The following is a 57,671-nucleotide window of genomic DNA, read 5'->3' as shown; positions in this document are numbered from 1 at the left end:
GGCCCCTTAGCTACAGATTTGCTATGCAGCGATAACGCCAGCCTGCTGGATGGCATGATCAACGGCACCACTCAATTGCCAGGCTTTTGGCTGAATGGTGAAAGCACAGCCTGCAGGTGTGCACTTGAATAAGGCTCTAACGCCGTGATGGCCAGTGATGCACTGCTACAGATAACAACACTAATATCAGCAAAGCACTGAATTCAGCGCCGTTACGACCAGGACCTACCACAAACCAGCCCACTTTGGCGTGCAAAATTGCGATACCAGTGGCGTAAATCCCGACATACCCCAAACACACCAAAGTGACATAACGGTTGAGTGCCAGAAATAAGGTGCCGATAATTTCAAAAGCCGTAATAGCGACTGCTATTAATATTCCCATGGGCCAGCCCTGATTATCTAGCCACTGGCCAAAAGGTTCTACACCTCCGGTTAAGGCTCTGTGCCAGCCGTGTGCGCCTATTAATCCGGCCAGCGCCAGTCGTAAGGTGCCCCAACCAAATAATTGTTGTAATGACATTACATCTTCCTTTGTTCATTGACTGCTTTTAATAAGCTTTACTTTGCTGCAGCTGTTGTAAGGCTTGCATCGCGGCTTCTGCCTGATGCACAGGCACCAGAATATGATCATGAAAAGCGCCGGCAAATACATTACAACTTAAGCCTGAAGCGGCCAAAGCTGTGGAAAACGCAGCAGTTAAACCCACAGCTTCCAGATCTGAAAACACCGTCAGACTGATCCAACGCGCCCTGAACAAAATATCCAACTGATACTCAGTCGCCTGCTGTTCTGTCAGCACTAAGGTCAGACCTTCTTTTTCTTTAAAGGTGGCCAGAGGCAAAGGACCGTGCCAGCTTTTGTCCAAAGGCCAGATACAATACACATACACCTCTGGTTCCAGTGTCGGCTGCATAGCACTCAGCAACTGATCCAGAGCTTGAATAGCCACTGTCATTGTTGATCCTCATTCCGTTATTTTAATAACACTGGCAACTGGCCCACAGCTTTCACTTCCCCCAGTAAAAATCCAATCACCGCATCATAAGCTGGCCCTGAAAATGGTCGCTCTGCAGTTTGCGATTTCTGGTTATAGCTATAGGTAGCCAGTCGTAAGTCAGCACTGGTGCTGAAATCAGTCAGTTCATAAGGGGTACGTAAAGACACCATCACTGTTTTTTTGCCAGCAGCCTTAGCCTGTTGTAACAGCTCAACTAACACCTTTTTTTGCTCTGTCACTGTTAGTTTCATTGCAGGTAAAGCTTTTAAGTCAGCCAATACACCCAACTCAGCTGCGCTTTGAGCTGGCGAAATCAATGAACCTAACACCAGGTCAGCCTGAGCTATTTGCTGTAAAGCCAGCTTTTGCTCAAACGAAGTTAAATCACTACAAGTGACTGACTTCGCCTTTATTCCCCACCCGCTTAACGCCTGCATCCAGCTTTGGCATTTGGTTTGATCAGGCGCAATCAGGTGTAGTTTTAAAGCGGCCAGATTAAGTGGTAACTGTAATTTATTTGTACCAACCAACGTCAGGCTTGCCTCTGCCAGTTGTCGCTCCAATTGCAGATCATGCTCTAAACGTGTGCTGTCAGGTAAAGACTGCTGTGCCGGGCTGGCTTTAAGCTGCTGGCGCAATCTGATAACACGCTGGGCTGACTGGGCTATTTCAGTGCTGTTTAGCTGGCCTTGTTGTACAGCCAGCACCACCTGATCAATAAGCCTTGCCAAAGCCGCCATATCGGCAGGCGTTTTTATTTCATAAGGCATCAGCGCTATATCAGCACCAGCCGCAAAAGTTTGGATCACAGCTTCTGAAGGGGTAAAAAACTGACTGATGCCAGCCATATTCAGTGCATCGGTAATAATGATGCCCTGAAAGCCCATGTCCTCTCGTAACAAGTCCGTAAGAATGGCACGGGATAAAGTGGCAGGTTTAATCAGTGCCTCACCGGATTTGCTGGTTAAGCTACTGTTATCCAACGCAGGGTACTGAATATGAGCTGTCATCACCATCGCAGGCTGATGCTGTTTTATCAGCTGCCGAAATGGATACAAATCCACAGCTTCGACTGTGGCTTTGTCATGCTCAACCAAAGGTAAACCTGTGTGGCTGTCAACATGAGTGTCACCATGTCCAGGAAAATGTTTAATGGTGCCTAAGACGCCTGCCTGCTGCATGGCATCCAGCATAGCACCGCCCGCTGCTGCTACTGCAACAGGGTTATCGCCAAAAGAGCGGGCATTAATCACAGGGTTAGCCGGATTATTATTCACATCCAGGCTGGGAGCGAAATTTAAGTTAATACCAAGCGAGCTTAATTGCTGCGCTATAGATCGGCCAACATCCGTGGCATAGCGGTTGCCAGACCTTGCCAAAGTGGCACCTATAGCCATATTACCGGCAAAGGCAGGAAACTCTTGAGTCGGTAGACGAGCCACACGACCGCCTTCCTGATCAATACCTATTAGCAGAGGTAAACCATCGCTGCTGGCCGCTTGCAAATCCGCAGTTAAACGGCGAATTTGCTCTTTATCTTTTAAGTTATTGGCAAATAAAATCACCCCGCCTAAATGCAGCTGCTGTATAGCCTCGGCAAATTCTGCTGGTAATTCAGTCAAGTCGGTTTTGCATTGTGCTGATGAGCCTTCAGCACAAAAGTGCCGTAGGTCGATCATGAGTTTTTGCCCGATCTGACGGCGTAACTCTTGTTGCTCCAGTGATTTTTGTCCCACACAACCTCCTGCACTTAACGTCATTACTGCCAGCAGCAGTGCATATTGTTTCATCTTGTCACCACATTCTGAGTTTATCTGAGCACTATATCAGGGCTACGCAAGCTCTGTAACCGCATCAGTTGTAATGGTTTTTGTTTGTTCATTCTTTAAGCTCAGAAGCTGTGTTTATCCTCGTTCAGCGCTTTGACAGCATCCAGGCTTTTGTTATGCTCGGGCTGTTGTCATTCAAAGATCAATAAAAAACCTGGCCAAAGATGCCGGATATGGCAACAGATGAAGCAACTAGATCGTACTCAATAAAGCAAAAATGGAGTCTGAACCTGATGAAAAAAACCTACCTGCTGGCTCTTAGTCTGAGCCTTGGCAGCCCCTTTTTATACGCAAAAACTCAGCTTGCGGGCGAACTGATGATTGTGGGCGGAGCTTTAGCCAGTTCCAACAAAGCTGTATACCAACAGTTTATTCAAAGTGCGGGCGGAGCAGATAAAGCCAGAATAGTGGTGATACCTGCGGCCAGCAGTCAACCCGTGAAATACTTTCGCCAATTCCAGCAGGATTTAGCCTTATACGGCGTGCCTGAGCAGCAGGTGCAATTAGTGCCTATAGCGGTCAAAGATGACAAAAGCACCACGGAAGATGAATCCTTATGGCGTCATAATGCTGCAGACCCAAAACTGGCGGCTCAAGAGCAACAAGCCACTGCGGTCTGGTTTCTAGGTGGCGACCAAAATCATCTGGTCGATACCTTAAGAGCAGAAGGCAAAAACAGCCCAGTACTTGATGCTATCTGGCAGCTCTATCAAAGTGGCGGTATTGTCGGCGGCACCAGTGCAGGCGCTGCAATAATGAGTGAAACCATGATTGCTTCGGGCTCATCCTGGACAGCCTTAGCCAGAGCTGTTGCAAAGCCTGATACACAAATCGATGAAGCCGCAGATGAGCCGCTGCAATTACGTCGCGGCTTAGGTTTTTTCCCTGATGGGGTGATTGATCAACACTTTGACCGCAGAGCCCGTTTTGGCCGTTTAATAGTAGCTGTGGCAGAACAAAACTCCGCTTCAGCTATAGGTTATGGTGTGGACGAAGACTCAGCGTTGTTTTACCAGGCCAAAACCCGGCAATTTCAGGCTTTAGGCTCTGGAGGCGTGACAGTGATTGATTTACGTCAGGCCAGAAAAGTGACGAACCCGCTTGGCTTTCAAATGGAAAATATCCGTTTAAGTTATCTGCAGGGCGGCGATCGGTATGACATTCAGCACCAGCAACTTTTACCTCACCCGGATAAAGTCAAAACTACAGGTGCAGAGTATGGCAGTAATCCAAATCCAGTGATGTCCGGTGTTTTTAGTGCCAATACACGTTTAAAAGATTTTATTACCTTTGAACTAACCGACAACAAAACAGCCAGTCAGGCTATCAGCTATCTGCATCAGGGCAATGGCCTGGTGTTTGGTTTGACCTTCAGTAAAGACGAAAAAACCAGTGGTTACTGGCAGTATCTGGATGGGTTAAAAGATAACAGCAGCGCCCATCAGGTGCGTTTGGACATAGTGCCAGGCCGGATACAAATTGATTTAAAACCACAAAGTTGATTTGTAGAGGTATAAAAAGCCGGAGATCAGCAGAAATCCGGCTTTGTTCTCGCCCAACGGCACGAAAAACCCCATAAAAGTTTGCATAGGTTATAGCTTAGGCAGTTATAATCGCCGCAGTCTTTTGTCGTTAAGCCGTAGTCGGAAAGGTTGTTTATGTATAAGCCCACACCATTGTTAAGCTATTTCTGGGGTTTGTTTAGTGGTTTGATTGTCTCAGCATTTTTATTTAACTCCCTGACTCAAACTGAAGTTGAAACAGAAAATACCAAGCCTAAAACAGAGCAGACTGATACAGCTGTAAGCTCTACCCCTGCTGTAGATACACCGGTTTTGACCTTAGCTGCCAGAGCAGAATTATTACTGAAGTACTACACCATTCGGGATGGTGCTGAAGAAACCAACTTAGCGCCTTTATTGCAAAAAAATGGGCACCTGGAGATTTTCCGTCAGATGTTGCAGCAAAGCTCTGCGGATGTCAGCGATTTGATCCAGTCGACTCAATCTTTTACCGCAGCACAGTTTTATGCGTCATTAGTGCGTATTAAACAAAGAGATGAAGAGCAGCAAGCCAAAGCCCAACTGGAATTACTAAAACCTGCACAAGCACCAGCGCCATTGCAGACACAATAAGGGGCTGACGCCTTAGCGGCCCTTACCGGAGAAACAGCTCCAGCTATTGAGTTTGCATCTGAGCAATAAATTTATTTGAATCTGCTATCGCCTTATTCATTTCAATGATCAGGCTGCTGACATCCTGCTGTAAACCGGCAAAATCGGTTTGAATAGAACCAATGGCTTTAGCATTCAGGTTATGTTTTAAAAACAATACGTTGTCGTGCATGATTTTAAGTACTGGCTGCATTTTCTTTTCAGCGGAGCGCATCTTTTTCAACAGCATGCTGAACTGCTTTTCTGTCGTAACCAGCTTTTGTTTGCTTTGGGCTTTTAAACTGGCATTCTGATATTGCTCCAGCTCGTCCCGCCATTCGTTAAATAAAGCATCAGCCACAGACTCCACTTTATTAATACGGCTGCTGACCAGTTCAGCGGCTTTGACGCTTTGCTGATACTCCGAATCCAGCTCTTCGTATTTAGTTTGTAAGTCGCCGCCATGAAACTTCAATAATTGACTCAGCTCGTCCAGCGCATCTTTAAACTGTTGCTGCCCTTCCACCTGAGCATCCCGGGCATCCTTCACCCTGTCGACCAGTATTTCACGCTTCTCCACACCAAACTTTTCCATGGTGGCGTAGTAAGCTTGCTGGCAGCCCACTAAACCCAGCGTAAGCATCATAACAATCAGCTTCTGCATACAAACTCCTTTATTCCAGGCACTCAGCGTTTAGGTTCCTGATTGTTTAAATAAATTATTCAGAATTTTTGTCACAGTTTTAAATGTCGTGGTGTCTTTGTAATAACGCAAGTGACTTCAACTAAAAACAAAGGACAGATCGATGACATTAACCACAGTTTCCACTTCAATAAAACTTCATCTGGCGGCAACTATCATAGCTGCTGTTGCCTTTAATGCAGCGTGCAGTTACAGCTCCGGCTGGTTTATACCACTGCTCTGTTACCTGCTGGCGATGATCAGTTTGTTTACTCTGATCCATCGTTTTGGTCCGCTGAGCAAGGCACAAAAAATCGGCTTATGGGCGGTTCAGCTAGTGGCAACACCAGCTTTTGTCGCCGCTTTATGGTTCAGCGGTAAACTGAACTCTATGTTCTGAGCTAGCATATTTTCATCAGAGAAAGGTGCTTAGTGCAGTTTCCAGTTGTTCCAGAGACTGCACTTCCAGATCTGCTGTAATACCTGCAGGTAAAGTGGCGTTAAAACGATTGAGCCAGCAGGTATAAAAACCAGCTTGTTTACCGCCACCAATATCAGCGATTGGGTTATCACCCACCATCAGCACGCTCTCTGGATCAGGGTTTCCCATCAGCTCTTTGGCGTGAGCAAAAATTTGCGGATGAGGTTTAGCAGCACCCACCTGCTCGGAAATCACCAGAATATCAAAGTGATTGTGTAAGCCAGTGCGCTCTAAACGGATTTGCTGTAGGTCGGTAAAACCGTTAGTGATAATGCCCAATTTGGCTTTGCCTTGCAGAGCATTGAGTAAACTGATAGCTCCAGGCAAAGGTGTGCACACTTCAGCCATCGCCTGCAAAAAACCAGCATTGAGCACAGAAGGCGCAATATTCAGCTGCTCACCCCAATAGCTAAAACGCTGTTCCTGCAACTGTTTTGCCCCGATTTCGCCGCTTTGATACTGTACCCAGAGTGGCTGATTGAGTGCCTGATACACGTCGTACTGCTCAAGCGTAAAATCCACACCATAACCTTTAAACATCAGCTGTAAGCCAGCGTAGGCATCAAAATGGAACAAGGTTTCGTCGGCGTCGAATAAAATCCAGTTAAAAGCTTTCACGTTCTTTCTCTTCAAATGTGGAGTAGAGGAAACCTAAGATTTGCGGGTCAGAGCTGATAGCTCTGACCCAAGAGGTTAACTGTCAGATGAGCCGTTGACTATCTCGGCTATTTCTTCCAAACGGCGCAGCGCCAGATAGTTGATGGTGCGTTTTGGATACTGACCTTTGCTGTTACGCTCACCGGCCGGCATATCCATTAACAGTTCCAGCGCTTCATCCACACCTTTGACCACATAAATATGGAACTGGCCCTGTTCCACCGCTTTGATCACTTCATCATTCAGCACCAGATTCAGCTGGTTGCTGGCAGGAATAATACAACCTTGTTTACCTGTTAAACCACGAGACTCACAGAGGCGAAAGAAACCTTCAATTTTTTCGTTCACACCACCAATGGCCTGCACCTGACCATGCTGGTTAATAGAACCAGTTACTGCCAGACTTTGGGTAATAGGAATATCGGCTATGCCTGAAATCAGCGCACAGACCTCAGCCAGGGATGCGCTATCGCCATCTATTAAACCGTAGGATTGCTCCATCGCAATATTGGCCGACAAGGTCAGCGGAAAATGCTGAGCGTATTTAGCACCTAAGTAACCAGTCAGCAGCATCACACCTTTGGAGTGAATGGATTTACCCAATTCCACTTCACGCTCAATATCAACCACACCAGTGGAACCGGCAAAAACTGTGGTACTGATACGGGCTGGCGTACCAAAGGCAGTATCGCCAATTTCCAGCACTGTTAAACCGTTAATTTTACCAACAGCCCAGTCGTCAGTGTCTATTAAAATCTGGCCTTCCTGAATATCTTCTAAAAAGGATTCGCTGATGCGGCCTGTGCGGTACTGTTTACCTTCCAGCGCCATTTGCACATGCTCTGCGCGCAGTTCAGTCGAGTCATGCTGAGTGGCATAAAAACAAGCTTCGCGCACCAGCTCCAGCACTTCAGCAAAACGGGCAGAGAGTTTGCGCTGATGTTCGGCCTGACGGAAACTGAAATTCAGCAACTGCTTTAAACCACAAGCGGATAAGGTTTCCATATCCATTTGCTGAATTTGATCCTGAATTTGCAGCGACATATACCGAACTGTTTGCTCGTTAAACGGCAGATAATGCTCAAAGTCAGCTAACACACGGAACAGCTCGTTAAACTCATCGTCCACGTCCTGCACCAGATAATACAAATCCCGCGAACCCAAAAGCACTATTTTTACGCTGAGTGGAATAGCCTTAGGCGTAATAATGGTGGAGTTCGTCACCGCATGATCACTTAACGTATCAATCAGTATTTCACCGGTTTTTAGCGCTAGTTTTAATGCATCCCACAGGCTTGGCTGTGACAATAAACGATCGGCATCCAGCACCAGATAACCACCATTGGCTTTATGCAAAGCACCAGGGCGGATCATACGGTAATTGGTATACAAGGAGCCTTGCATTGAGCTGTATTCAACCCGGCCAAATAAATTGCCGTAGCTTGGGTTGGGCTCAAAAATAATAGGAGCGCCGTCCATCAATTCGTGATGCATCAATACATTAGGCACAAAGTCGCCGACAAAAATGCCCCGAATATCCAGCTCTTCCAGCTTATCGCTTTCGGCCTCTTCCGGTAGCAGTTCCAGCATGGCTTTGACCAAAGCCGGTTTCATTTCACGCAGATAACGTAACACACCCAGCTCAGCTGAATAGTCATGTTCCAACTGTTTCAGCAATGGCTTGATGGCTTGTTCTATGGTTTCACGACGCAGCGCCCGCAGGTTTTCCGACAGTTCACGTTTCCACTGCGGTAATTCCAGCAATTGCTCGTTCAGTATGGTTTCAAGCTCTGAGACTAAATCGTAGAAAAACTGGCGTTTTTCTTCAGATAAATTAGCAAATTCATTGTCATCCAGCGCTTTGCCATCCACTACTGGCGAAAAGCTGACTGCACCATTTTCTTCGTACAGGACCACTTGCTGCTCTAAAGCTTTGCGTTCCACTAACTCGATAGCAGCTTCGTATTTATCATCAAATTCCTGATGAATGGCTTTTTTCTTACGCTGATAACCAGGGTTATCAAAAGCAGCGGGGAAGGTATCGAGCAGCTCGTCGATTAAGGCTTCCACCTTTTTCACCAGCACTTTGCCTTCACCTGGCACTAAACGTAAGGTGCCCGGAATACGCTCATCGTCAAAGTTATTGATATAACACCAGTCATCCGGCGTGGCTTTTTCGCTGGCGGCTTGCTGAAGAATGTCCTGCACTAAGGTGTAACGGCCTAAAGCAGGCTCGCCCATCACATAAAGGTTATAACCCGGCATATCCATGCCGATAGCAAAATTTAATGCCGCCTTTGCTCTGTCCTGGCCAATAAAAGTGCTGGATAAACCTGTCACATCCAGCGCTTGCTGGATCAGGTGCTTATCAAGTTGTGGGCCTAAATGTTCGGCGGTTAAAGCATATTTATGGCTGTTGTGCGTCATGCAACCTGCTCAGTGTTGAAAGATGAAAACTACAATTTCCGTCATCTTAACAAATCATTGAATAAAATGAATGATTTAAAGAGGAAAGCCATGACGGCTAAACTGCGTGCCCCCACAATACACACAAGCTCCTAGTTCGGCCGGATGATAAAAGGCCTGTTGCTGTTGACACTGCTGGCATTGGTACAAACCCATGCCCACTTCTTCTCCTTGTTGATACGTACCCTGATGCTCCAAATCCTGCATCAATTCTTGCCATTCAATCTGGGTTTTGTCGGTGATCAGTGAAAGCTCATACCATAGAGTTTCAGGCCAAAGGGATGGCGCTTGTTCAGCCTCTGTGGCCTGACGCTTAAAGGTTTCGATAAAAAGTTGGGTTTCATAAGCCGTCAGCTCTTTACCCGCTTTGACATAGGCTTTGACTGTGTCGGCAAAATCCACCAGATTATCCAGTTGCTGCTGCCTGCCTTCTTTAAGCATTGTGGCTAACTCATTGAGCCAATTCTGATATTTTTCTTTAAATTCGGACATAAAACCCCCTTACTACTTTTCTTTAGTATAGACGGACAAAATCAGCAGGCCGGATTTTTAAACCTGTAGTCCGGCTTTTTAGTCGCAAGGCTATTGCGGCTTTTTGCTCTGAAGCTCAGTCTGCAGGCAGAACTATAAAAGGGGTTGTTGATGAAACTATATTTTGCCGTTACTGCTTTTGCTTTGTTATTCAGTGCCAGTGGCAACACGGCAGAGTACTTTCCACCAGCAGGGCAATGGCAACAAAAACCAGCCGCCGAATTAAAGGTAGATGCTGTATTGCTGCAACAAGCGGTGGATTACGCCATAAAATCCGAAAACAAAGCAGACCCGGATCAGGCGATTAATCAGGCCACCACCTTTGGTGCCAAAGAGCCCTACGATCAGATTATTGGCCCAATGAAAACCCGAGTTCCTGCCAATGGCATTATTATTTATAAGGGTTCAGTGATAGCACAGTGGGGTGATACACAAGCTGTAGATATGACCCACAGCATCACCAAAACTTTTTTAACCACTGTGACAGGTCTGGCGTTGCAACAAGGCTTAATTCATAGCCTGCAGGATAAAGTCGATAGCTATATGCCACATGGTGTCGACTTGTATCAGGGTGACCACAACAGCCAAATTCGCTGGGATCATCTGCTGCGTCAAACCAGTGATTGGCAAGGTACCTTATGGGGCAAACCAGACTGGGCCGACCGACCCGAAGGTAAAACACCGGCTGACTGGCCAAAACGGCCGTTACGCAATCCTGGCAGCCACTACAAATACAATGATGTAAGGATAAACCTTTTGGCGTTATCCACTTTGCATGTCTGGCGCAAACCTTTACCCCAGGTACTGAATGAACAGATCATGACACCTATTGGAGCTTCGTCGACCTGGCGCTGGTATGGCTACGACAATAGTTGGATTGAACTGGATGGTCAGAAGATGCAGTCTGTCTCAGGTGGCGGTCATTGGGGCGGCGGCATGTTTATTAATGCCTGGGATTTAGCCCGTTTTGGTTATCTGTTTTTACGCGACGGTCAATGGCAGGATAAGCAACTCGTCAGTAAAGAATGGATCAAAATGGCCAGCACAGGAGGCTCAGCTAACCCTGAATACGGCTTTGCTAACTGGTTTTTAAACCCGGGCCGTAAAGCTCTGCCAAAGGCTCCTGAAACAGCTGTTACTTTTCAGGGCGCAGGCCGCAATATTATCTACATAGATAAAGAACATGATCTGCTGATGGTCGCGCGCTGGATAGGCAATGGCGATGAGCTGAATCAACTGGTGGGCAAAGTATTAACTGCTCTGCCCCACTGATCGGGAACAGTCTGACTAGCGCTGGTCTGCCAGCGCTAACTTCACGCCCAAAGCAACAAACAAAGCACCAATACTTTTATTCAGCCAATGCGCAACCAGCGGGCTTACTTTCATTTTTTTGCCGGCAAAGCCTGCACTGACGGCCAAAAACACACACCAAAGCATGCCATTCAGATTAAAAATAAAACCCAGAATGACAAAAGCCAAAGCTTTGTTGGCCGCATCCACAGCAATAAACTGCGGTACAAAAGCTGAGAAAAAAAGCGCCACTTTTGGATTCAGCACATTAGTGACAAAGCCCTGCAGGAAAATGCTACGAAAGGAAGCAGCAGAAACCTGCTGTGCAACAACGCCGTGCTCAGGGCGTTTTGCCAGCAACATTTTCACCCCGAGATAAACTAAATAGGCAGCACCAGCCAGCTTCACCAGCGTAAAGGCCGTCGCAGAAGTCGCCAGCAAAGCAGAGACCCCCAAAGCAGCGGCAAAAATATGCAGACAAACACCAGTGCCAATACCTGCAACTGCGACCAAACCAGCACGCCAGCCCTGACTAGCACTGCGGCTGATAATCAGCACCGTATCCGGTCCTGGTGAAATATTCAGCAGTAAGCCAGAAATAATAAACAACATCAGATTTTCAATACCAAACACAAGCTATTCCTTAATGAAACCCGCATCTTCAATTCACCACTTTATGCAGCCGGAGTAACGCAAACAAGAGCGTCACCACAAAATAAAACAAAGCAAGGATTGTCCCTTGTTGCAGTTGTTGCCGACCCCTCGCTTGCGGTATGCTAGCGGCAATTTTTCCCGCCGGTTTCATCGGTCTGGTTTTGACTTCACGTTGGAAGGTTTTTAATGCACGAACAATATAACCCGCAGTTGATTGAACAGCAGCTGCAAAAGGAATGGGAACAAACAAACGCCTTTAAAGTAGTAGAAGATGCTTCGAAAGAAAAATACTACTGCCTCTCCATGTTCCCGTACCCAAGTGGCCGTTTACATATGGGCCACGTGCGTAACTACACCATAGGTGATGTGATCAGCCGCTTCCAGCGTATGCAGGGCAAAAACGTGATGCAACCTATGGGTTGGGATGCTTTTGGTTTACCGGCAGAAAACGCTGCTATTGCCAATAAAACAGCCCCAGCCAAATGGACTTACGCCAATATCGACTATATGAAAGGCCAGCTGAAACGCTTAGGTTTTGGTTACGACTGGGACCGCGAAGTCGCCACCTGTAAGCCGGAATACTACAAGTGGGAACAATGGTTTTTCACCAAGCTGTTTGAAAAAGGCTTAGTGTTCAAAAAAATGGCCACAGTAAACTGGGATCCTGTGGATCAGTGCGTTTTAGCCAACGAGCAAGTGATTGACGGCCGCGGCTGGCGTTCAGGTGCCTTGGTAGAACAGCGCGAACTGGCGCAGTGGTTTATTAAAATCACAGATTACGCTGAAGAGTTGTTACAAGACTTAGACCAGTTAGACGACTGGCCTGAGCAAGTTAAAACTATGCAGAAAAACTGGATCGGCCGCTCAGAGGGTGTGGAGATCGAGTTTAAAGTGGCAGATTCAGACCAAACCATGTCGGTCTACACCACTCGCCCTGATACTTTATACGGCGTCACTTACGTAGCCGTTGCCGCTCAGCATCCATTAGCCCAACAAGCTGCCGTAAATAATCCTGAACTACAGGCTTTTATTGACGACTGCAAAGGCGGCAAAATGGCCGAAGCCGATATGGCGACCATGGAGAAAAAAGGCGCGCCAACAGGTTTGTTCGCTATTCACCCTTTAACAGGCGAACAAGTGCCGGTCTGGGTTGCTAACTTTGTACTGATGCATTACGGCTCTGGTGCTGTGATGGCAGTACCTGGTCACGATCAGCGCGATTATGAATTTGCCACTAAATACGGTCTGGCGATTAAACAAGTGGTGCAACCTGAAGCTGGCAGTGCTGCAGTATGCGATTTAACCACTGCTGCCTTTACTGAAAAAGGTGTGCTGGTTAACTCTGCCGAATTTAACGGTTTAGACTTCGCAGCTGCTTTTAAAGCCATTGCCGACAAGTTAACTGCCATGGGTATTGGTCAGGTGAAAGTGAATTACCGTTTACGTGACTGGGGTGTATCCCGTCAACGTTACTGGGGCTCACCTATTCCTATGCTGACGCTGGAAGATGGCACTCAGGTTCCGGTACCAGAAGATATGCTGCCGGTACGTTTACCTGAAGATGTAGTAATGAATGGTGTGACTTCGCCTATCAAAGCCGACCCGGAGTGGGCAAAAACCACGTACAACGGCCAGGCCGCTTTCCATGAAACCGATACCTTCGACACCTTTATGGAATCCAGCTGGTACTATGCCCGTTACTGCAGCCCGGATCATGACAAAGCCATGCTGGACCCGGCCAAAGCCAACTACTGGCTGCCGGTCGATCAGTACATTGGTGGTATTGAACACGCTATTCTGCATTTATTGTATGCCCGTTTCTTCCACAAACTGTTACGTGACGTAGGTTTAGTCCAGTGTGATGAGCCATTTAAACGCTTGTTATGCCAGGGCATGGTATTGGCTGAAACCTTCTACCGTGAAACTGAAAACGGCGGTAAAGAGTGGTTCTCTCCTGCTGATGTGGCGACAGAACGTGACGAAAAAGGCCGTATTACCGCGTCCACTTTAAAAACAGATGGCAAGCCGGTGTTGTCGGCGGGCATGAGCAAAATGTCCAAGTCGAAAAACAACGGTATTGACCCGCAATTGGTGATCGACCAATACGGCGCTGATACAGTGCGTTTATTTATGATGTTTACTGCGCCGCCAGAACAAACTCTGGAATGGCAGGATTCAGCGGTAGAAGGCGCAAACCGTTTCTTACGCCGGATCTGGACTTTAGCTGCTGAGCATAAAGACTTGTTCAGCACAGCGGTAACGTCACTGGAATTAAACTCAGACCAAAAAGCTTTGCGCCGCGATATTCATAAAACTATCGCCAAAGTGTCAGACGATATAGGCCGTCGCAATGTATTTAACACCGCTATTGCTGCCATTATGGAACTGGCGAACAAGGTGCAAAAAGCCCCTGTAGATACAGATGCTGACAAACAAGTGAAACGTGAAGGTATTCAGACCTTAGTTCAGTTACTGAACCCTATTACCCCTCACTTGTCGCAGTACCTGTGGAAAGAGTTGGGTTTTACCACGTCACTGGAACAAAGCCCATGGCCAGTCGCTGATGCAGCTGCTATGGTGGAAGATGAAAAATTAGTGGTCGTACAAATTAACGGTAAAGTTCGCGCTAAAGTCACAGTAGCAGCTGATGCGACTGAACAACAAGTGCTGGAACTTGCTCATGCTGAAGAAAACGTTCAGCGTTTCCTTGAGGGCGTCACTATTCGTAAAGTGATTTATGTTCCGGGTAAACTGCTGAGTCTGGCCGTAGGATAAAATGAAAAAACACTCCGTATGGACAGGGCTGCTGTTAATCAGCAGCCTGCTTCTGACCAGCTGTGGTTTCCACTTACGTGGCAGCCTGCCGCTGGAACGTTATCCGGCTATTTTTGTTGATGCAAAAAAGCATTCGGAACTGGCAAGCTTGTTATCAGACCAGTTGGAAAGCAATAAAGTAAAATTGCTGACCGAACTGGATCCAAAAGCTCCGGCTCTGATGCTGCAGCAGGACAGTCTGGAACGCCGGACTTTATCTTTATTCCCTAATGGTCAGGTTGCAGAATATGAACTGATCTATAGAGTGAAGTACCAGTTATTGCTGCCGGATCAGGAACTGCAAGAGTTTCAATTTGAACTGACCCGCGACTATCAGGACGACCCTAACCTGGCACTGGCTAAGGCGAAAGAGCTTGATCTGTTGCTGCAGGAGTTACGTTCTCAGGCAGCAAGCCGTATTATCCGTCAGTTAAACCGGCTCAACTAATGCTGAAACTGTATAGCAATCAGCTTGCTGCACAGTTACAAAAAAACCTGGCACCCGTCTATCTGGTGTTTGGTGAAGAGCCGCTGCAAAAACAGGAAAGCATTGATTTAGTTCGTGCTGCGGCAAAAAAACACGGCTTTGATGAAAGGCAAAGTTACAGCTGGGACAACAGTTTCAGCTGGAACGACTTTCTGATGGAACTGAATAATTTATCCTTGTTTTCACCACGCCGTGTTTTTGAGCTGGAACTGCCGGCGAAGTTGCCCACAGGCGCTGCTGACTTACTAAAACAACTACCTTCGTTATTGCACCCGGATTTAATTCTGGTGCTGCACGCCGCCAAAAATGCCAATGATTATGCTAAATCCGCCTGGTTTAAAAACCTGGCAGAACAAGCGGTGCAAGTGCAGTTTTATCCGCTGGACGATCAGCAGTTTCAGCGCTGGTTACAACAACGAGCCTCTGCACTTAAACTGCATTTAACCCCAGATGCCATTACCTTAATGCAGCATCACTGTGCTGGTAATTTATTGGCTGCGGCACAGGAGCTGGAAAAGCTCGGTTTAAGTCTGGTCAGTGGCACTGTCGATGCTGAGCTGCTGGAACAACATTTAGCCGACCAGTCGCACTTTTCAGTCTTTCAGTTAGTGGATGCTTTACTATCTGGTCAGGGCAACGAAGCCTTGCATCGGCTTGACCGCTTATTACAGCAAGACACTGAACCTGTGATTATTGCCTGGCAGTTGCAAAAAGAAGTCACCACATTGATGCAAATGCATTTGGCTCAACAGCAAGGTAAACCGCTGGCCGATTTTTTCAAAAAGAATGCGATTTGGCCTAAACGTCAGCCGATGTATCAAACTGCTGTGTCACGTTTACCTGCCAAATGGCTGGGTTATGTACAACAAGAACTAGCTGCTTTTGACCGCGCCTTTAAATCCGGTGCGTTAAGCTGCCCTGAACTGGCATTAGCGCATTTAGTTAGTTTATTGGTCAGCCCTGTGTCTAAAGTTTTTTCATTGCAGCAACGTTATGCCGACTTCACGCCCTGATCGTGCTTTTGCCGTATTTGGCGGCACCTTTGACCCTATACATCAGGCGCATTTAGCCTGCGCTCAGTACGTATTAAAGCAGTGTGCTGTCAGTGAAGTACAACTGATGCCTTGCCACCTGCCCGCTCATCGCGCCAGTCCCGGCGTCAGTGCAGAACACAGAGCTGCCATGGTGCAACTCGCTATTGAGCATATTCCAGGTTTGCATCTTCAGCCACTGGAGCTGAATAAACACAGCCCTTCGTACACCGTGGATAGTTTACGTTTGCTGCGGGAACAGTATCCACGGGGCGGCCTGTTGTTTGTGATGGGTATGGATTCGCTGTCGTACTTTAAACAATGGCATCAATGGCAAAGCATTTTACAGCTGGCGCATTTGGTGGTTTGCCAAAGGCCAGGCAGTTCAGCAGAAGATGGCGATTGCCCGGCACTGCTTGAGCAGTTTGGTACCCACGCTTTACAAGACCTGCATTTACTCGATGCAGGTAAAATTATGCTGCTGGATAACCCTCCGCTGGATCTGAGCGCCACGCGGATCAGAACCTTATTGGAAAAAAACCAGCACAGCGCAGAACTAACTCAGTTAATACCAGCCGAAGTCTTGCAGTATATAAAAGCAGAAAGGCTGTACAGCGGCATATAAGATCAAAACAAAAAGTGTTAACATGTCGCGTTTTTAGATCCCGGAGTTAAAAGTGCAAGCACAAGAGTTATTAGCATTCGTCTTAGACAAGCTGGACGACATGAAAGCCAAGGATATCGTCAGCCTGGATGTCAGAGAAAAATCCAATGTGACGGATTCAATGGTGATCTGCTCAGGCACCTCAAACCGTCATACCCGTTCTATCGCAGATCATCTGGCCAAAGAAGCTAAAAAAGCTGGTATCAGTGTGTTAGGCATTGAAGGTGAAGGTTCTGGTGAGTGGGTACTGATTGATTTGGGTGATGTGATTGCCCATGTAATGCAGGAAGAAAGCCGCAGTTTTTACCAGTTAGAGAAACTCTGGAGCGTTTAACGGCATGAAGTTAATGCTGATTGCAGTCGGCACCAAAATGCCTGATTGGGTCACTACGGCTTATGAAGAATATGCCCGTCGTTTTCCGCGTGATTTACCACTGGATTTAATTGAAATTCCGGCTGGTAAACGCGGGAAAAATGCGGACATCAAACGTATTCTGGAAACCGAAGGCGAAAAAATGCTGGCCGCTGTGCCCAAAGGCGCCCGCATTATTACGCTGGAGGTGGAAGGTGCCAACTGGAGCAGTCCACAACTGGCACAAAAACTGACACAATGGCAAATGGATGGCCGTGATGTCTGTTTACTGGTGGGAGGTCCTGAGGGTTTAGCGCCAGCCTGCATAGCGGCCAGTGAAGGCAAATGGTCTTTATCTGCGTTGACCATGCCCCACCCTATGGTTCGGGTTGTATTGGCAGAAAGCCTGTACCGGGCCTGGAGCATTAGTACTAACCATCCATACCATCGCGAATAATCATGATAAAAAAATGCTCATCAATTCAAACCATTCCAACCCAAAGCCAGGTATTTAATCAAAGGGCTTTGTATGATTTTGCTAAGACATTGATTTGTGGGAGCATTAGCACCAACCATCCTCTCTTTGCATACAACCGCGAATAACCATGATAAAAAAACGCCCCTCTATTCAGGACCCAGCAGCCGAAAGCCAGATGTTTAATCAAAGGGCTTTGTTTGGTTTTGCTGTCGTCATGATTTGTTTTTTTGTGGTGGTGTTTAACCAATACAAGTTACAGGTCGTGATGCACGACCATTATGTGACTCGTGCCGATGGTAACCGTATCAAACTTATTCCACAGCCACCGAACAGGGGGCTGATTTATGATCGAAATGGTATTTTGTTGGCGGAAAACCGCCCTATTCACTCGGTAGAACTTATTCCTGAGCAAGTGAAAAACATTCCGGAAACTCTGGCTGAAATCGCAAAACTGATTGAAATCACACCAGAGCGTCAGCAAGAGTTTTTAAAAGAAGTGAAATACCACAGACGCTTTGTCAGCATCGCCGTGAAAGAGCACCTGACAGAACAGGAAGTCGCCATTATTGCGGTCAATCAGCACCGGCTGGAAGGTGTAACATTAGAAGCCCGCTTAACCCGGCACTACCCTTACGGTGAACTTTTTACTCACGCTATAGGGTACATCGGCAAAATTAACGCCAAAGAACTGGAGAAACTGGAAGAAAATGGCGTCACTGCCAATTATGCTGCCAGCCGGGATATAGGCAAAATTGGTCTGGAACGTTTTTACGAAAGCCAGCTGCATGGTCAGGTCGGGTTTCAACAAGTAGAAGTAAATAACAGAGGCCGGGTGATCCGTATTCTGGACTCTAAACCTGCGACTTCTGGTGATGATTTGATCCTGTCCATTGATATGCATCTGCAACAAAAAGCTAAAGAACTGCTGGGTGAAAACCGTGGCGCTATAGTGGCTATGGATCCCCGCGATGGCGCTGTTATCGCCTTTTACAGCAACCCCAGCTACGACCCGAATTTATTTGTGCATGGTATCAGCGGCAAAAACTACCGCGAATTGCTGGAATCTCCTGATCGTCCTTTGGTGAACCGGGTCACTCAGGGTGTGTATCCGCCAGCCTCAACCATCAAACCTCATATGGCTATATTGGGCTTGGAGAATGGTACTGTGACAGAACAAACCCGCATCGCCGATCCGGGTTTTTATAAGCTGCCTAATTACAGCCGGCCTTATCGCGACCACATCAGATGGGGTCATGGCTGGGTGGATGTATACACAGCCATCACCAAAAGTTGTGATACCTATTTTTATGATTTAGCCGTTAAACTTGGCATAGACAAAATTTCTGATTATATGAAGAAGTTTGGTTTTGGCTCCCGCACTGGCATAGACGTGATGGAAGAAAGTGCAGGCCTGATGCCCTCTAAAGAGTGGAAAAGAGCCAGACATAAACAAAGCTGGTTTCCTGGTGATACTGTCTCTTTGGGTATAGGCCAAAGTTACTGGAGCGTGACCCCGATGCAATTGGCATTGTCTACTGCAATACTGCTGAACGATGGTTTAAAACCTACGCCGCATATGGGCCGTTATTTCCGTAATCAAAGCAAAGATACCAATCTTATTGCCCCGCTGGAGCGCGTTATAGAGGTCAAAGACCCCAACAACTGGCATATTTCAAAAGAGGCCATGCGTCAAACTCTGATGGTACAAGGCGGCACCGGCTTTAACGCCTTTAAAGGCATCAGTTATAGCGCTGGCGGCAAAACAGGCACAGCGCAGGTTATTAATATGGCAGCAAACCAAAAGTATGATGCCAATGCGATTAAAGAAGTGCATCGGGACAACGCTATGTTTATTGGCTACGCACCAGCAGAGAACCCGACCATTTCTTTAACTGTGACTGTTGAAAACGCTGGTGGTGGTGGTTCAAATGCTGCACCCATAGCCCGTAAAATGATGGATTATTACTTTACACGCCAAAGTGCGGCAGGAGCTCAGCCATGATGTTGCTGCACTGCCCCAGCGATAAAGAGCTGCTGGCAAAACCAGATCCTGATCAAGCTATCTATTTTACCCGTCAAGATGTAACAGGAGCCCAGCCATGAATGTGCTGAAAGACCCAAGCCATAAAGGGCTGCTGGCAAAACTGCACTTAGATGGCCCTTTATTAGCCGGTTTATTACTCTTGTGTGTTACAGGGTTATTTGTGCTCTACAGTGCCAGTGGCCAACACTGGGATATGATGGCGGCGCACAGTACAAGATTAGTTATTGCTTTTGGTGCTATGTTGTTTTTGGCTCAGGTAAAACCTCAAACCTTTAGCTTCTGGGCTGTGCCGTTATTTTTGGCGGGTACAGCTATGCTGGTGATGGTGTTGGCTTTTGGTCATATAGGTAAGGGCGCACAACGCTGGCTGGATTTAGGCTTTATGAAGTTTCAACCCTCTGAAGTGATGAAACTTGCCGTGCCCATGGCAGTCGCCTGGTATGTATCCTCTCACCCTTTACCGCTGAAATTCCGGCACTTGATTGTCGGTTTTATTATGTGCGCTATTCCCACTGTACTTATTCAGCAACAGCCAGATTTAGGCACATCCATTCTGATTTTTGTAGCTGGCGTTTTCGTACTGTTTTTAGGCGGTATGAGCTGGAGAATAATCACAGCAATAGCCATGATTATTCCGGTAGCGTCTTACACCATGTGGTTGTTTTTTATGCACGACTATCAGAAGCGACGGGTACTGACCTTTTTAAATCCTGAAAGCGATCCTTTAGGTTCTGGCTATCATATTATTCAATCCAAAATTGCTATAGGTTCAGGTGGCTTTGAAGGCAAAGGCTGGATGCATGGCACTCAGTCTCAACTTGAGTTTTTACCAGAGCGTCATACCGACTTTATATTTTCTGTATTCAGCGAAGAGCTTGGCATGCTAGGTGTACTGTTTCTGTTGGTCTTGTATGCCTTTATCATTGCCCGCGGTTTGATTATCGCAAGTCGTGCTCAGGACAATTTCAGTAAGCTGCTGGCAGGCAGCATTACCCTGACATTTTTTGTCTACGTATTCGTTAACATTGGTATGGTGTCAGGATTATTACCTGTAGTGGGTGTGCCTTTGCCTTTGATTAGCTACGGCGGGACATCCATGGTTACACTGATGGCAGGTTTTGGTATTCTAATGTCAATCAGCACCCATAAACGACTTTTAGCTCAGCAGTAGAAAGAATCAATGATTAAAAAAATAACTATCGTATGCTGTACTCTGATCTTGGCTTCCTGCTCACAAACGCCGGCACCAAAATCAGCCAAAACCGGCTCAACCCCAACCTGGGAAGAACCTAATAAAGGCCGTTATTCACAAGCCACTGACAGCCATCCGGATCGTCTTCCAACCTTATTGGAAATGACAGATCCTGAACCCAGGGCTGAAGCCTTAAGCCGTGGTGGTAACAAACCCTATAACATTTATGGCGTGGATTATTCTCCCCGTACTGATCTGATGGAATACAAGGAAACAGGCATAGCTTCCTGGTACGGCCATAAATTTCATGGTCACCTGACATCCAACGGTGAAGTTTATAATGTGTTTGCCATGTCGGCAGCACACAAAACTCTGCCATTACCTTCTTATGTGCGAGTGACCAACCTCGACAATGGTAAGTCAGCCATAGTGCGGGTAAACGACAGAGGACCTTTCCATCAGGACAGAGTGATCGACCTGTCTTATTCAGCGGCTTATAAAATTGGCATGATGGGTAAAGGCACAGCACGGGTTCAGGTCGAACTGCTGGCCTCTCCAGCTATGACCAACCAGGAAAGTTATGCCATGGGATTAGGCAACAGAGGCAACAGGTTTGAAGAAACTACTATCGCCTCTAACCCTGCCGGCCCAAGACCTGGCAGCGTTGCCGCACCTTCAGCGCCAGTTGCGGCCCCAGTGATAGCGACAACAGCACCAGTTGCCGGGTCTAAGGTCACAGGCTGTTTTATTCAACTGGTTGCCAGCAGCAATAAAGAGAAACTGCAAAAGTTAGGTTCGGATTTACAGCAACAATGGTCTGTATCTACACAAATTAACGAAGGCAATGGAATTTTCCGTTTACTGGCGGGTCCAATGCCATCAGCGGCTGAAGCGAACAGCTGGCTGGAACGTTTTAAAAGTGCTGATTACCCATCGGCTTATATTACAGATAAAAAAAGCTGTGGTTAAAACCACGGTTGATTTTCTTTAAAAAAGAATTCAGTTCAACAACATAAGAAAGGTCTCATGAATACGTACTCCAGAATTTTTATTGCTTGCTCCTTTGGTGTTGCCAGTTTTTTAGCAGCCGGACAAACAGCCCCTCTTACAGCGTCACAAATGACGCCGCAACCTCCTGAAGTAAACGCCAAAGGTTATATCCTGATGGATTACCATACGGGAGCTGTATTGGCCGAAGGCAATGCAGATGGGTTATTGGCACCAGCCAGCCTGACCAAAATGATGACTAGCTACATTATTGGTACAGAAATTAAAAACGGTACTATCAAACCATCAGATCCTGTCACTATCACCGAAAACGCCTGGGCTAAACAGTATTCAGACTCGTCCAAAATGTTTATCGAAGTAGGCGAAACCATCAGCGTTGAAGAATTAAACCGCGGCATTATTATCCAATCGGGCAACGATGCTTGTGTCGCTATGGCCGAACATATAGCAGGCACTGAAGGCGCCTTTGTTGAATTAATGAATGCCCATGCGGTGCGCTTAGGCATGGACAATAGTACCTTTACCAATAGCCATGGTTTGCCAGATGAAAATCAGCGCACTACAGCACGTGATATGGCCAAACTGTCGATCGCTTTAATTCGTGACACGCCGGAAGAATACAAAATTTACGCTGAAAAAGAATATGTATTTAACGGCATTAAACAATACAACCGTAACGGCTTATTGTGGGATAAAAGCCTGAACGTAGACGGTATCAAAACAGGCCACACCTCAGAGGCTGGTTATAGTCTGGTAACATCAGCCACTAAAGATGATATGCGACTGATCTCTGTCGTCATGGGCACAGACAGCGCCAAAATCCGTGAAGCAGAAAACAAAAAATTACTGACCTACGGCTTTCGCTTTTTTGAAACCTTTTCTCCTTATAAAGCAGGTGAAAAGTTTGCTGAACAACGGGTATGGCAAGGCACCAAAGAAATCATCACTTTAGGTGTACTGGCGGAAACCCCTATTACCCTGCAACGTAATCAACGTAAAGATTTAAAAGCCGACTTTAAATTGAATCAGGAACTGATAGCCCCCATATCCAAGGGTCAGGTACTAGGCACTGTTTATTTGAAATTAGGTGACAAAGACATCGCCGAATTTCCTTTAGTAGCGCTGGAAGATATTGAACAAGCGGGTTTATTCAGTCGCTTAGTAGATATGGTGAAAATGCGCTTTCAATAAAAAAGCGATAGCCCCTATCTAAATTAGTCCCGGCAAGTCCGGGACTTTTTGTTAAAATAGATCAAGATTATTTTTGTGAGCAGAACATCATGACAATTGAAGTAAAAGACACCCGCTTTGATGAATTTTTAGAGTTTCCATGCTCGGTAAACTTTAAAGTACTGGGCGTTGCTGTGCCAGAGTTGGTTGATCATATAGTGGTTGTGCTGCAGGAACATGCCAAAGCCGACGACTACAATCCGCAAATTCGCCCTAGCAGCAAAGGCAGTTATCACTCTGTATCTGTGTCTGTAACTGTCACCAGCAAAGAACATATGGAACTGCTGTACACAGAACTTGGCCGTTTAGAACTGGTCAGGTATGTGATCTGACGAGTGACACTGCCCTTTTTGCTGGCAGAGCAGGTATAATGCGGCACTTTCAACTGAACCGGAGTTCGTTGTGGTTGACTCTCAAGGCTTAGTGATACGGAATTTAGGGCGCCAGCCTTATGTTCAGGTATGGCAGGCCATGCAAAAATACACAGATGAGCGGACTGAACGGAGTCCGGACGAGCTGTGGTTTGTTGAACATGACCCGGTATTTACTCAGGGTCAGGCCGGTAAAGCAGAACATCTGCTGATGCCAGGTGATATTCCCGTGGTACAAGTGGACAGAGGCGGTCAGGTGACTTATCACGGCCCTGGCCAGTTGGTTGCTTATGTATTGCTGGATATCAAAAGACGTAAACTGGGCGTACGCGAGTTGGTGACCTTGATTGAACAGGTGATCATTCAAGCTTTGGCCCCTTATGGTATTGAAGCTTATGCCAAAGCCGATGCGCCCGGCGTGTATGTGCAGGAACAAAAAGTCGCTTCGCTTGGATTGCGGGTTAGAAAAGGCTGTACCTTTCATGGTTTGGCTTTAAACGTAAATATGGATTTGTCGCCTTTTTCCAGGATCAACCCATGTGGTTATGCTGGCATGCAAATGATCCAAACCAAAGATATTGCAGGTCCACAATCTGTGGATGAAGCCAAACAGGCGCTGCAGTCACAATTTGTTGCCCAGTTGGCGGTTAGTCAGACTGAACACAAAACAGGGTTAAGTGAGTAATATGACCATCAAAACAGCTCGTATGGAACCAGGCGTTAAGTTACGTGATGCCGATAAAATGGCCCTGATCCCAATCAAAGTGTTGCCCACCGAACGTGACGAAATGTTACGTAAACCTGATTGGTTAAAAATCAAATTACCACGCAGCACAGACCGCATTGAACAAATCAAAGGCGCTATGCGTAAACATGGTTTGCACTCGGTCTGTGAAGAGGCCTCTTGCCCTAACCTGTCAGAATGCTTTAACCACGGCACAGCAACTTTTATGATTTTAGGTGCCATCTGCACCAGACGTTGCCCTTTCTGTGATGTAGCCCATGGCCGCCCTTTGCCTCCAAGCGCAGAAGAGCCGGAAAAACTGGCGTTAACCATCAAAGATATGGCGCTGAAATACGTCGTGATCACTTCGGTAGACCGTGATGACTTACGTGATGGCGGTGCTCAGCATTTTGCTGACTGTATCAGTTCTATTCGTCGTGAAAGCCCGGCTATTAAAATTGAAGTACTGGTACCGGATTTCCGTGGCCGTATGGATGCAGCGCTGGACATTCTGACGCAAACACCACCAGACGTATTCAACCACAACCTGGAAACAGCGCCACGCTTATACAAACTGGCGCGTCCGGGCGCTGACTATAAATGGTCACTGGAACTGCTACGACGCTACAAAGAAGCTCATCCTGAAGTGTCTACCAAGTCAGGCCTGATGGTGGGTTTAGGTGAAACCACAGAAGAGATCATCGAAGTAATGCGGGACTTACGTCTTCATAATGTTGATATGCTGACTGTCGGCCAATATCTGCAGCCAAGCAAACACCATTTACCGGTCAAACGCTACGTATCTCCTGATGAGTTTGACGAAATAAAACGTATTGGTTATGAGTTAGGCTTTAAACATGTTGCCTCAGGCCCCTTCGTCAGATCGAGTTATCACGCCGATCGCCAGGCGGCAGGTGAAGAAGTCAGCTAATAACTAAGTGACTGTGCAGGCAGTTAAATTTAGCTGCCTTTGCTGTCTTTTCATGCCGGAAACAACTATGCTCAACGCAGTGAATGAAAGGATTTGGTATGGACAACAGACGTTTTAGCCGGGTGTTATTTTCCGGTCCGGTACAACTGAAAAATGCTGACGCTGTATACACAGGTCAATTGCAGGATTTGTCGCTTAAAGGTGCTTTGTTGCAGTTAGATGCAGCAACGGTATTACAAGCAGGCCAACACTTTCAGCTGCAGTTTCAACTGAATGAATCCGGTGTGGATTTATTTATGGATGTCACAGTAGCTCATTTGAATGGCTCCTGCGTGGGTTTACGCTGCGATAAAATTGATATCGACTCTGCCAGTCATTTACGCCGCCTGCTGGAGCTGAATTTAGGGGATGCCGATTTATTAAGCCGCGAGCTTACGGAGCTGTCGGAATAGCTGAAGCCTCTTGTAACGAGTGCAGAGCATCCGGATAACCTTGTTTAGCAGCCTGATCCATCAATAAGCGCCAATGGTACCAATCCTGTTCTTGCCTGGCTAAATAGGCATAAAAATACTGTACCGGCATAATCAACTCTGGCTTTGCCAATACCTTTTGCATTAACTTAATGTATAAATCTGGTACCTGAGCCTCGTGCGAGCGCATAAAGCTTAAATTGCTTACAGGGGCGTAAGCCTGCACACCGGCATTATCACAACTCTCCACTGGCTGTAACTGAACATCGGTCTTTTCTAATTGCCAATGCTGCAGATAGATATCCAACTGGGTTTTATCAGTCAGTAAGTTAGGCCGGATTTTATCGCTGCGACATTCAGTTTGCGCCACTTCTGTACTTAAACTGTATTCATCCATAAAACCCAGAATATGCGCAAACTCGTGCCGGAATACCTCAAAAGAACTGCTTTCAGCCAGTTGCACTATGCCATTGTTGTAATTGGCTGTACCTTCACCTGCAACCACCAGTAGCTGACTAAATCCGCCCTTAGCCACATCAGGTGTTAATACCTGATACTGACACTGAATACGTTGTCCTGACTGATAACTGCACTGCAAGTCAGTACTGTTTATACGTTTTTCAGGTAAAAAGCAGACAGCTAGAGAGGAAAGCTGAGGGTCCTGTTGCCACTGTTGTTGTAACAGCTGCAATTGACGGCTACCGGCTTTGGACTGCACTACAGGTTGTAAAGTCAGGCGACAAGAGGAATTGGAGCTCGACGCAAGGTTAGCTGGGCTCTGCGCATAATGCCAGAGGCCATAATTAGCGGCTAAATCAGCCTCTGCTGCGTTTACAGTCTGTTGTTGCTGTAGACGGTGCTCAAGATAGCTGGCGGTCGCTAAAAAGCCATCCTGGCGCTGTTTTAATGCGAGTAAAGCTGCCAGTTCATTGCTCAGCCCTGCATCCAGCGCTTTTTGATACCAGTTAAGTGCAGCAGGAAAGTCGCCCTGCTGTTGACGTTTTTTCGCCAGTAGTAAGGCGGCAGCACCATGACCTTGCTGTGCTTTATCCATCAGCTGCTGTTCAGGCAAATGCTCAAGCGCAGGTTCGCAGCCGGCTAGACTGTAAAGCGACAACATAACCAAAGCGGTTTTTAAATGAAAAAAGCCAGAAAACCGGCCTTTTTTATTTAATAGCTTCTGTCTGTTATTCAACAGGAATCGCACTGGCATCTAAACCACGCAGTCGGTTCATTTCTATGCGGGCATAACGGTGTTCAACAAACTCATACACATTAGTCGCCAGTACTTTTTTATAGTAATCCAGCGCTTTGCTTGGGTTTTGTTGCTGATGCCATTTAGCCAGATAGAAATAGACTTCGCATAAACGTTCAGCCAGTTGTTGTTGATCCGAATTCAGAGTAGCGGCAGCGTCCAGTAACTCTTGTTCTGAGATTTTACCCAGATAAAAAGCAACTATCTTGCTGGCCCAATGGTCTGGATCTAATTTAGTCTGATTTAAAGCTAAACGCGCCTGAGCTTCAGGTACGGATAAATTAGCGTCAGCAAAATACAACCACAACGAACGGTACGGATCTTCAGGTTTCGCCTGATGAAACTGTTCAAAGTCGCCTACAGCCAAAGCAGTTTTACTGTCGTACAGCAGCGCTATACCCCGGTTTAAATAGGCATAATCGTAATCCGGTGCCAGTTCTAACGCAGCATCAAAAGACTCATAAGCTTCGGTGTAGTTGCCCACTAAGGTATGGTGAATACCAATAAAGTTATAGGCATCCGCCATATCAGGCTGTAAACGCAAGGCACGCAGAAAGTCAAAACGAGCCAATGAACGCAAACCGACACTGTCGTACATCACACCACGGTCATAAAATAACCGGGCACGTTGTTCATCGGTGGTTTCGGCTTTAGTCAGCAGCTCAGAAATTCGCGCTATGGCAATTTCAGTGCGATAAGAGACAGCGACTGGTTCTGGTTCCAGCGGATTTTCTACCAGTACAGCAGCAACTTCAGCAGAAGGTTTCTGGGCGCAAGCGCCCAGAGCCAGCAGTGCTGCAAGCAGCACTGCACTTTTGGTCAGGTCAGAGACCTTACTGAGCTTCAACAGCATCGGCAGACTCAACAGCTGCAGGCTTACCTGAAGCTTCTTTAATGCTTAAACGCACACGACCCTGCTTGTCCACTTCCATTACTTTTACAGCCACTTTCTGACCTATGACTAAATGGTCAGCCACATTGCTCACGCGCTCATCAGAGATTTGTGAAATGTGAACTAAACCGTCTTTGCCTGGCAGAACGTTAACGAAAGCACCGAAGTCAACAATACGTACTACTTCACCCTGATACACTGCACCTACTTCGATTTCAGCTGTGATAGCTTCGATACGGTTGATAGCAATGTTGGCAGCTTGCGAGTTAGTCGCAGCAATTTTCACTGTACCGTCATCTTCGATTTCGATCGTAGTACCAGATTCTTCAGTGATCTGACGGATCACAGCACCACCTTTACCAATCACGTCACGGATTTTTTCCGGGTTGATTTTTAAAGTGTAGATACGTGGAGCATGTTCAGACAGCTCTTCACGGTGCGTGCTGATTGCCTGGTCCATCACGTTCAGAATGTGAATACGGGCTGCTTTAGCTTGTTTCAGAGCGATCTGCATGATCTCGCGAGTGATACCTTCGATTTTGATATCCATCTGCAGTGCAGTGATACCTTCAGTGGTACCAGCCACTTTAAAGTCCATGTCACCTAAGTGATCTTCATCACCTAAAATGTCAGAAAGAACAACGAAGTCGTTACCTTCTTTGACCAGACCCATAGCGATACCAGCTACTGACGCTTTGATTGGTACACCAGCATCCATCAGAGCTAATGAAGAACCACACACAGAAGCCATAGAGCTTGAGCCGTTTGATTCAGTGATTTCAGAAACCATACGTACTGTGTACGGGAAGTCATTGAAATCTGGCATTACAGCAGCTACACCACGTTTCGCTAAACGGCCGTGACCGATTTCGCGACGTTTTGGTGAACCGACCATACCTGTCTCACCCACTGAGTACGGAGGAAAGTTGTAGTGGAACAGGAAGTTGTCAGTTTTTTCGCTCAGTAAGTCATCTACTGTTTGCGCATCACGGGCAGTACCTAAAGTACAAGTGACTAACGCCTGAGTTTCACCACGAGTGAACAGAGCTGAACCGTGTGTACGTGGTAATAAACCAGTCATTACACTTAAAGCACGGATCATTTCGTTGTCACGACCATCAATACGTGGTTCGCCTTTGATGATACGGCTACGAACGATTTGGCTTTCCAGGTTGTGGAAAATTTCGTTCGCTTCAGTTTCGTTAAAGCCTTCGCCTTCCGCTAATTCAGCTTTGATTTTTGCGAACACTTCGGCTTTGATAGCGCCAATAGCTTCGTAACGTTTTGCTTTTTCAGTGATACGGTAAGCTTCTCCAACAGGTGCTGTTGCCAGTTCAGCAATTTTGCTGGTCACTGTCGCGTTTTTCACCGGAGCAACCCAGTTCCATACTGGTTTAGCAGCTTCAGCCGCAAATTCATTGATAGCGTTGATCACAGTTTGCATTTGGTCGTGACCAAATACCACTGCACCTAACATCACTTCTTCTGACAATACGCCAGCTTCAGATTCAACCATCAATACAGCGTTTGCAGTACCTGCAACCACTAAATCCAGTTTGCTGTCTTTTAATTCAGTTTCTGACGGGTTTAATACGTACTGGCTGTTTACATAACCAACACGGGCCGCGCCTAATGGACCACTGAACGGGATACCAGAGATAGCCAATGCAGCAGAAGTTGCGATGATAGAGATAATGTCCGGCTGAATTTCAGGTTGTACTGAAACTACAGTGGCAATAACCTGAACTTCGTTGGTGAAGCCTTCAGGGAATAATGGACGGATTGGACGGTCGATTAAACGTGAAGTTAAAGTCTCGCCTTCTGACGGACGGCCTTCACGCTTGAAGAAACCACCAGGGATGCGGCCTGCCGCATAAGTTTTTTCCTGATAGTTCACAGTCAGAGGGAAAAAGTCCTGACCTGGTTTTGGTTGTTTTTTAGCGACCACTGTGACTAACACAGAGGTATCACCCATGCTTGCAAGTACAGCCGCGTCAGCTTGACGGGCGATAACGCCGGTTTCCAGAGTGATAGTGTGTTGGCCAAACTGGAATGATTTTACGATGGGGTTCACTGATTATTTCCTTTCTATTTTTCGCGTTTTTTCGCGGAGTCTTTTGGTCTGTTTTTCGCGGCACAGTATAGCCTGTTACAAGGCTGAAAAGATAGCTGGCACCAGAGTCGCAGGGTATAAAATTTAAGCATGTCCGGGCGGTAAGAACATCATGAAGGCATTAAGTTGCATTGGTATGAATTTTTCTGTGCGATAGGATAAAAAAAAGCCAGTCGAGGACTGGCTTTTTCAGGCATAAGGTGCGAATTAACGACGCAGACCTAAACGCTCGATCAGAGTAGCGTAACGCTGACCGTCTTTGCCTTTTAAGTAATCTAATAACTTACGACGTTGGCTAACCATACGTAACAGGCCACGGCGTGAGTGGTGGTCGTGCTTGTGGTCAGCAAAGTGCGGTTGTAACTTAGCAATAGTTGCAGTTAATAAAGCAACTTGTACTTCTGGTGAACCGGTATCGCCTTGTTTAACAGCGAAATCTGCTAAGATTTGCGCTTTTTCAGCTGTAGTTAGTGACATAGAGCCTCCAATAGAGAGATATGTTGTGCCGGCCACTAATCCAGCAACAACGAAAATGAGCGCGCATTCTATGCGCTTTGTGTTGAACTGACAAGTAAAATCATAAGACTGGTGTTTGCCACACGCTGGTATTCAGTAAACGTCTTACTGACAATATGCCGACATCTAACGAAGCCACACCAATAAACCGCTGTTCTGGGCCATAGAGCTTAATAGCATCTGCGGATTCTTTGCCTAAATCAGCCAGTTCAGATTCAGTTAGCAACACAGTTTGACCATGCACCAAACGCTTTTGCTGTGCTTCAGTGAGCTTGAGCTCTGGCAAGCCGGTTAAGGCTAAATCCATTGGCAGCAATAAAGCGTCTAAGCCAGCCCAATCCTGCTTTTCATTAAAAGGCACCAACTGTTCCTGCGTCAGCATTTGCGCAGCATCAAAAGGCCCGACATGAATACGGCGCAAGGCGCTGACATAAGCTCCGGAGCCTAAAGTCTCACCTAAATCGTCGATTAAAGTACGGATATAAGTGCCTTTGCTGCAATGCACCAGGAAGCTGGCATATTCGCCGTCAAACTGCTGCAGTTCAAAGCGGAATATAGTAATAGGCCGAGCTTCACGTGGTACTTCAATACCCTGACGGGCATATTTGTACAGCGGCTGTCCCTGATACTTTAAAGCCGAAAACATAGTTGGAATTTGCATCTGTGGGCCACGGAACTGCTGCATCATTTGCTCAAGCATGGCTTGATCAAAAGTCACTGGCTTACGGCTGATGATTTCACCTGCCGCATCGCTGGTGTCAGTACGCAAACCAAAATGCGCTGTCACCAGATAAGTTTTGTCTGTGTCTAATAAGAACTGACAAAACTTAGTGGCTTCACCAAAACAAATCGGCAATAAACCACTGGCCAGTGGATCTAAAGCACCGGTGTGACCAGCTTTTTCCGCCTGATACAACCAACGCACGCGCTGTAAAATACCATTGCTGGAAATTTCTAACGGCTTATCAAGTAACAGAATGCCGTGGACAGCACGACGCGCCATTACTCGTCCTCGTCCTGGTCGACCTTAGGTTTACGGTCTGGTTCCTGGCCTGCGTCAATACGACGTTTCTCATCTTCACGGCGCACCTGTTCAACCAGATTGGCCATATGAATGCCCTGATCCAAAGACTGATCAAAGTAGAAACGTATAGTTGGCACAATGCGGGCCTGAATACGTTTGGCGATCAAGCTGCGGACATAACCACAAGCGTCGTTTAAAATATCCAGGTTTGCTTTTACCTTGTCAGCTTCTAAGCCTAAAAAAGTAACAAAAATTTTGGCGTGTGATAAGTCACGCGACACGTCCACATCAGACACTGTAATCATGTTGTGTAAACGTGGGTCTTTGATTTCACGTTGTAAAATCACTGCGATTTCCTGCTGCATTTGCTGCGACAGACGGTCTACCCGGGTAAATTCTTTAGCCATAACTCTTTCCAACACATTTGAGCAGAAAGAAACAGGGGCCTACGTAAGCCCCTGCTGATCTCTGTATCTATAATCTAAAAGCGCAGATGCTGGTTATAAAGTACGTTCAACCTGAACGACTTCAAACACTTCAATCTGGTCACCTTCACGCACGTCGTTGTAGTTCTTCACGCCGATACCACACTCGAAGCCGTTGCGTACTTCGGATACATCGTCTTTAACACGACGCAAGGACTCCAGTTCACCTTCGTAAATTACTACGTTGTCACGCAGTACACGAATGGGTGCGTTACGTTTAATAACACCTTCGGTCACCATACAACCAGCGATAGCACCAAACTTCGGTGAGCGGAACACAGCACGAACCTGAGCCAGACCAATGATCTGCTGTTTAAACTCAGGCGCTAACATACCTGTCATCGCTGCACGTACTTCGTCTAACAGTTCATAAATGATGCTGTAGTAACGTAAGTCCAGGTTCTCGTCTTCGATGATCTTACGGGCAGTACCTTCAGCACGCACGTTGAAACCGATAACGATAGCTGAAGAAGCTGCGGCTAAAGTCGCGTCAGTTTCAGTAATACCACCCACACCACTACCGATGATTTTGATTTTCACTTCATCAGTCGACAGTCGGCTCAGTGATTCACTGATCGCTTCCACAGAACCTTGTACGTCTGCTTTCAGAACTATGTTCAGTTCTGACACATCACCTTCGGACAGGTTCGCAAACATGTTCTCCAGCTTAGATTTCTGCTGACGCGCCAGTTTGACGTCACGGAATTTACCTTGACGATACAAAGCTACTTCACGGGCTTTACGCTCGTCTTTCACTACAGTCACTTCATCACCAGCCTGAGGCACACCGGACAGACCTAAGATCTCAACCGGAATGGATGGGCCAGCAACTTTGATTTCTTTACCGTTTTCATCGCGCATTGCACGAACACGGCCGTATTCGAAACCACAAAGTACGATTTCGCCTTGTTGCAGTGTGCCTTCCTGTACCAGGATGGAAGCAACAGGACCACGACCTTTATCCAGACGGGATTCAATCACCACACCACGGGCCAGACCTTTTCTTACTGCTTTTAATTCAAGCAGTTCAGCCTGGTTCAGAATGGCTTCCAGCAGGTCGTCGATACCCATACCGGTTTTTGCAGAGATAGGCACGAACTGAGTATCACCGCCCCACTCTTCAGAAATAACACCAAACTGAGATAATTCGTTACGAACACGATCCGGATCTGCATCCGGTTTATCCATCTTGTTGACAGCAACAACCAGAGGCACACCAGCAGCTTTCGCGTGCTGAATAGCTTCTTTGGTTTGTGGCATTACGCCATCGTCTGCTGCAACCACCAGGATAACGATATCTGTGGCTTTAGCACCACGGGCACGCATTGAAGTAAAAGCAGCGTGGCCAGGTGTATCAAGGAAAGTCACCATACCGCGTTCTGTTTCTACATGGTAAGCACCGATATGCTGAGTAATACCACCGGCTTCGCCAGCTGCAACTTTTGCTTTACGGATATAATCCAGTGTAGAGGTTTTACCGTGGTCAACGTGACCCATAACGGTAACAACCGGAGCACGAGGCTCTAACTCGCCTTCACCTTGACGGTCAGACATTACAGCTTCTTCCAGCTCGTTTTCTTTGGTCAGAGTGAACTTGTGGCCCATCTCTTCACAAACGATAGCTGCAGTTTCCTGATCAATGACCTGGTTAATGGTTGCCATAGCACCCATTTTCATCATGACCTTGATCACTTCAGAAGCTTTAACGGCCATCTTCGAAGCTAATTCAGCCACTGTGATGGTTTCGCCAATTTTGACTTCACGTTCTACCGGCTGAGCTGGTTTGTTAAAACCATGCTGCATGCTGACAGGCGTTTTCTTTTTCTTGTGACGATTAGCGCGATTAAACGCATCTTTATCATCAGCATCATCTTTTTTCTTTGCTTTGCCAGCAGGAGCTTTTTTCGTCGTACGACGGCCACCACGTTCTTCACGGGCGTCCACTTCGTCTTCAGCCGCTTTAGCGTAGACGTTGCTGGTTAAGTGATAATCAGCGTCTTCTGCTGCTGGTTTAGTCTCTTCTTTAGCCCAACGTTCCGCATTTTCTTCAGCTAAACGACGTGCAGCTTCAGCTTGTTGTAAAGCTTCGGCTTCCAGCTTACGTAACTGCTCAGCTTCTTGTTGTGCTTTAATGCGCTCAGCTTCAGCCTTAGCTTCTTCTTTCGCTGCACGACGAGCCGCTTCTTCCGGATCATCTTTCATTAACTGAGCATGTTTTGCTTCGTCACGTTTTTTCTGTTCAGCAGCTTTGCGGTCAGCTTCTTCTTTCGCTTTACGGTTGGCTTCTTCTTTTACTTTTTGCTCAGCAGCTAAACGCTCATGTTCACGTTTCGCAGCTTCTGCTGCTTGTTCTGCGGCAATACGCTCTTCTTCAGCCAGCTTTGCAGCTTCTTCGCCAGAAGGACGTTTAACGAAAGTCTTTTGCTTGCGCACTTCAACCTGAATCTCACGGTTGCGACCAGCACCACCGGCCACACTCAGGGTGGTTTTTTCTTTACGTACTAACGTCAGTTTGGACGGTTCAGCGGACTGACCGCCGTGGGCACGGCTTAAGTGATCCAGAAGAGTTTTTTTCTCTTCTTCATTGACCATTTGGCCGACTTGTTTTGTTATGCCTGCATCCGCAAACTGTTGGATTATACGATCAACAGTCGTATTGACGTCACTGGCCAGTTTTTCTATGGTTACATCTGCCATGTCAGTTTTTACCTCCGTTGACCCACTTATTTGTCTTCACTGAACCAAACAATATTACGGGCAGCCATAATCAGCTCTGCCGCTTTTTCTTCAGTCATTTTTTCGATTTCAATCAAATCATCTACCCCAAGCTCTGCCAGATCATCAAGAGTGATGATGCCTTTGCTGGCCAACACATAAGCTGTGTGGGTACCAACACCTGGCAGATTAACTAATGCTTCACTAGGCGCTGAGCCTTCCAGTGATTCTTCGTTGGCCAGAGCACGTGTAGTTAACACCGCTTTAGCACGTTTACGTAACTCTTCTACTGTATCTTCGTCTAAACCATCAACAGACAACAGTTCGCTGACCGGCACATAGGCGATTTCTTCTAAGGTTGAGAAACCTTCGTCTACTAACACACCGGCAAAATCTTCATCGATTTCAAGGGCAGTCATAAACAATTCCAACACCTTGGCATTTTCTTCCTGGTGTTTGGTTTTCATCGCAGAAACCGTCATCACGTTTAATTCCCAGCCAGTTAATTGGCTAGCTAAACGAACGTTCTGACCAGCACGACCAATGGCCATCGCCAGGTTGCTGTCTTCTACTGCGATGTCCATAGAGTGTTTGTCTTCATCAACGATGATGGAAGCCACTTCTGCCGGAGACATAGCGTTAATCACAAACTGAGCCGGGTTGTCATCGTATAAAACGATGTCAACACGCTCACCTGTTAATTCGCTTGATACGGCCTGTACACGTGAACCACGCATACCGACACAAGCACCCACAGGGTCAATACGACGATCGTTGGTTTTCACTGCAATTTTAGCGCGTGAACCCGGATCGCGTGCAGCACCACGGATTTCAATCATCTCTTCGCCGATTTCAGGCACTTCGATACGGAATAATTCGATCAGCATTTCGGGACGGGTACGGCTTAAAAACAGCTGAGCACCACGGGCTTCTGGTTTTACTTCGAACAATAAAGTACGGATACGATCGCCTGGACGGAAGGTCTCACGTGGCAACATTTCTTCTTTAGCTAACATAGCTTCTGCATTGTTACCTAAGTCGACAATGATGCTATCGCGGTTTACTTTTTTCACCACGCCAGTGACTAACTCACCGACCTGGTCCACATAAGCTTCAACTACTTGTGAACGTTCTGCTTCACGTACTTTTTGTACTATGACCTGTTTCGCCATTTGGGTAGTGATACGGTCAAAGGTAATAGAGTCGATTTGCTCTTCAACATAATCGCCCACTTGTAAGTGAGGTTCGTCGTATTGAGCCGCAGACAAGGTAATTTCACGGTACGGATGCTCTTGTACCTGATCATCCGGAATAACCATCCAGCGACGGAAAGTTTCATAAGAACCGGTTTTACGATCAATAGTCACGCGGACTTCGATGTCGCCTTCGTTTTTCTTTTTAGTGGCGGCCGCTAACGCGTACTCTAACGCCTGGAAAATTTTCTCGCGCGGAACTGATTTTTCGTTCGAGACCGCGTCTACTACTAATAAAATTTCTTTAGCCATATTATTTTGCCTCGCTTCGACCCGTGTATCAGAACACAGGCACTACGTTCGCTTTATCTACGTTATCCATCAGCAAACGGTAGAGTTTGCCATCCACTTCCACTACTAACATATCGTCTTCGATTTGTGTCAGCAGGCCTTTAAATTTACGGCGTCCATCTTGAGGAATAGCCAATTTTACATCAATGATCTGACCAACAACTTTGGCAAAATGCTCTGGAGTAAAAAGAGGGCGGTCTAAACCAGGAGAGGACACTTCAAGGAAATATTCATTCGGGATAGGGTCTTCAACATCAAGTAACGCACTCACTTCACGGCTTACAGTGGCGCAGTGGTCCACAGTAATACCATCCTGATGGTCAATATAAACCCGCAGAATAGAGTGACGTCCAGCACGAACGAACTCTATGCCGACCAGCTCAAAGCCTGCGGCTTCTACTGTTGGCGTTAACAGCTCAGTTAACTGCTGTTCTTGTTTAGTCAAAGAGACCTCCAGAAATAAAAAAAGGGCATAGAGCCCAGAATAGTAGTACAACCTTGTCGCCAGATATAAAAACGCCCCGAAATCTCGGGGCGACTTTAGAGCTGACTGGACTTTGATATCGCCAATCAAAATCCTGAATTCTGTAGGCATCACAGTGAACTGTTTAACCTGGGCATAGCTTCTGCTTAACAAAAGCATCTTACGGTTACAATTTTTCTGTTTAATGAAACTTGCGAAGTTTTATTTATCAGTCAATTAAATTGGTTGCGGGAGCCGGATTTGAACCGACGACCTTCGGGTTATGAGCCCGACGAGCTACCAGGCTGCTCCATCCCGCGTCCGTAAGCGACGCACATTATATAGTCCTGGTCTGACTATCGCAAGCTTAGTTTCTTATACTTTGCTTGCCGTGCTTTGTATATTGGTGCCGAGAGCGGGACTTGAACCCGCACGCCCGAAGGCACTACCACCTCAAGGTAGCGTGTATACCAATTTCACCATCTCGGCTAAAAAATCAGAGGTGCGATCAGTTTCCTACGGGAATATCTGATGCTGGCTTTTTCTCTTCTACTGCGTCAGCTGCTTTAGTTTCGACTGGTATAGATAAATCCTGCCATTCGTCTACAGCTTTCACACGGTCTGCACTCAGGTTGCCCAGTAACAAACTCAAAGCGAAAAATAAAGTTGCCAGTACTGTAGTAGTACGAGTTAAAAAGTTACCTGTACCTGAAGATCCAAAAATGGTCGCTGAACCACCAGCACCAAATGAAGCGCCCATGTCTGCGCCTTTACCGTGTTGAATTAAAACCAACACAATCAGGGCCAATGCGACTAACAGATACAATACAATAAACAATTCGTACATTATGAATCCTTTGCCATTGCGCAAATCGCAGAAAAATCTGCCACTTTCAAACTGGCGCCACCAATAAGGGCACCGTCTATGTCAGCCTCTGCAAACAGGGCTTCACAATTGGCAGCAGTGACACTGCCACCATAAATAATTCTTAATACATCCGCTGCTTGAGCATCATACTGCGCCAAATGTTGGCGTATAAACTGATGCACTTGCTGAGCTTGCTGAGGTGTTGCTGTCCGACCTGTGCCTATGGCCCAAACCGGCTCGTAACTTACCACAGAATGTGCCAGTAAATAAGGCTGCGCAGCATACACCGCATCTAATTGCCGTGCAAGAACCTCTAAAGTTTTTTCTTCTTCTCTTTGCTGTAGAGTTTCACCAACACAAAGTATCGGAGTTAAACCTGCATCAACTGCTACTTTCACTTTTTGACTGATCAAAGTATCAAGCTCGCCATACAAAGCTCGGCGTTCAGAATGACCAATAATGACATGGGAAACGCCAGCTGCCAGTAGCATATCTGCTGAAATTTCACCGGTAAAGGCCCCACTCTGCTGTTCGCTCATATTCTGAGCACCCAACTTGTAGTTCTGATGTTTTGGAAAGTGAGTTAGAAGAATTACCGGTGGGCAGATCAAAATGTCAGGTAAGGGCTGTTTTAACATAGACAAGGCTTCTGACATCTGTTGAACCAGATCTGAGTTACCATTCATTTTCCAGTTAGCGACTACTAACGGCTTACGTTGTCTCATGTTGTTGCCTCTGTATTAAAACGGGCGAGATAGTAACTAACCTCACCCGTTCAAACAAGACTTGATGGCTAAATTAGCAATTTTTAGCTGGCGATCTTGACGGCATCGGCTATTTTTTGTGCGTATTGTTGTACTTCGTCTTGTATCCTTCCTTCTACCATTACACGAATTAATGGCTCAGTCCCGGATTTTCGGATCAAAACACGGCCCTGACCGTTTAAATCCTGCTCAACTTGCTGTATCACTTTCTTGACGTGCAAGTTCTCTAAAGGTGCTGTGCCTTTTTCAAACTTCACGTTCACCAGCACTTGTGGCATCTTGGTCATGCCCTGCGCCAAATCAGCCAGAGATAACTTTGCTTCCAGCATGGCCGTTAATACCTGAAGAGAGGCGATAATACCGTCCCCTGTGCCAGCGTGGTCTAAATTCAGTACATGACCAGAATTTTCACCGCCAATACGCCAGTTTTTCTGCGCCAGCATTTCAACTACATAACGGTCGCCGACGTTAGAGCGGGCAAATGGTATATTTAGTTCGGCTAAAGCCAGTTCTAATCCCATATTGCTCATCAGCGTGCCCACTACTCCGCCCTGCAGCTTATTCAGTTTTTGCGCATTGCGGGCAATGATATACACAATTTCATCGCCATCAATGACGCGGCCAGTATGATCCACCATCATTACGCGATCGCCGTCGCCGTCGTAGGCAATGCCTAAGTCTGCTCCGGTTTCAACCACTGTTTGTTGCAACAGATCGGTATGAGTGGCTCCACAGTGGTCGTTAATATTTAAACCATTGGGACTAACACCTATAGCCTGAACATCAGCGCCTAACTCACGGAATACGTTAGGAGCTATGTGATAAGTGGCACCATGGGCGCAATCCAATACTACTTTTAAACCATTGAGGGATAAATGATTTGGGATATGGCTTTTACAGAATTCGATATAACGACCAGCGGCGTCATCGATACGCATCGCCTTACCTAAACGCTCTGACGATTCACAAACCATAGGCTGTTCCATAGCTTCTTCTATCGCCAGCTCGACATCGTCAGGTAACTTGGTGCCGTCGGCAGAGAAAAACTTAATGCCGTTATCGTAATAAGGATTGTGCGATGCACTAATCACAATGCCAGCTTCAGCCCGGAAAGTTCGGGTCAGATAAGACACGGCAGGGGTTGGCATAGGGCCTAACAAACGCACATCTACACCAGCAGCTACCAATCCAGCTTCTAATGCAGTTTCTAATAAATATCCTGAAATACGGGTGTCTTTACCAATCAATACTTTTTTGGTACCACGCTGGGATAGCACCCGACCAGCGGCCCAACCTAACTTCATAGCAAATTCAGGCGTGATAGGGAACTCGCCTACTTTGCCACGCACACCATCAGTGCCGAAATACTTTCTAGACATGCTCTACTCCAAATAAGGTGGCTGAAGCAACAGCTACGGCCTGTACAGTTTCTTTAACATCGTGCACACGAATAATGCGGGCACCTTTGATGACAGCTATTGTGGCACAGGCCAAACTGCCTGCCAAACGATCATCCAATTGGACGTTCAATAACTGACCAATCATCGACTTACGCGACATTCCAACTAACAGAGGGTAATTTAACGCCAGTAACTCTGAAAGCTGACTTAACAGCTGATAGTTGTGCTGCAAACTTTTGCCAAAACCAAAACCCGGGTCGAGAATAATCTGGCTTTTGGGGATACCCGCAGCGATACATACTTCTGCCCTTTGTTTTAAAAAACCACAGACCTCTTTGACCACGTCCTGATACAGAGGGGAATGCTGCATAGTTCTGGGTTGCCCTTGCATATGCATCAGGCAAACCGGCACTTTGGCAGCAGCAGCCACTTCAATAGCACCTGGGTCTAACAAAGCTTTAATATCATTAATTAAATCAGCACCAGCAGCCACAGCTTCTTTCATCACCTGTGATTTGCAGGTATCGATAGAAATCACACAATCCAGTTCAGAGCGGATGGCTTCAATCACAGGCAAAACTCTGTCGAGTTCTTGTTGTAAAGGCACTTCTTGTGCGCCAGGCCGGGTCGACTCACCGCCAATATCCAAAATAGCAGCACCAGCAGCAAGCATGGCACGAGCTTGTGCAATAGCCGCGTCTTTACCAATAAAACGGCCACCATCCGAAAATGAGTCTGGCGTGATATTTAAAATCCCCATCACTTTTGGCCGGGATAAATCCAACTGACGCTGACGGGGCAACTGCAACAACATAAAAAGACTCCTTCATCCTGCACATCGTCGCAACAACGTTCCCGACAGTTGCGACATACCGTACATCCTGCACATAACACAAACCCCGGGAATTCCCGGGGTTTGTTTGATCAGAACTAAAGTTTTACAGAGGGTTTTCTGTGGATGGCTCTGACGGACTAACAGCATCAACAGGCTTAGTATCATCACTGTTGGAGCCTTTGTTTTTGTCCTTTGGTTCCCAGTTTTCTGGCTGACGCACAGTACGACGATTCATCAGGTCATCAATTTGTCTGGAATCAATAGTTTCATACAGCATCAGTGCTTCTTTCATCGCATGCAAAATATCCATGTTTTCTTCAATCAGAGTTTTTGCTCTGTTGTAGTTACGATCGATAATAGCTTTGATCTCAGAATCAATGATACTGGCTGTTTCATCAGACATATTCTTCGCTTTGCCCATACTGCGGCCCAGGAATACTTCGCCTTCTTCTTCGGCATACAACAGCGGACCTAATTTGTCCGAGAAGCCCCACTGAGTCACCATGTTACGCGCGATAGATGTAGCGTACTTGATGTCCTGAGAAGCGCCTGTTGATACGGAGTCAGTACCGTAAATCAATTCTTCAGCCAGACGACCACCGTAAGCCACTGAAATTTTACTTTCCAGTTTGCGACGACTGATGCTGATAGCATCGGCTTCTGGTAAGAAGAAAGTGACGCCTAAAGCACGGCCACGAGGAATGATGGTGACTTTGTGCACAGGGTCATGCTCTGGCACCAAACAACCCACAATAGCGTGTCCTGCTTCATGATACGCAGTCATCTCTTTTTCAGCTTCTGACATCACCATAGAACGGCGCTCTGCACCCATCATGATTTTATCTTTGGCTTTTTCAAACTCTTCCATGCCAACAACACGGTTGTTACCACGGGCAGCAAACAATGCAGCTTCGTTCACCAGGTTAGCTAAATCGGCACCAGAGAATCCCGGAGTACCACGAGCAATAACGCTGGCTTTGACATCGTCGCCTAACGGAACTTTGCGCATATGCACTTTAAGAATCTGTTCACGACCGCGCACATCAGGCAAACCTACCACCACCTGACGGTCGAAACGACCTGGTCTTAATAAAGCTGCATCTAATACGTCTGGTCTGTTGGTTGCGGCGATAATGATGATCCCTTCGTTACCATCAAAACCATCCATTTCCACCAGCATCTGGTTTAAGGTTTGCTCACGTTCGTCGTGACCACCACCTAAACCTGCACCACGCTGACGGCCAACGGCGTCAATTTCATCGATAAAGATAATGCAAGGGGCGGCCTTTTTAGCCTGCTCAAACATATCACGCACACGGCTGGCACCAACACCCACAAACATTTCAACGAAGTCAGAACCTGAGATGGCAAAAAACGGTACTTTAGCTTCACCGGCAATCGCCTTGGCTAACAGGGTTTTACCTGTACCTGGTGGGCCGACCATCAAAATACCTTTTGGAATTTTACCGCCAAGCTTCTGGAAACGTGATGGGTCTTTTAAATAATCCACCAGCTCAGTTACTTCTTCTTTCGCTTCGTCACAACCAGCAACATCTGCAAAAGTAGTTTTTATTTGATCTTCACCCATTAAACGGGCACGGCTCTTACCAAAGGACATAGCGCCCTTGCCACCGCCGCCTTGCATCTGGCGCATAAAGAAAATCCAGACACCTATTAATAGCAGCATAGGGAACCAGGAAATAAAAATCTGACCCAGCATGCTTGGGCTTTCCGGTGCAGTGCCAGAAAAGGTGATGTCATTTTTGTACATGTCATCAATCAGTTTCGGATCATAGCCAGTTGGGATCACAGTCTCGAAACGCTCGCCTGAACGTTTTATACCAGTGATAACGCCTTTCTGTTCCTTCACCTCACGGATCTGGCCCTGACTGGCTTCTTTCAGAAACTGGGTATAACTCATTTGCTTATCTGCTTTGTCAGCAGGACCAAAACTATTAAATACCGACATCAATACAACGGCGATAACCAGCCATACGATGAGATTTTTTGCCATGTCACTCAAGGTGAGAACCTCTCAGTTACGAAAACAGTTACGAAAAAACGGTTACGATAAAATGAACCTACCGCTACTTTACTAGACTTTAAAGCCTGTCGCTACGATATATGTCTCACTGGATCGTGCCCGGGACGAATCTGGCTTACGAATTCGTACCGTGGTGAATACACTGCGAACCTGCTGTACAAAGGGTTCAAAGCCTTCGCCATGAAATACTTTGACCACAAAACTGCCATTTTTCTTCAATACGTTGTTACACATTTCCAGTGCCAGTTCGACCAGATACATACTTCGGGACTGATCCACTGTGCTGTTACCACTCATATTGGGGGCCATATCGGACAATACAACATCCACATTGCGGCCACCAATACGCTCTAACAACGCATTTAGCACGGCCTCTTCACGAAAATCACCTTGTAAAAAGGCAACGCCAGCTAAAGGGTCCATTGGTAAAATATCACAAGCCACTACGCAACCTGCCTGCCCTACCAATTCAGCGGCACGGGCCGACCAACTGCCTGGTGCTGAACCAAGATCTACGACCGTCATGCCGGTTTTGATCAGTTTATCTTTGTCCTGAATTTCATCCAGCTTAAAAGCAGCTCTGGATCGTAGCCCTAATTTTTGCGCTTTTTGCACAAAAGGGTCGCTTACGTGTTCCTGTAACCAGCGAGACGAGCTGCCGGAACGTTTTTTCTTTGTCATCTGAGTACTCTTAAATAGTCTTCATAGCAAGATGGCGGTACAATAGTGTAATTTCAAGCTTTCCAACACGGAAAATCTACACATATGAACCTTAGTAATAAACAAAAACAGTTTTTAAAAGCCAAAGCACACGAGTTAAAGCCAACCATTCTGCTGGGTGGCAACGGATTAACTGAAGGTGTGATGGCCGAAATTGATTTGGCGTTAGAGCACCATGAACTGATCAAAGTTAAAGTTCCAAGCATCGATCGCGAAGAAAAAGTCGCGATTATGGACGCTATAGTGCGCGAAGCCAAAGCACAAAAAGTGCAGGTGATTGGCCATATTCTGGTGATCTACCGCGCTGCCAAAGAGAAAAAGTTACATATTCCAAAGGGCTAATCAGCGCCTTTTAAGTAACCTGCGGCCTGCAAAAACATGCGGGCCGACTCTTCATCCTCTGCAATATGCCGTGTCAGGTACTCAGGTTTTTCCACTTCAGTCGCTTTTAAATACTGCCAGGTGAGCATTTCATCCGCTGGTAGCAACAATTCCACATGATGCAAATTGTGCGCAAAAGCCCACACAGAGTTCTGTCTTAGCAAATCCAACGACTGGGCCGGACTGGCTTGCCACTGCCTGATATCCAATACCACAGCCCAAGGTGTTGATACTATTGGAGCCACCAAAGCGCGGAAATCCCGGATGTACTCTTCAGTACCCAGTAAGCTAGACACACCAAAAACCTGAACCCAAAGTACTTGGTCCATCAGTTGAAGCTGATAAGCTTTTGCCTGACCTCTTTGCATATCTGTGCTCTGCTACCTGTGTGCTCTGAGTAATTTAGAGTAAAAAGGCGGCCTAAGCCGCCTTTTTAACACTGGTCCAGTTTATAAATACTGCACCTGGGTGATCTCAAACTCCACCATACCAGCTGGAGTATTGATGGTGACCACGTCTTCTTCTGTTTTACCAATTAAACCGCGGGCTATAGGTGAATTCACCGAAATCCTGAAGTTTTTAATATCCGCTTCATCATCACCAACAATACGGTAGGTGACTTCTTCTTCCGTATCCAGGTTCAGAATGGTTACAGTGGCACCAAAAATCACTTTTCCGTTATTTGGCATTTTAGTGATATCGATGATCTGTGCATTGGACAACTTGGCTTCGATATCCTGAATGCGGCCTTCACAAAAACCCTGTTGTTCGCGGGCTGCGTGGTATTCCGCATTCTCTTTTAAATCACCATGGGCACGCGCTTCAGCAATAGCTGTAACGATAGCCGGACGTTTCACGGTTTTCAGCTCTTGCAGTTCGTCCCGCAAGCGCTGAGCACCTTGAACAGTCATAGGGATCTGACTCATCCGTATACTCTCTTATGTAGTTCCTGCACTGATGCAACTGTAGCAAAAGCATTTGCTGCGTTAGCTTTACAGGTTGCAAAAGCTGCATTTAAAGTTGTGGTGTAGTTGGCTTTATGTTGCAGCGCGCCACGTCGTAACACTTTAGAGTCTTCAATCGCCTGACGACCTTCAGTAGTGTTGACAATATAGCTGTATTCACCGTTTTTGATCCGGTCCAGAATATGCGGGCGGCCTTCAAAGACTTTACTGACAGTACGGCATTCAATGCCTGCTGCTTCTAAAGCTTTGGCAGTACCACCAGTGGCATCCAGCTCGAAACCAAGCTCAACCATAGTTCTGGCTAGTTCAACAACGCGCACTTTATCGCTGTCACGCACTGAAAGTAAAGCACGACCACCTGTAGGGATCACAGTGCCTGCACCTAACTCTGCTTTAGCAAAAGCTTCAGCGAAGGTATCACCCACGCCCATCACTTCGCCTGTTGAGCGCATTTCAGGGCCGAGGATTGGATCCACACCAGGGAATTTGTTAAACGGGATCACCACTTCTTTCACTGAGAAATAAGGTGGAATAATTTCTTTAGTAATACCTTGCGATGCTAAAGACTGGCCTGCCATACAACGGGCGCCGACTTTAGCCACTGCCATACCTGTAGCTTTTGATACAAAAGGCACAGTACGGGCAGCACGAGGATTCACTTCAATCAGATAAATTTCGTTATCTTTGACAGCGAACTGAGTGTTCATTAAGCCGACTACACCCAACTCCAGTGCCAGCTTTTTAACCTGCTCGCGCATTCTGTCCTGCACATCAACAGATAAGCTGTGCGGCGGTAAAGAACAGGCTGAATCGCCTGAGTGCACACCGGCTTGTTCAATGTGTTCCATAATGCCGCCGATGATGACTTCTTTGCCGTCACAAATGGCGTCGATATCCACTTCGATGGCGTCATCAAGGAAACGATCCAGCAGTACAGGAGAATCATTCGATACGCTGACCGCTTCGGTCATATAACGACGTAAGTCGATATCGTCATAGACGATTTCCATAGCGCGGCCACCTAATACATAAGATGGACGTACTACCATTGGGTAGCCAATGCTTGGAGCTTTGGCAATAGCTTCTTCCAGACTGGTGACAGTCGCGTTTTGTGGTTGTTTTAAACCTAAACGTTCTACCGCCTGCTGGAAACGCTCACGGTCTTCAGCGCGGTCAATCGCATCTGGAGAAGTACCAATAATTGGCACTCCATTCGCTTCTAAAGCACGGGCTAATTTTAATGGAGTCTGACCGCCGTATTGAACAATAACGCCTTTAGGCTGTTCTTTAAGCACGATTTCCAGTACGTCTTCCAGGGTAATAGATTCAAAGTACAAACGATCTGAAGTGTCGTAGTCGGTCGATACGGTTTCAGGGTTACAGTTGACCATAATGGTCTCGTAACCGTCTTCACGTAAGGCCAGAGCAGCGTGTACACAGCAGTAGTCAAATTCTATGCCTTGACCGATGCGGTTTGGACCACCACCAATAATCATAATCTTGTCACGATTAGTTGGTGCAGCTTCACATTCTTCATCATACGTGCTGTACATGTAGGCCGTGTCTGATGAAAATTCAGCAGCACAGGTATCGACACGTTTATACACCGGGTGCAAACCAAAGCTGTGACGCTTTTTACGCACTTCGCTTTCCGCTACACCTAATAAGTCAGCCAGACGTTGGTCGGCAAAACCTTTACGTTTTAATACTTTTAAGCGGCTTTCATCTAAACCGGCAAAACCAGCAGCTTTTACTGCAGTTTCTTCTTTCAGTAAATCTTCAATCTGAACCAGAAACCAGTGATCGATTTTGGTCAACGCGTAGATTTCATCCATGCTCATGCCCAAACGGAAGGCATCGGCTATGTACCAAATACGGTGTGAACCAGGTTCACGCAGTTCACGGATAATTTTTTCTTTGGCTTCTGGTGCATGAATATCAATGATTGGGTCTAAACCACAAACACCAATTTCCAGACCACGTAAGGCTTTTTGCAGAGACTCTTGCTGGTTACGGCCAATCGCCATTACTTCACCAACAGACTTCATCTGTGTAGTTAAACGATCATTAGCACCAGCAAATTTTTCAAAGTTAAAACGTGGCACTTTAGTCACAACGTAGTCGATGCTTGGCTCAAACGAAGCTGGTGTTTTACCGCCTGTGATATCGTTGGCCAGTTCATCCAGCGTATAACCACAAGCCAGCTTAGCTGCCACTTTAGCAATTGGGAAACCTGTTGCTTTAGACGCCAAAGCTGAAGAGCGCGATACACGAGGGTTCATCTCGATGATGACCATACGGCCATCTTCAGGATTGATACCAAACTGGACGTTTGAACCACCGGTTTCCACACCAATTTCACGCAATACAGCCAAAGAGGCGTTACGCATGATTTGGTATTCTTTATCCGTTAAGGTCTGAGCTGGGGCTACTGTGATCGAGTCACCTGTGTGCACACCCATAGGGTCAAAGTTTTCGATAGAACACACTATGATGCAGTTGTCGTTTTTATCACGAACCACTTCCATCTCGTATTCTTTCCAGCCGATCAGCGATTCATCAATCAGCAACTCTTTCGTTGGCGATAAATCCAGACCACGGGTACAAATTTCTTCAAATTCTTCGCGGTTGTAAGCAATACCGCCACCAGAACCACCCATAGTGAAAGATGGACGGATGATGCAAGGGAAACCAATAGTTTCCAGCACGCCATAGGCTTCTTCCATAGAATGGGCAAAACCAGCACGTGGGCAAGACAGGCCGATAGAGCGCATGGCTTTATCGAAACGGCCACGGTCTTCTGCTTTGTCGATGGCATCGGCTGTAGCGCCAATCATTTCGACATTGTATTTTGCCAGCACGCCATGACGCTCTAAATCCAGCGCACAGTTTAATGCCGTCTGACCGCCCATAGTCGGTAACACCGCACATGGACGTTCTTTTTCAATGATTTTTTCTACCACTTGCCAGTGAATAGGTTCGATGTAGGTCGCATCGGCCATTTCCGGGTCTGTCATGATAGTGGCAGGGTTAGAGTTCACCAGAATGACGCGGTAACCCTCTTCTTTTAATGCTTTACAGGCTTGAGCACCTGAATAATCGAACTCACAAGCCTGACCAATCACAATAGGACCGGCGCCGAGGATAAGAATACTTTTAAGATCGGTACGTTTTGGCATAGCTATTCTCTGTCTCTCTGATTCTTACCAATTAAGCCTGACGCTGTTGCATCAATTCGATAAAGTGGTCAAACAATTCACTGGCTTCGTGTGGACCAGGACTGGCTTCAGGGTGGCCCTGGAAGCTGAACGCTGGTTTATCGGTGCGGTGAATGCCCTGCAAAGTACCATCAAACAACGACTTGTGAGTCGCACGTAAATTAGCAGGTAATGTGGCTTCTTCGACAGCAAAACCGTGGTTCTGTGCTGTGATTAACACCTTGTTTGTATCCAGATTTTTCACTGGATGGTTACCACCATGGTGACCCACAGTCATTTTGATCGTCTTGGCACCGCTGGCTAACGCCAATAACTGGTGACCTAAACAAATACCAAACACAGGAATATCAGTGGTCAGGAAAGTTTCGATGGCTTTAATAGCGTAATCACAAGGAGCCGGATCACCAGGACCATTGGATAAGAAAATACCGTCAGGGTTCAGTGCCAGCACTTCTTCAGCAGGAGTTTGAGCCGGAACTACAGTTAAACGACAACCGCGGTCAGCCAACATACGTAAAATATTACGTTTCACACCAAAATCGTAGGCAACTACATGAAAGGCTGAATTATCTGGTTTGGCAAAGCCCTGACCTAAAGTCCAGCTGCCTTCAGTCCATTGATACGGCTCTTTCACTGAAACTTCTTTAGCTAAGTCCATGCCAGACAAACCAGGGAAAGCACGAGCCAGTTCTAAAGCTTTGTTTTCGTCTAAGTTATCACCAGCCATTAAGCAGCCGTTTTGTGCGCCTTTTTCACGCAAAATACGAGTTAACTTACGGGTATCTATATCGGCGATGCCTAAAATATTACGGGAGCTAAGATAGTGACTAAGAGAGGCTTGATTACGGAAATTACTGGCTAACAAAGGAAGGTCACGGATAATCAGGCCCTTGGCCCAGATTTGATCGGATTCCTCATCTTCATCGTTTGTGCCGGTATTTCCAATATGAGGATATGTCAGAGTGACGATTTGTTCAGCATAGGAAGGATCCGTGAGGATTTCCTGATACCCGGTCATCGAGGTATTAAATACCACCTCTCCAACAGAAATACCTTCAGCGCCAATGGCTGTACCGCGAAATACGGTGCCGTCTTCCAGTACGAGCAGGGCGGACTTAGTCAAAATAACCTCCAAACAGCAGAAAACGGGGGAAAAACATTGTTGTTCACCACCCGTTTTGACCCAGAATTTTTGTATCCAAGTTTGCTTAGGCAAACCTGACTATTCTAGGCGATCTGAGCTATTTGGTCTAACTCTTTTTTGATATTTTATAAAAATGACGCTTTGATCGCATTTTTATAACATATTGCTCAAAAAGTTAAGCTAAGTCAGCCAAACCCAGCACTTGTTGCATAGAATAAAGTCCTGGCTGTTTATTTTGCAACCACAGCGCTGCACGCCACGCGCCCTGAGCAAAAGTACTGCGACTGGAAGCTTTATGGGTAATTTCCAGCCGTTCACCGAGGTCAGCAAAGAGTGCGGTATGGTCACCAATAATGTCACCACCCCGCACAGTCGCAAACCCAATGGTCTTTTGATCACGCTCACCCGTAATGCCTTCACGGCCATAGACAGCCACATCGGAGAGATTACGATCCAAAGCTTTGGCAATTTGATGGCCTATCGCCATAGCAGTACCTGAAGGGGCATCTTTTTTAAATCTGTGGTGCGCTTCGATAATTTCAATATCAGCCGTCTGACCCATGACCTTCGCCGCAGTTTCTACCAGATGCAGTAGTAAGTTCACACCCACACTCATATTCGGCGCCCAGACGATAGGAATATGTTTCGCAGCCTGTTGCACTGCAGCATATTGCGCATCAGTTAAACCAGTCACACCAATGACCAAGGCTTTTTTTGCCTGCACCGCCAGTTCCAGATGCTTTAGCATGGCTTCTGGCATAGTGAAATCTATCCAGATGTCGGCACAAGCTAAAGCAGCTACAGAGGTTTCTATAAAAGGCAGATTCAATTTGCCACAACCTGCCAACTCACCTGCATCCATACCTGTTAAGGCAGACCCTGCACGCACAGTAGCAGCGCTCATCGGCAATTGATGCTCTTTAGCCACACTGACTAAAGCTCTGCCCATACGGCCGTTGGCGCCTAAGATACCTACTGTACTCATCTATTGTTCCTGGAATTGGCTACTGTAATACGGGCGCTATTAAACGGCAGTCCGGATGGATATGCAACCCCAAACTGCCACTCTCTCTACTAAACTGCAGCAGTAAAAATAGCACGGCTGGCGCTGTAGTCGATATCGCCATGCTCACCGAGCTTATCCATGCCCTGGTCCATCACTTTGGCCATTAGCTCGTCTACAGAAGAAGCAGGCAAGCCATAAGCAGTTAAACGGGTTGGAACTCCCATTTGCTCAAAGAATGCGCGAGTATGACTAATGGCTTCATCAATCTGACGCTCCGGATCCTGCTGCTGTAAACCCCAGACTCTGCTGGCGTACTGCAATAACTTGTCGCGCTTGGTGGCTCGTTGTTGTTGCATTAAGGCGGGCAACACAATGGCCAGCGTCTGAGCATGATCTAAACCATACAAGGCTGTGAGCTGATGACCTAAGCCGTGCGTGGCCCAATCTTGCGGCACACCTACGCCAATCAAACCGTTCAGCGCCATAGTGGCAGCCCACATAACATTGGCTCTGATATCGTAATTTTCAGGTTCATTTAAGGCTTTGGGTCCTTCTTCAATCAAGACCTGTAATAAGGATTCAGCAAATCTGTCCTGCACTGCAGCGTTGACCGGGTAGGTCAGGTACTGCTCCATTACATGCACAAAAGCGTCGACTACACCGTTAGAAATTTGTTTAGCTGGCAAGCTGTAAGTAACTTTTGGGTCAAGAACGGCAAACAGCGGATAAACCGAAGGGTGTGAAAACGCTAGCTTTTGCTGAGTGCTCTGACGGGTAATAACAGCGTTCGCATTACTTTCAGTGCCGGTTGCTGGCAAAGTCAGCACACAACCTAAAGGCAATGCAGCTTTAATACGTACTTTATTTTCTAAAATTGCCCAGCCGTCCTGCTCCAACAGTGCAGCTGCTGCTATGTATTTACTGCCATCTACTACTGACCCGCCGCCTACAGCCAGAATAAAATCGATCTTTTCAGCTTTTACCAAAGCGACGGCTTTGCTTAAAGTTTCATAACTAGGATTAGGTTCTATACCGGAAAACTCAACATAGCTATGGTCTTTTAAAGCATCAATAACTTGTTGATACACGCCGTTTTGTTTAATGGAGCCGCCGCCATAAGTCAGCAGTACTTTACTGCCTGCTGGGATCAACTTTCCCAGTTGGCTAATTTGACCATCGCCAAACACAATACGGGTCGGGTTCTGGTAAGAAAAATTAAACATAAAAGCTCCAGTGTATAAAACTTAATTGAGTTGTTTATATGGGCCTGAACCGCTTTAAGTTCAAGCTGCTTTTGGCTTTTTCTTCTGCCGTAGGCAAAATGTCTGAATTCAGTTAGGCTGATTTTAAGCCATTGAAGCTTCTGGTTTGTTATGAAACTTGTGATCTGAAGCAATCATTTTTATTCGTTTGGCTATAGCTTAGTCAGCTTTAATATTTGACAGGACTTCTGGACGTCTCTATATTCCAGAAAATTTTAAAACCTTACAGGTTTAGAGGAAAACTCATGACGTTATCGCAAAAACAGCAAGCCCGTTTGTCCTTGCTGCCGTTGTTGCTTTTTGTCGCTCTGTTTTTAGGCACTGGCTTGTACATGCAATCCCAAGGCGTTGACTATGCCTTTTATCAGTTGCCAGGGCCTGTTGCTATTATTCCTGCTCTGATTTTGGCCATTTGGCTATACAAAGCACCACTGACTGAATCTATTGAGGTCTTAGTGAAAGGTGCTGGTAATAGCAATATTATTACCATGTGTATTATTTACCTACTGGCTGGCGCCTTTGCTACTGTTGCGCAGGCAACAGGCGGCGTCGATGCGGTAGTGAATGCGGGTTTATCTCTGGTACCAGCTCAGTTTTTATTACCTAGTTTATTTATAATATCCGCCATTGTGGCCACAGCGATGGGGACCTCCATGGGCACCATTGGCGCTTTAGCCCCGATAGCTGTAGGTTTAAGCACACAGGCACAATTAGAGCCGACTTTAGTGGCAGGTGTTTTATTAAGCGGTGCGATTTTTGGCGATAACCTGTCGATTATTTCTGACACCACCATAGCATCTACCCGCACTCAGGGTGCGGAGATGAAAGATAAATTCAGAGAAAACCTGAAAATAGCTTTGCCTGCTGCACTGGTGACTTTAGCTTTGTTTGCTTTTTTAGCGCAAAGTCAGACCGAAGTGGCAGTCAAAGAGTTTAGCTGGACAGGTGTATTACCCTATGCGGCCATTCTGGTGCTGGCCGTGGCCGGTATGAATGTGTTCGTAGTACTGCTGCTGGGGATAGTGTTAGCAGCTTTACAAGGCGCTTTAGTTACCGACTATCAATTGGCAAATCTAGGCAAAGATATTTACAAAGGTTTTGGCTCTATGCAGGAAATTTTCCTGTTGTCGATGCTGGTCGGCGCTTTGGGCGAGTTTGTCAAGCAACAAGGTGGTTTGCAGTATTTATCTAGCCATGTCACAGCTTTGGCTTTAAAGCTGAAACTGGCTGGTAATAAAGCACAGCAACTGGCGATTGCTGCTTTAGCTTTTGTCAGTAACTTGTGTATTGCCAATAACACTGTAGCCATAGTCGTAGTGGGTGAAGTCAGTAAAGATATTGCCGTGCATCACAAAATCACGCCTAAACGCAGTGCCAGTTTATTGGATGTGTTTGCCTGTATTGCACAAGGCTTAGTGCCTTATGGCGCTCAGGCGCTGTTATTGGGTGCTAGTTTTGGCATATCGCCATGGGATGTGGTAACGAACAGCTACTACTGCCTGATCCTTGCAGCTTTTGCCACAGCACGAATTCTCGTTGAAAAAATCGATCGGAGCGATTTTTAACATCGGAGCGCAGCGACGATGGCCTGGACAGGTATTTTGCAGGACAGCAAAATGTAACAACCAGGCCAGCATTAAGCTGGCCTGGTTGTTTGAATTTTAAGCTTTATTACAGTTGGGCAAAGCGCCCTGACTGCGGCGCTGCTGATAATAACTTTCAGCTACCGCCATATGTTTGTTCAGCTCTTTAATTCTGTTATCCGGCACCGGGTGGCTGGATAACAGCTGTGGAGTGGAACCACTGCCTTTAGCCGCCATGTTCTGCCATAACTTCACAGCTTCCGTGGGTACAAAACCTGACTTAGCCATCAGCTCCAGCCCCATAATATCGGCTTCTGTTTCATGAGCTCTGCTAAACGGCAGAGCTATACCCACCTGAGCGCCTAAACCAAAAGCGGTGCGCATTTGTTGCTGATAAGGCGAACCTGCCACCGTCATAGCGCTGTCAGCAACTGTAAGGGCAGTAGAAATAAACTGATCACTGGATAAACGCTCGTTGCTGTGTCCTGCCATGACGTGGGCAATTTCATGACCTATGACAGCCGCCAGTTGTGACTGATTATCTGCCACTAACAAAAGTCCGGTATACACGCCCATTTTGCCACCAGGTAAAGCAAAAGCATTCACCTGATCATCTTCAAAAACTACGATTTCCCATGGGGTTTGTTGCCATTTAGCATCGGTATGTTTGAGCAGGTTATTTGCCACACACTGTACATACTGATTCACTTTTTTGTTTTTACTGATCGGAGTTTCTGCCTTCATCCCCTCAAAGGTCTGAATACCCATAGCGCTGAGTTTTTTATCATCAAATAACATCAGCTGGCGGCGGCCAGTAGGAGAATGAGTACAGCTTGCAAGCAGTACACTAGCGATTAACAATGGAAGTACTAGCTTAGTACGCATTAAATGATCCTTCTTTTCGTACTTGAAACGGCAGGTAATAGAACTATCAAAGCTCAAATAAGTTCAGTTATTGTGCGGCATCTGAAAAAAGAAAACCACCCGCAGGTGGTTTTCGTTCAGAGTGTTTAGAAAACTGACTTAGCCGGTTAAATCATCGAAAAACTTCTTCACACCATCAAAGAAGCCTTTAGACTTAGGTCTGTGTTTCGCTTCACTGTCCCCACCCCAGCTTTCATCGAGCTGACGCAACAAGTCTTTTTGCTTGTCGCTTAAGTTGACAGGAGTTTCCACCACCACTTTACAGACCAAATCACCTACACCGCCACCACGGACCGACTGCACACCTTTACCACGCAAACGGAACATTTTTTCGGTCTGAGTTTCAGCCGGGATCTTCAGCTTGACGCGGCCATCTAAGGTTGGCACATCAATTTCACCGCCTAAAGCGGCAGTGCTGAAGCTGATAGGCACATCGCAATACAGGTTGTTGCCGTCACGCACAAAGATAGGGTGATCTTTGACATGCACCTGCACATACAAGTCACCAGCCGGCGCACCAAACTGCCCTGCTTCACCTTCACCTGCTAAACGGATACGGTCACCAGTATCCACACCAGCCGGGATCTTCACCGACAGTGTTTTGGTTTTTTCGACACGGCCATCGCCATGACATTTAGTGCATGGATCCGGGATAATTTTGCCACGGCCACTACAGGTAGGACAGGTTTGCTGTACAGCAAAAAAGCCCTGACGCATTGTCACCTGACCCGCACCATGACAGGTTGGGCAAGACTTAGCCTGTGTGCCTTTTTTCGCGCCTGAACCATCACAGACATCACAGGACACCCAGGTTGGTACTTTAATTTCGACCGACTTACCACGTACAGCGTCCTCGAGATTTAACTCCAGGTTGTAGCGTAAGTCTGAACCACGTTGGGCACGGGATTGACCACCACGGCGGCCACCACCAAAGATGTCACCAAAAACGTCACCGAAGATGTCGTTAAAGTCGGCACCACCGCCACCGCCGCCACGGTTTGGATCCACTCCAGCGTGACCATAGTTATCATACGCAGCGCGCTTCTGGTCATCCGACAGGATCTCATAGGCTTCTTGCACTTCTTTAAACTTCTCTTCCATAGCTTTATCACCCTGAGTTCGATCCGGGTGATATTTCATGGCGAGCCGTTTATAGGCCTTTTTGATTTCTTTATCGTCAGCGCCTTTTTCGACGCCAAGCACTTCGTAATAATCACGCTTCGACATAACAACTCATCTTGATAGAGGAGCGACCGCACAAGGCGGCCGCTCACATTTACTCAGGTATGGGGCGCATCTTAAAGAGGCGACCCCACAGACACAATGATTATTTGTTGTCTTTAACTTCTTCGAACTCAGCGTCGACGACGTCATCACCAGCAGCATTGCGTGCTTGAGGTTCAGCGCCACCTTGTTGCGCTTTCGCCTGAGCTACTTCAGACAGTTTCTGAGAAGCCTGGATCAGAGCCTGAGTTTTGGCTTCGATCTCTGCTTTATCGTTTGCTTTGATGGCAGTTTCCAGCGCAGCAACAGCGGCTTCAATCTCTTGTTTGTCGTTAGTGGCTAAGTCGTTACCAGCTTCTTCAATTTGCTTGCGGGTTGCATGCACTAAAGCGTCAGCCTGGTTACGGGTTTGCACTAACTCTTCAAACTTTTTGTCTTCTTCAGCATTCAGTTCAGCATCACGTACCATACGTTCTACTTCTTCATCTGTTAAGCCCGAAGAAGCTTTGATAGTGATCTTCTGCTCTTTACCTGTGTCTTTATCTTTAGCAGACACATGCAGAATACCGTCGGCGTCTAAGTCGAAGGTGACTTCGATTTGTGGTTCACCACGACGGCCCGGACGAATACCTTCTAAGTTAAACTGACCCAGTGACTTGTTGGCAGAAGCTTGCTTACGCTCACCTTGCAGCACATGGATAGTTACAGCAGCCTGGTTATCATCTGCAGTAGAGAAAGTTTGTGACTTCTTGGTTGGAATAGTGGTGTTCTTCTCAATCAAGGCTGTCATCACGCTACCCATAGTCTCAATACCTAAAGACAATGGAGTTACGTCTAATAACAAGACGTCAGTCACGTCACCAGACAATACAGCGCCCTGAATCGCAGCACCTACAGCTACAGCTTCGTCAGGGTTTACGTCTTTACGTGGCTCTTTACCGAAGAAGGCTGTAACAGCTTCCTGAACTTTAGGCATACGAGTCTGACCACCCACCAGGATGATATCGTTGATATCACTTACAGACAGGTCGGCATCTTTTAACGCCTGTTTCAGCGGCTCGATAGTGCGCTGAATTAAATCGTCTACCAAAGATTCCAGCTTAGCACGGGTTACTTTGATGTTTAAGTGCTTAGGACCAGTAGCATCTGCTGTGATATACGGCAGGTTCACTTCAGTCTGAGAAGCAGAAGACAATTCGATCTTGGCTTTTTCGCCAGCTTCTTTCAGACGCTGCATCGCCAGTGGATCGTTACGCAGGTCAATGCCCTGCTCTTTTTTGAACTCGTCTACTAAGTAGTTGATCACACGAGAGTCAAAGTCTTCACCACCTAAGTGAGTGTCACCGTTGGTTGCTAATACTTCGAAGGTCTGTTCGCCATCTACATCGTCGATTTCAATGATAGAGATATCAAAAGTACCACCACCTAAGTCATAAACCGCAACTTTGGTGTCGCCTTTTTTCTTATCCATACCATAAGCCAGAGCTGCTGCTGTAGGCTCGTTGATGATACGTCTTACTTCTAAACCTGCGATACGGCCAGCATCTTTCGTCGCCTGACGCTGCGCATCGTTGAAGTAAGCAGGAACTGTGATAACAGCTTCAGTCACTGGCTCGCCCAGATAATCTTCAGCAGTTTTCTTCATTTTTTTCAGCACTTCAGCAGAAATCTGTGGTGCAGCTAACTTTTTGCCTTTAACTTCAACCCAGGCGTCACCATTATCAGCCTTAACAATCTGGTAAGGCATGATTTTGATGTCACGCTGAACTTCAGCATCTTCAAAACGACGACCAATCAAACGCTTAATTGCGAACAAAGTATTTTTTGGGTTAGTCACAGCCTGACGTTTGGCTGGCTGGCCAACTAATACTTCGCCGTCTTCTGCATAAGCGATGATGGAAGGAGTGGTTCTGGTACCTTCAGCGTTTTCAAGAACGCGTGGCTGGTCGCCATCTAAAATAGCCACACAGCTGTTTGTTGTACCTAAGTCAATACCAATAATTCTACCCATAACTACTCTCCGCTTATTAATCTGTACAATTAAAATTGTGTTGACCAGTTAATGGGGTTTACCCCTATTCGATTCAAGGTTATTTTTTTAAAAAAATTTATCGTTTGTGCGATAAATGAGCAAAAAGGCGGGTTCAGCCACTTATTAGCGCTGAAACTAAGTCTATAGAACAGAAAAGCATTTAACCCAAAAAGCAATTGCGGCGTATAATCCTGCTTAATTACCAGACTATGAGCCTGAACAGAGAGAACGATCATGCCTTTATTAGATAGCTTTACCGTTGACCACACCATTATGAAAGCGCCAGCTGTACGTGTGGCAAAAAAAATGAATACACCCAAAGGTGATGACATCACCGTATTTGATTTACGTTTTTGCGTGCCTAACGAAGAAATCCTGTCAGAAAAAGGCATTCATACACTGGAGCATTTATTTGCTGGTTTTATGCGTGATCACTTGAATGGCGATGGCGTAGAAATCATCGACATTTCCCCTATGGGTTGTCGCACAGGTTTTTATATGAGCCTGATTGGTACACCGGACGAGCAGCGTGTTGCAGCAGCATGGAAAGCCGCTATGGCGGATGTGCTGACAGTACAAAACCAGTCTGAAATTCCTGAGCTGAATATTTATCAATGTGGCACAGCTCAGATGCATTCTCTGGAAGAAGCCAAAGAAATAGCACAAAACATCATCAGCCGTGGTGTAGGTGTGAATTTGAATGACGAGTTAAAACTTTCTGCTGAATTTTTAAAGCAATAAGCTATTTGTTGTC

At 46.6% G+C, this 57,671-nt stretch carries 54 protein-coding genes and 2 tRNA genes (1 of these 56 running past the window's edge); 22 read left to right on the top strand and 34 right to left on the bottom strand.

Features of this window, described 5'->3' with window-relative positions:
• Window positions 1-132 carry the end of a DUF6436 domain-containing protein gene (locus LSG37_RS06160; protein WP_233079043.1) on the top strand. Its footprint begins 399 nt before the window's first position, so the window shows 132 of its 531 coding nt (coding positions 400-531); its start codon lies off the left edge, out of view; its stop codon occupies window positions 130-132.
• A gap of 4 nt (window positions 133-136) precedes the next feature.
• Here LSG37_RS06160 and LSG37_RS06155 read toward each other — a convergent pair whose 3' ends face one another.
• From LSG37_RS06155 to nagZ, 3 genes are read right to left on the bottom strand one after another with little or no spacing between them, the layout of a single operon-like run.
• Window positions 137-523 (bottom strand): DoxX family protein, encoded by a 387-nt coding sequence (locus LSG37_RS06155; protein WP_233079042.1) that lies wholly within the window; start codon window positions 521-523, stop codon window positions 137-139.
• Window positions 524-551: 28 nt separating this feature from the next.
• Entirely contained in the window at window positions 552-959 is a 408-nt protein-coding gene (locus tag LSG37_RS06150; RefSeq protein WP_233079041.1) for an ACT domain-containing protein, read from the bottom strand.
• A gap of 17 nt (window positions 960-976) precedes the next feature.
• Complete coding sequence (gene nagZ, locus LSG37_RS06145; protein WP_233079040.1) at window positions 977-2,791, bottom strand: beta-N-acetylhexosaminidase; 1,815 nt, start codon at window positions 2,789-2,791, stop codon at window positions 977-979.
• A gap of 272 nt (window positions 2,792-3,063) precedes the next feature.
• Here nagZ and LSG37_RS06140 point away from each other — a divergent pair, with 272 nt between their 5' ends.
• Both LSG37_RS06140 and LSG37_RS06135 read left to right on the top strand, forming a co-directional pair.
• The gene (locus tag LSG37_RS06140) at window positions 3,064-4,332 is read left to right on the top strand and encodes a cyanophycinase (RefSeq protein ID WP_233079039.1); all 1,269 of its coding nucleotides are present in this window, start codon (window positions 3,064-3,066) and stop codon (window positions 4,330-4,332) included.
• A gap of 156 nt (window positions 4,333-4,488) precedes the next feature.
• Complete coding sequence (locus LSG37_RS06135) at window positions 4,489-4,965, top strand: hypothetical protein (protein WP_233079038.1); 477 nt, start codon at window positions 4,489-4,491, stop codon at window positions 4,963-4,965.
• Window positions 4,966-5,008: 43 nt separating this feature from the next.
• Here LSG37_RS06135 and LSG37_RS06130 read toward each other — a convergent pair whose 3' ends face one another.
• Complete coding sequence (locus LSG37_RS06130) at window positions 5,009-5,647, bottom strand: DUF2959 domain-containing protein (protein ID WP_233079037.1); 639 nt, start codon at window positions 5,645-5,647, stop codon at window positions 5,009-5,011.
• Between the two features lie 142 nt (window positions 5,648-5,789).
• Between LSG37_RS06130 and LSG37_RS06125 the strand changes: the two genes are divergently transcribed.
• Window positions 5,790-6,065, top strand: a complete 276-nt coding sequence (locus LSG37_RS06125; protein ID WP_233079036.1) for a hypothetical protein — start codon at window positions 5,790-5,792, stop codon at window positions 6,063-6,065.
• Window positions 6,066-6,080: 15 nt separating this feature from the next.
• On the opposite strand, the gene yjjG is transcribed toward LSG37_RS06125, so the two are convergent.
• The 3 genes from yjjG to LSG37_RS06110 form a co-directional block, all read right to left on the bottom strand.
• The gene (gene yjjG, locus LSG37_RS06120) at window positions 6,081-6,764 is read right to left on the bottom strand and encodes a pyrimidine 5'-nucleotidase (RefSeq protein WP_233079035.1); all 684 of its coding nucleotides are present in this window, start codon (window positions 6,762-6,764) and stop codon (window positions 6,081-6,083) included.
• Between the two features lie 75 nt (window positions 6,765-6,839).
• The gene (locus LSG37_RS06115) at window positions 6,840-9,230 is read right to left on the bottom strand and encodes a Lon protease family protein (protein ID WP_233079034.1); all 2,391 of its coding nucleotides are present in this window, start codon (window positions 9,228-9,230) and stop codon (window positions 6,840-6,842) included.
• Between the two features lie 75 nt (window positions 9,231-9,305).
• On the bottom strand, window positions 9,306-9,761 hold the full coding sequence (locus tag LSG37_RS06110) for a zinc ribbon-containing protein (RefSeq protein WP_233079033.1): 456 nt from the start codon (window positions 9,759-9,761) through the stop codon (window positions 9,306-9,308).
• 150 nt (window positions 9,762-9,911) lie between these two features.
• Between LSG37_RS06110 and LSG37_RS06105 the strand changes: the two genes are divergently transcribed.
• The gene (locus LSG37_RS06105) at window positions 9,912-11,072 is read left to right on the top strand and encodes a serine hydrolase domain-containing protein (RefSeq protein WP_233079032.1); all 1,161 of its coding nucleotides are present in this window, start codon (window positions 9,912-9,914) and stop codon (window positions 11,070-11,072) included.
• 15 nt (window positions 11,073-11,087) lie between these two features.
• Here LSG37_RS06105 and LSG37_RS06100 read toward each other — a convergent pair whose 3' ends face one another.
• Window positions 11,088-11,723, bottom strand: coding sequence for a LysE family translocator (locus LSG37_RS06100; RefSeq protein ID WP_233079031.1), 636 nt, complete (start codon window positions 11,721-11,723; stop codon window positions 11,088-11,090).
• Between the two features lie 207 nt (window positions 11,724-11,930).
• Between LSG37_RS06100 and leuS the strand changes: the two genes are divergently transcribed.
• The 14 genes from leuS (at window position 11,931) to LSG37_RS06025 (ending at window position 25,522) form a co-directional block, all read left to right on the top strand.
• Window positions 11,931-14,519 (top strand): leucine--tRNA ligase, encoded by a 2,589-nt coding sequence (gene leuS, locus LSG37_RS06095; protein WP_233079030.1) that lies wholly within the window; start codon window positions 11,931-11,933, stop codon window positions 14,517-14,519.
• Window position 14,520: 1 nt separating this feature from the next.
• Window positions 14,521-15,006 (top strand): LPS-assembly lipoprotein LptE, encoded by a 486-nt coding sequence (locus LSG37_RS06090; RefSeq protein WP_233079029.1) that lies wholly within the window; start codon window positions 14,521-14,523, stop codon window positions 15,004-15,006.
• Window positions 15,006-16,058: a DNA polymerase III subunit delta gene (gene holA, locus LSG37_RS06085; RefSeq protein WP_233079028.1), complete on the top strand. Its 1,053-nt coding sequence runs from the start codon at window positions 15,006-15,008 to the stop codon at window positions 16,056-16,058. The genes LSG37_RS06090 and holA overlap by 1 nt, the downstream gene beginning before the upstream one ends.
• Window positions 16,039-16,701: a nicotinate-nucleotide adenylyltransferase gene (gene nadD / locus LSG37_RS06080; protein ID WP_233079027.1), complete on the top strand. Its 663-nt coding sequence runs from the start codon at window positions 16,039-16,041 to the stop codon at window positions 16,699-16,701. The genes holA and nadD overlap by 20 nt, the downstream gene beginning before the upstream one ends.
• A 52-nt stretch (window positions 16,702-16,753) precedes the next feature.
• Window positions 16,754-17,074: a ribosome silencing factor gene (rsfS, locus tag LSG37_RS06075; protein ID WP_233011122.1), complete on the top strand. Its 321-nt coding sequence runs from the start codon at window positions 16,754-16,756 to the stop codon at window positions 17,072-17,074.
• Between the two features lie 4 nt (window positions 17,075-17,078).
• Window positions 17,079-17,549: a 23S rRNA (pseudouridine(1915)-N(3))-methyltransferase RlmH gene (gene rlmH / locus LSG37_RS06070; RefSeq protein WP_008900365.1), complete on the top strand. Its 471-nt coding sequence runs from the start codon at window positions 17,079-17,081 to the stop codon at window positions 17,547-17,549.
• A gap of 148 nt (window positions 17,550-17,697) precedes the next feature.
• A complete protein-coding gene (mrdA, locus tag LSG37_RS06065; RefSeq protein ID WP_233079026.1) occupies window positions 17,698-19,572 on the top strand; it encodes a penicillin-binding protein 2 in 1,875 nt (624 codons plus the stop codon).
• Window positions 19,573-19,669: 97 nt separating this feature from the next.
• Window positions 19,670-20,785, top strand: coding sequence for a rod shape-determining protein RodA (rodA, locus tag LSG37_RS06060; RefSeq protein WP_233079025.1), 1,116 nt, complete (start codon window positions 19,670-19,672; stop codon window positions 20,783-20,785).
• Window positions 20,786-20,794: 9 nt separating this feature from the next.
• Window positions 20,795-21,775 (top strand): septal ring lytic transglycosylase RlpA family protein, encoded by a 981-nt coding sequence (locus LSG37_RS21190; RefSeq protein WP_269836492.1) that lies wholly within the window; start codon window positions 20,795-20,797, stop codon window positions 21,773-21,775.
• Between the two features lie 57 nt (window positions 21,776-21,832).
• Window positions 21,833-23,005 carry a D-alanyl-D-alanine carboxypeptidase family protein gene (locus LSG37_RS06045; protein ID WP_233079024.1) on the top strand — a complete coding sequence of 391 codons (1,173 nt, stop codon included), beginning with the start codon at window positions 21,833-21,835 and terminating at the stop codon, window positions 23,003-23,005.
• Window positions 23,006-23,094: 89 nt separating this feature from the next.
• Window positions 23,095-23,376: a DUF493 family protein YbeD gene (gene ybeD / locus LSG37_RS06040; protein WP_008900370.1), complete on the top strand. Its 282-nt coding sequence runs from the start codon at window positions 23,095-23,097 to the stop codon at window positions 23,374-23,376.
• Between the two features lie 70 nt (window positions 23,377-23,446).
• Window positions 23,447-24,100 (top strand): lipoyl(octanoyl) transferase LipB, encoded by a 654-nt coding sequence (gene lipB / locus LSG37_RS06035; RefSeq protein WP_366515547.1) that lies wholly within the window; start codon window positions 23,447-23,449, stop codon window positions 24,098-24,100.
• Between the two features lies 1 nt (window position 24,101).
• A complete protein-coding gene (gene lipA / locus LSG37_RS06030) occupies window positions 24,102-25,070 on the top strand; it encodes a lipoyl synthase (protein ID WP_346015675.1) in 969 nt (322 codons plus the stop codon).
• Window positions 25,071-25,168: 98 nt separating this feature from the next.
• Window positions 25,169-25,522: a PilZ domain-containing protein gene (locus LSG37_RS06025; RefSeq protein WP_233079023.1), complete on the top strand. Its 354-nt coding sequence runs from the start codon at window positions 25,169-25,171 to the stop codon at window positions 25,520-25,522.
• Here the strand turns inward: LSG37_RS06025 and LSG37_RS06020 are convergent.
• From LSG37_RS06020 to rlmE, 17 genes are all read right to left on the bottom strand, one after another.
• On the bottom strand, window positions 25,503-26,735 hold the full coding sequence (locus LSG37_RS06020; protein WP_233079022.1) for a hypothetical protein: 1,233 nt from the start codon (window positions 26,733-26,735) through the stop codon (window positions 25,503-25,505). The two genes, LSG37_RS06025 and LSG37_RS06020, sit on opposite strands and share 20 nt — an antisense overlap.
• Window positions 26,728-27,648, bottom strand: a complete 921-nt coding sequence (nlpI, locus tag LSG37_RS06015; RefSeq protein WP_233079021.1) for a lipoprotein NlpI — start codon at window positions 27,646-27,648, stop codon at window positions 26,728-26,730. Before nlpI ends, LSG37_RS06020 begins: the two co-directional genes overlap by 8 nt.
• On the bottom strand, window positions 27,629-29,761 hold the full coding sequence (gene pnp / locus LSG37_RS06010; protein WP_233079020.1) for a polyribonucleotide nucleotidyltransferase: 2,133 nt from the start codon (window positions 29,759-29,761) through the stop codon (window positions 27,629-27,631). The genes nlpI and pnp overlap by 20 nt, the downstream gene beginning before the upstream one ends.
• Window positions 29,762-30,007: 246 nt before the next feature.
• Window positions 30,008-30,277, bottom strand: coding sequence for a 30S ribosomal protein S15 (gene rpsO / locus LSG37_RS06005; protein WP_008900377.1), 270 nt, complete (start codon window positions 30,275-30,277; stop codon window positions 30,008-30,010).
• Between the two features lie 100 nt (window positions 30,278-30,377).
• Window positions 30,378-31,319 (bottom strand): tRNA pseudouridine(55) synthase TruB, encoded by a 942-nt coding sequence (gene truB / locus LSG37_RS06000; RefSeq protein WP_233079019.1) that lies wholly within the window; start codon window positions 31,317-31,319, stop codon window positions 30,378-30,380.
• Complete coding sequence (gene rbfA / locus LSG37_RS05995; RefSeq protein ID WP_233079018.1) at window positions 31,319-31,747, bottom strand: 30S ribosome-binding factor RbfA; 429 nt, start codon at window positions 31,745-31,747, stop codon at window positions 31,319-31,321. The genes truB and rbfA overlap by 1 nt, the downstream gene beginning before the upstream one ends.
• Window positions 31,748-31,840: 93 nt before the next feature.
• Window positions 31,841-34,522: a translation initiation factor IF-2 gene (gene infB, locus LSG37_RS05990; RefSeq protein WP_233079017.1), complete on the bottom strand. Its 2,682-nt coding sequence runs from the start codon at window positions 34,520-34,522 to the stop codon at window positions 31,841-31,843.
• A gap of 26 nt (window positions 34,523-34,548) precedes the next feature.
• Entirely contained in the window at window positions 34,549-36,045 is a 1,497-nt protein-coding gene (gene nusA, locus LSG37_RS05985) for a transcription termination factor NusA (RefSeq protein WP_233079016.1), read from the bottom strand.
• 28 nt (window positions 36,046-36,073) lie between these two features.
• Window positions 36,074-36,529, bottom strand: a complete 456-nt coding sequence (rimP, locus tag LSG37_RS05980) for a ribosome maturation factor RimP (RefSeq protein WP_233079015.1) — start codon at window positions 36,527-36,529, stop codon at window positions 36,074-36,076.
• A 261-nt stretch (window positions 36,530-36,790) separates the two neighbouring features.
• Window positions 36,791-36,867, bottom strand: a tRNA-Met gene (locus tag LSG37_RS05975).
• Window positions 36,868-36,951: 84 nt separating this feature from the next.
• A tRNA-Leu gene (locus tag LSG37_RS05970) sits at window positions 36,952-37,036 on the bottom strand.
• 19 nt (window positions 37,037-37,055) lie between these two features.
• A complete protein-coding gene (secG, locus tag LSG37_RS05965; protein WP_233079014.1) occupies window positions 37,056-37,394 on the bottom strand; it encodes a preprotein translocase subunit SecG in 339 nt (112 codons plus the stop codon).
• Window positions 37,394-38,140 (bottom strand): triose-phosphate isomerase, encoded by a 747-nt coding sequence (tpiA, locus tag LSG37_RS05960; RefSeq protein ID WP_233079013.1) that lies wholly within the window; start codon window positions 38,138-38,140, stop codon window positions 37,394-37,396. Before tpiA ends, secG begins: the two co-directional genes overlap by 1 nt.
• A gap of 83 nt (window positions 38,141-38,223) precedes the next feature.
• Window positions 38,224-39,558 carry a phosphoglucosamine mutase gene (glmM, locus tag LSG37_RS05955; protein WP_233079012.1) on the bottom strand — a complete coding sequence of 445 codons (1,335 nt, stop codon included), beginning with the start codon at window positions 39,556-39,558 and terminating at the stop codon, window positions 38,224-38,226.
• The gene (folP, locus tag LSG37_RS05950; RefSeq protein ID WP_233079011.1) at window positions 39,551-40,393 is read right to left on the bottom strand and encodes a dihydropteroate synthase; all 843 of its coding nucleotides are present in this window, start codon (window positions 40,391-40,393) and stop codon (window positions 39,551-39,553) included. The genes glmM and folP overlap by 8 nt, the downstream gene beginning before the upstream one ends.
• Before the next feature lie 124 nt (window positions 40,394-40,517).
• On the bottom strand, window positions 40,518-42,428 hold the full coding sequence (gene ftsH / locus LSG37_RS05945) for an ATP-dependent zinc metalloprotease FtsH (protein WP_233079010.1): 1,911 nt from the start codon (window positions 42,426-42,428) through the stop codon (window positions 40,518-40,520).
• Window positions 42,429-42,509: 81 nt separating this feature from the next.
• Window positions 42,510-43,139 carry a 23S rRNA (uridine(2552)-2'-O)-methyltransferase RlmE gene (gene rlmE, locus LSG37_RS05940; RefSeq protein WP_008900388.1) on the bottom strand — a complete coding sequence of 210 codons (630 nt, stop codon included), beginning with the start codon at window positions 43,137-43,139 and terminating at the stop codon, window positions 42,510-42,512.
• Window positions 43,140-43,223: 84 nt separating this feature from the next.
• On the opposite strand from rlmE, the gene yhbY reads away from it, so the two are divergent.
• Window positions 43,224-43,520 (top strand): ribosome assembly RNA-binding protein YhbY, encoded by a 297-nt coding sequence (yhbY, locus tag LSG37_RS05935; RefSeq protein WP_008900389.1) that lies wholly within the window; start codon window positions 43,224-43,226, stop codon window positions 43,518-43,520.
• Here yhbY and LSG37_RS05930 read toward each other — a convergent pair.
• From LSG37_RS05930 to LSG37_RS05905, 6 genes are all read right to left on the bottom strand, one after another.
• Window positions 43,517-43,927, bottom strand: a complete 411-nt coding sequence (locus LSG37_RS05930) for a hypothetical protein (RefSeq protein ID WP_233079009.1) — start codon at window positions 43,925-43,927, stop codon at window positions 43,517-43,519. The genes yhbY and LSG37_RS05930 overlap by 4 nt on opposite strands.
• Before the next feature lie 81 nt (window positions 43,928-44,008).
• Window positions 44,009-44,485 carry a transcription elongation factor GreA gene (gene greA, locus LSG37_RS05925; protein WP_233079008.1) on the bottom strand — a complete coding sequence of 159 codons (477 nt, stop codon included), beginning with the start codon at window positions 44,483-44,485 and terminating at the stop codon, window positions 44,009-44,011.
• Window positions 44,482-47,703, bottom strand: coding sequence for a carbamoyl-phosphate synthase large subunit (carB, locus tag LSG37_RS05920; RefSeq protein WP_233079007.1), 3,222 nt, complete (start codon window positions 47,701-47,703; stop codon window positions 44,482-44,484). The genes greA and carB overlap by 4 nt, the downstream gene beginning before the upstream one ends.
• A gap of 31 nt (window positions 47,704-47,734) precedes the next feature.
• Window positions 47,735-48,865: a glutamine-hydrolyzing carbamoyl-phosphate synthase small subunit gene (gene carA, locus LSG37_RS05915; RefSeq protein ID WP_233079006.1), complete on the bottom strand. Its 1,131-nt coding sequence runs from the start codon at window positions 48,863-48,865 to the stop codon at window positions 47,735-47,737.
• Between the two features lie 196 nt (window positions 48,866-49,061).
• Window positions 49,062-49,871 carry a 4-hydroxy-tetrahydrodipicolinate reductase gene (dapB, locus tag LSG37_RS05910; RefSeq protein WP_233079005.1) on the bottom strand — a complete coding sequence of 270 codons (810 nt, stop codon included), beginning with the start codon at window positions 49,869-49,871 and terminating at the stop codon, window positions 49,062-49,064.
• Between the two features lie 89 nt (window positions 49,872-49,960).
• Window positions 49,961-51,115, bottom strand: a complete 1,155-nt coding sequence (locus tag LSG37_RS05905) for an iron-containing alcohol dehydrogenase (protein ID WP_233079004.1) — start codon at window positions 51,113-51,115, stop codon at window positions 49,961-49,963.
• Window positions 51,116-51,399: 284 nt separating this feature from the next.
• Here LSG37_RS05905 and LSG37_RS05900 point away from each other — a divergent pair, with 284 nt between their 5' ends.
• Entirely contained in the window at window positions 51,400-52,719 is a 1,320-nt protein-coding gene (locus tag LSG37_RS05900; protein WP_233079003.1) for a Na+/H+ antiporter NhaC family protein, read from the top strand.
• A gap of 96 nt (window positions 52,720-52,815) precedes the next feature.
• Here the strand turns inward: LSG37_RS05900 and LSG37_RS05895 are convergent, their stop codons facing one another.
• From LSG37_RS05895 to dnaK, 3 genes are all read right to left on the bottom strand, one after another.
• Complete coding sequence (locus LSG37_RS05895; RefSeq protein WP_233079002.1) at window positions 52,816-53,622, bottom strand: M48 family metallopeptidase; 807 nt, start codon at window positions 53,620-53,622, stop codon at window positions 52,816-52,818.
• Between the two features lie 138 nt (window positions 53,623-53,760).
• Window positions 53,761-54,888 (bottom strand): molecular chaperone DnaJ, encoded by a 1,128-nt coding sequence (dnaJ, locus tag LSG37_RS05890; RefSeq protein WP_233011150.1) that lies wholly within the window; start codon window positions 54,886-54,888, stop codon window positions 53,761-53,763.
• A 100-nt stretch (window positions 54,889-54,988) separates the two neighbouring features.
• On the bottom strand, window positions 54,989-56,896 hold the full coding sequence (dnaK, locus tag LSG37_RS05885) for a molecular chaperone DnaK (RefSeq protein WP_008900399.1): 1,908 nt from the start codon (window positions 56,894-56,896) through the stop codon (window positions 54,989-54,991).
• 255 nt (window positions 56,897-57,151) lie between these two features.
• Between dnaK and luxS the strand changes: the two genes are divergently transcribed.
• Window positions 57,152-57,658: an S-ribosylhomocysteine lyase gene (gene luxS / locus LSG37_RS05880; RefSeq protein WP_233011151.1), complete on the top strand. Its 507-nt coding sequence runs from the start codon at window positions 57,152-57,154 to the stop codon at window positions 57,656-57,658.
• Window positions 57,659-57,671 lie beyond the last annotated feature (13 nt).

Origin of the sequence: Rheinheimera soli (assembly GCF_021290985.1) — a bacterium.
Lineage (GTDB): Bacteria > Pseudomonadota > Gammaproteobacteria > Enterobacterales > Alteromonadaceae > Pararheinheimera > Pararheinheimera soli.
Note: the sequence above shows the minus strand (reverse complement) of the source record. Positions and strands in the feature narration are given on the sequence as shown.

Excerpts from the sequence above, each read along its gene's own strand:
- LSG37_RS06150 (WP_233079041.1), bottom strand. The coding sequence starts at position 959 with ATGACAGTGGCTATTCAAGCTCTGGATCAGTTGCTGAGTGCTATGCAG.
- LSG37_RS06025 (WP_233079023.1), top strand. The coding sequence starts at position 25,169 with ATGGACAACAGACGTTTTAGCCGGGTGTTATTTTCCGGTCCGGTACAA.
- rbfA (WP_233079018.1), bottom strand. The coding sequence starts at position 31,747 with ATGGCTAAAGAATTTACCCGGGTAGACCGTCTGTCGCAGCAAATGCAG.
- carB (WP_233079007.1), bottom strand. The coding sequence starts at position 47,703 with ATGCCAAAACGTACCGATCTTAAAAGTATTCTTATCCTCGGCGCCGGT.
- LSG37_RS05895 (WP_233079002.1), bottom strand. The coding sequence starts at position 53,622 with ATGCGTACTAAGCTAGTACTTCCATTGTTAATCGCTAGTGTACTGCTT.
- secG (WP_233079014.1), bottom strand. The coding sequence starts at position 37,394 with ATGTACGAATTGTTTATTGTATTGTATCTGTTAGTCGCATTGGCCCTG.
- mrdA (WP_233079026.1), top strand. The coding sequence starts at position 17,698 with ATGATAAAAAAACGCCCCTCTATTCAGGACCCAGCAGCCGAAAGCCAG.
- LSG37_RS06140 (WP_233079039.1), top strand. The coding sequence starts at position 3,064 with ATGAAAAAAACCTACCTGCTGGCTCTTAGTCTGAGCCTTGGCAGCCCC.
- leuS (WP_233079030.1), top strand. The coding sequence starts at position 11,931 with ATGCACGAACAATATAACCCGCAGTTGATTGAACAGCAGCTGCAAAAG.
- LSG37_RS06125 (WP_233079036.1), top strand. The coding sequence starts at position 5,790 with ATGACATTAACCACAGTTTCCACTTCAATAAAACTTCATCTGGCGGCA.
- tpiA (WP_233079013.1), bottom strand. The coding sequence starts at position 38,140 with ATGAGACAACGTAAGCCGTTAGTAGTCGCTAACTGGAAAATGAATGGT.
- nusA (WP_233079016.1), bottom strand. The coding sequence starts at position 36,045 with ATGGCTAAAGAAATTTTATTAGTAGTAGACGCGGTCTCGAACGAAAAA.
- holA (WP_233079028.1), top strand. The coding sequence starts at position 15,006 with ATGCTGAAACTGTATAGCAATCAGCTTGCTGCACAGTTACAAAAAAAC.
- LSG37_RS06155 (WP_233079042.1), bottom strand. The coding sequence starts at position 523 with ATGTCATTACAACAATTATTTGGTTGGGGCACCTTACGACTGGCGCTG.
- LSG37_RS06110 (WP_233079033.1), bottom strand. The coding sequence starts at position 9,761 with ATGTCCGAATTTAAAGAAAAATATCAGAATTGGCTCAATGAGTTAGCC.
- glmM (WP_233079012.1), bottom strand. The coding sequence starts at position 39,558 with ATGTCTAGAAAGTATTTCGGCACTGATGGTGTGCGTGGCAAAGTAGGC.
- rlmE (WP_008900388.1), bottom strand. The coding sequence starts at position 43,139 with ATGACAAAGAAAAAACGTTCCGGCAGCTCGTCTCGCTGGTTACAGGAA.
- LSG37_RS06105 (WP_233079032.1), top strand. The coding sequence starts at position 9,912 with ATGAAACTATATTTTGCCGTTACTGCTTTTGCTTTGTTATTCAGTGCC.
- folP (WP_233079011.1), bottom strand. The coding sequence starts at position 40,393 with ATGTTGTTGCAGTTGCCCCGTCAGCGTCAGTTGGATTTATCCCGGCCA.
- nlpI (WP_233079021.1), bottom strand. The coding sequence starts at position 27,648 with ATGCTGTTGAAGCTCAGTAAGGTCTCTGACCTGACCAAAAGTGCAGTG.
- ybeD (WP_008900370.1), top strand. The coding sequence starts at position 23,095 with ATGACAATTGAAGTAAAAGACACCCGCTTTGATGAATTTTTAGAGTTT.
- rlmH (WP_008900365.1), top strand. The coding sequence starts at position 17,079 with ATGAAGTTAATGCTGATTGCAGTCGGCACCAAAATGCCTGATTGGGTC.
- LSG37_RS05930 (WP_233079009.1), bottom strand. The coding sequence starts at position 43,927 with ATGCAAAGAGGTCAGGCAAAAGCTTATCAGCTTCAACTGATGGACCAA.
- LSG37_RS06130 (WP_233079037.1), bottom strand. The coding sequence starts at position 5,647 with ATGCAGAAGCTGATTGTTATGATGCTTACGCTGGGTTTAGTGGGCTGC.
- dapB (WP_233079005.1), bottom strand. The coding sequence starts at position 49,871 with ATGAGTACAGTAGGTATCTTAGGCGCCAACGGCCGTATGGGCAGAGCT.
- nagZ (WP_233079040.1), bottom strand. The coding sequence starts at position 2,791 with ATGAAACAATATGCACTGCTGCTGGCAGTAATGACGTTAAGTGCAGGA.
- dnaJ (WP_233011150.1), bottom strand. The coding sequence starts at position 54,888 with ATGTCGAAGCGTGATTATTACGAAGTGCTTGGCGTCGAAAAAGGCGCT.
- yhbY (WP_008900389.1), top strand. The coding sequence starts at position 43,224 with ATGAACCTTAGTAATAAACAAAAACAGTTTTTAAAAGCCAAAGCACAC.
- luxS (WP_233011151.1), top strand. The coding sequence starts at position 57,152 with ATGCCTTTATTAGATAGCTTTACCGTTGACCACACCATTATGAAAGCG.
- LSG37_RS06135 (WP_233079038.1), top strand. The coding sequence starts at position 4,489 with ATGTATAAGCCCACACCATTGTTAAGCTATTTCTGGGGTTTGTTTAGT.
- lipA (WP_346015675.1), top strand. The coding sequence starts at position 24,102 with ATGACCATCAAAACAGCTCGTATGGAACCAGGCGTTAAGTTACGTGAT.
- LSG37_RS05900 (WP_233079003.1), top strand. The coding sequence starts at position 51,400 with ATGACGTTATCGCAAAAACAGCAAGCCCGTTTGTCCTTGCTGCCGTTG.
- ftsH (WP_233079010.1), bottom strand. The coding sequence starts at position 42,428 with ATGGCAAAAAATCTCATCGTATGGCTGGTTATCGCCGTTGTATTGATG.
- nadD (WP_233079027.1), top strand. The coding sequence starts at position 16,039 with ATGCCGACTTCACGCCCTGATCGTGCTTTTGCCGTATTTGGCGGCACC.
- LSG37_RS06090 (WP_233079029.1), top strand. The coding sequence starts at position 14,521 with ATGAAAAAACACTCCGTATGGACAGGGCTGCTGTTAATCAGCAGCCTG.
- infB (WP_233079017.1), bottom strand. The coding sequence starts at position 34,522 with ATGGCAGATGTAACCATAGAAAAACTGGCCAGTGACGTCAATACGACT.
- rodA (WP_233079025.1), top strand. The coding sequence starts at position 19,670 with ATGAATGTGCTGAAAGACCCAAGCCATAAAGGGCTGCTGGCAAAACTG.
- LSG37_RS06045 (WP_233079024.1), top strand. The coding sequence starts at position 21,833 with ATGAATACGTACTCCAGAATTTTTATTGCTTGCTCCTTTGGTGTTGCC.
- rpsO (WP_008900377.1), bottom strand. The coding sequence starts at position 30,277 with ATGTCACTAACTACAGCTGAAAAAGCGCAAATCTTAGCAGATTTCGCT.
- LSG37_RS06115 (WP_233079034.1), bottom strand. The coding sequence starts at position 9,230 with ATGACGCACAACAGCCATAAATATGCTTTAACCGCCGAACATTTAGGC.
- truB (WP_233079019.1), bottom strand. The coding sequence starts at position 31,319 with ATGGCGCGTCGTGCTGTCCACGGCATTCTGTTACTTGATAAGCCGTTA.
- LSG37_RS21190 (WP_269836492.1), top strand. The coding sequence starts at position 20,795 with ATGATTAAAAAAATAACTATCGTATGCTGTACTCTGATCTTGGCTTCC.
- LSG37_RS05905 (WP_233079004.1), bottom strand. The coding sequence starts at position 51,115 with ATGTTTAATTTTTCTTACCAGAACCCGACCCGTATTGTGTTTGGCGAT.
- dnaK (WP_008900399.1), bottom strand. The coding sequence starts at position 56,896 with ATGGGTAGAATTATTGGTATTGACTTAGGTACAACAAACAGCTGTGTG.
- greA (WP_233079008.1), bottom strand. The coding sequence starts at position 44,485 with ATGAGTCAGATCCCTATGACTGTTCAAGGTGCTCAGCGCTTGCGGGAC.